This window comes from Paenibacillus sp. F024, assembly GCF_057814255.1.
In genome coordinates this window covers 115344-170828 of record NZ_JBVASZ010000010.1, presented here as the reverse complement: position 1 = coordinate 170828, position 55485 = coordinate 115344, and the positions used below count along the sequence as shown (strand labels likewise).

At 50.9% G+C, this 55485-nt stretch carries 60 protein-coding genes and 1 pseudogene (2 of these 61 running past the window's edge); 12 read left to right on the top strand and 49 right to left on the bottom strand.

What is annotated here, in order from left to right; all coding sequences use genetic code 11:
- Window positions 1–843: the 5' portion of an aldo/keto reductase gene (locus ACZYR9_RS12885; RefSeq protein WP_488978897.1), read on the bottom strand. Its footprint begins 84 nt before the window's first position; 843 of the gene's 927 nt are visible here — the first part of the coding sequence; its start codon is at window positions 841–843; its stop codon lies off the left edge, out of view.
- Window positions 844–857: 14 nt separating this feature from the next.
- The gene (locus ACZYR9_RS12880; RefSeq protein WP_488978896.1) at window positions 858–1859 is read right to left on the bottom strand and encodes a Gfo/Idh/MocA family protein; all 1002 of its coding nucleotides are present in this window, start codon (window positions 1857–1859) and stop codon (window positions 858–860) included.
- A gap of 269 nt (window positions 1860–2128) precedes the next feature.
- Here ACZYR9_RS12880 and ACZYR9_RS12875 point away from each other — a divergent pair.
- Window positions 2129–4280, top strand: a pseudogene (locus ACZYR9_RS12875) (DNA topoisomerase III).
- 147 nt (window positions 4281–4427) lie between these two features.
- Here the strand turns inward: ACZYR9_RS12875 and ACZYR9_RS12870 are convergent.
- Both ACZYR9_RS12870 and ACZYR9_RS12865 read right to left on the bottom strand, forming a co-directional pair.
- Window positions 4428–4727 carry a hypothetical protein gene (locus ACZYR9_RS12870; RefSeq protein WP_488978895.1) on the bottom strand — a complete coding sequence of 100 codons (300 nt, stop codon included), beginning with the start codon at window positions 4725–4727 and terminating at the stop codon, window positions 4428–4430.
- Between the two features lie 6 nt (window positions 4728–4733).
- The gene (locus ACZYR9_RS12865) at window positions 4734–5642 is read right to left on the bottom strand and encodes a TIGR01777 family oxidoreductase (protein ID WP_488978894.1); all 909 of its coding nucleotides are present in this window, start codon (window positions 5640–5642) and stop codon (window positions 4734–4736) included.
- Window positions 5643–5778: 136 nt separating this feature from the next.
- Between ACZYR9_RS12865 and ACZYR9_RS12860 the strand changes: the two genes are divergently transcribed.
- Window positions 5779–6219 (top strand): MarR family winged helix-turn-helix transcriptional regulator, encoded by a 441-nt coding sequence (locus ACZYR9_RS12860; RefSeq protein WP_488978893.1) that lies wholly within the window; start codon window positions 5779–5781, stop codon window positions 6217–6219.
- Between the two features lie 79 nt (window positions 6220–6298).
- Here the strand turns inward: ACZYR9_RS12860 and ACZYR9_RS12855 are convergent, their stop codons facing one another.
- From ACZYR9_RS12855 to ACZYR9_RS12845, 3 genes are read right to left on the bottom strand one after another with little or no spacing between them, the layout of a single operon-like run.
- Window positions 6299–7102, bottom strand: coding sequence for an alpha/beta hydrolase (locus ACZYR9_RS12855; RefSeq protein WP_488978892.1), 804 nt, complete (start codon window positions 7100–7102; stop codon window positions 6299–6301).
- Window positions 7103–7136: 34 nt separating this feature from the next.
- Complete coding sequence (ytxJ, locus tag ACZYR9_RS12850) at window positions 7137–7478, bottom strand: bacillithiol system redox-active protein YtxJ (RefSeq protein WP_488978891.1); 342 nt, start codon at window positions 7476–7478, stop codon at window positions 7137–7139.
- Between the two features lie 23 nt (window positions 7479–7501).
- On the bottom strand, window positions 7502–8005 hold the full coding sequence (locus ACZYR9_RS12845) for a metallophosphoesterase family protein (RefSeq protein WP_488978890.1): 504 nt from the start codon (window positions 8003–8005) through the stop codon (window positions 7502–7504).
- 237 nt (window positions 8006–8242) lie between these two features.
- Here ACZYR9_RS12845 and ACZYR9_RS12840 point away from each other — a divergent pair, with 237 nt between their 5' ends.
- The gene (locus tag ACZYR9_RS12840; protein WP_488978889.1) at window positions 8243–8476 is read left to right on the top strand and encodes a hypothetical protein; all 234 of its coding nucleotides are present in this window, start codon (window positions 8243–8245) and stop codon (window positions 8474–8476) included.
- A gap of 198 nt (window positions 8477–8674) precedes the next feature.
- Here the strand turns inward: ACZYR9_RS12840 and ACZYR9_RS12835 are convergent, their stop codons facing one another.
- Together ACZYR9_RS12835 and purT are read right to left on the bottom strand one after the other, a co-directional pair.
- Entirely contained in the window at window positions 8675–8944 is a 270-nt protein-coding gene (locus ACZYR9_RS12835; RefSeq protein ID WP_488978888.1) for a hypothetical protein, read from the bottom strand.
- A gap of 120 nt (window positions 8945–9064) precedes the next feature.
- Window positions 9065–10240 carry a formate-dependent phosphoribosylglycinamide formyltransferase gene (gene purT, locus ACZYR9_RS12830; protein ID WP_488978887.1) on the bottom strand — a complete coding sequence of 392 codons (1176 nt, stop codon included), beginning with the start codon at window positions 10238–10240 and terminating at the stop codon, window positions 9065–9067.
- Window positions 10241–10419: 179 nt separating this feature from the next.
- On the opposite strand from purT, the gene ACZYR9_RS12825 reads away from it, so the two are divergent.
- Complete coding sequence (locus ACZYR9_RS12825) at window positions 10420–10755, top strand: winged helix-turn-helix transcriptional regulator (RefSeq protein ID WP_488978886.1); 336 nt, start codon at window positions 10420–10422, stop codon at window positions 10753–10755.
- A gap of 32 nt (window positions 10756–10787) precedes the next feature.
- Here the strand turns inward: ACZYR9_RS12825 and ACZYR9_RS12820 are convergent, their stop codons facing one another.
- The gene (locus tag ACZYR9_RS12820) at window positions 10788–11012 is read right to left on the bottom strand and encodes a hypothetical protein (protein ID WP_488978885.1); all 225 of its coding nucleotides are present in this window, start codon (window positions 11010–11012) and stop codon (window positions 10788–10790) included.
- A gap of 351 nt (window positions 11013–11363) precedes the next feature.
- On the opposite strand from ACZYR9_RS12820, the gene ACZYR9_RS12815 reads away from it, so the two are divergent.
- Complete coding sequence (locus ACZYR9_RS12815) at window positions 11364–12059, top strand: response regulator transcription factor (protein ID WP_488978884.1); 696 nt, start codon at window positions 11364–11366, stop codon at window positions 12057–12059.
- 50 nt (window positions 12060–12109) lie between these two features.
- Here ACZYR9_RS12815 and ACZYR9_RS12810 read toward each other — a convergent pair whose 3' ends face one another.
- The 8 genes from ACZYR9_RS12810 to ACZYR9_RS12775 form a co-directional block, all read right to left on the bottom strand.
- Window positions 12110–12847 carry a YhcN/YlaJ family sporulation lipoprotein gene (locus ACZYR9_RS12810; RefSeq protein WP_488978883.1) on the bottom strand — a complete coding sequence of 246 codons (738 nt, stop codon included), beginning with the start codon at window positions 12845–12847 and terminating at the stop codon, window positions 12110–12112.
- Window positions 12848–12922: 75 nt separating this feature from the next.
- Complete coding sequence (locus tag ACZYR9_RS12805; RefSeq protein ID WP_488978882.1) at window positions 12923–13423, bottom strand: hypothetical protein; 501 nt, start codon at window positions 13421–13423, stop codon at window positions 12923–12925.
- A 23-nt stretch (window positions 13424–13446) separates the two neighbouring features.
- A complete protein-coding gene (locus tag ACZYR9_RS12800) occupies window positions 13447–14097 on the bottom strand; it encodes a trimeric intracellular cation channel family protein (protein ID WP_488978881.1) in 651 nt (216 codons plus the stop codon).
- Window positions 14098–14102: 5 nt separating this feature from the next.
- A complete protein-coding gene (locus ACZYR9_RS12795; protein WP_488978880.1) occupies window positions 14103–15182 on the bottom strand; it encodes a Gfo/Idh/MocA family protein in 1080 nt (359 codons plus the stop codon).
- 138 nt (window positions 15183–15320) lie between these two features.
- A complete protein-coding gene (locus tag ACZYR9_RS12790) occupies window positions 15321–15980 on the bottom strand; it encodes a response regulator (protein WP_488978879.1) in 660 nt (219 codons plus the stop codon).
- Window positions 15981–15998: 18 nt separating this feature from the next.
- Entirely contained in the window at window positions 15999–17369 is a 1371-nt protein-coding gene (locus tag ACZYR9_RS12785) for a sensor histidine kinase (protein ID WP_488978878.1), read from the bottom strand.
- Window positions 17370–17386: 17 nt separating this feature from the next.
- Window positions 17387–17770, bottom strand: a complete 384-nt coding sequence (kapB, locus tag ACZYR9_RS12780) for a kinase-associated lipoprotein KapB (RefSeq protein WP_488978877.1) — start codon at window positions 17768–17770, stop codon at window positions 17387–17389.
- Between the two features lie 43 nt (window positions 17771–17813).
- Window positions 17814–18158 carry a thioredoxin family protein gene (locus ACZYR9_RS12775; protein ID WP_488978876.1) on the bottom strand — a complete coding sequence of 115 codons (345 nt, stop codon included), beginning with the start codon at window positions 18156–18158 and terminating at the stop codon, window positions 17814–17816.
- A gap of 100 nt (window positions 18159–18258) precedes the next feature.
- Between ACZYR9_RS12775 and ACZYR9_RS12770 the strand changes: the two genes are divergently transcribed.
- Window positions 18259–18456, top strand: a complete 198-nt coding sequence (locus tag ACZYR9_RS12770; protein WP_488978875.1) for a hypothetical protein — start codon at window positions 18259–18261, stop codon at window positions 18454–18456.
- Between the two features lie 73 nt (window positions 18457–18529).
- Here ACZYR9_RS12770 and abc-f read toward each other — a convergent pair whose 3' ends face one another.
- From abc-f to ACZYR9_RS12755, 3 genes are all read right to left on the bottom strand, one after another.
- On the bottom strand, window positions 18530–20143 hold the full coding sequence (gene abc-f, locus ACZYR9_RS12765; RefSeq protein ID WP_488978874.1) for a ribosomal protection-like ABC-F family protein: 1614 nt from the start codon (window positions 20141–20143) through the stop codon (window positions 18530–18532).
- A gap of 127 nt (window positions 20144–20270) precedes the next feature.
- The gene (locus tag ACZYR9_RS12760) at window positions 20271–22193 is read right to left on the bottom strand and encodes an ABC-F family ATP-binding cassette domain-containing protein (RefSeq protein WP_488978873.1); all 1923 of its coding nucleotides are present in this window, start codon (window positions 22191–22193) and stop codon (window positions 20271–20273) included.
- The gene (locus ACZYR9_RS12755; protein ID WP_488978908.1) at window positions 22190–23224 is read right to left on the bottom strand and encodes a M42 family metallopeptidase; all 1035 of its coding nucleotides are present in this window, start codon (window positions 23222–23224) and stop codon (window positions 22190–22192) included. The genes ACZYR9_RS12760 and ACZYR9_RS12755 overlap by 4 nt, the downstream gene beginning before the upstream one ends.
- Before the next feature lie 127 nt (window positions 23225–23351).
- On the opposite strand from ACZYR9_RS12755, the gene ACZYR9_RS12750 reads away from it, so the two are divergent.
- Both ACZYR9_RS12750 and ACZYR9_RS12745 read left to right on the top strand, forming a co-directional pair.
- Window positions 23352–23681, top strand: coding sequence for an ASCH domain-containing protein (locus tag ACZYR9_RS12750; RefSeq protein ID WP_488978872.1), 330 nt, complete (start codon window positions 23352–23354; stop codon window positions 23679–23681).
- Between the two features lie 124 nt (window positions 23682–23805).
- Window positions 23806–24237, top strand: coding sequence for a hypothetical protein (locus ACZYR9_RS12745; protein ID WP_488978871.1), 432 nt, complete (start codon window positions 23806–23808; stop codon window positions 24235–24237).
- Window positions 24238–24255: 18 nt separating this feature from the next.
- Here the strand turns inward: ACZYR9_RS12745 and ACZYR9_RS12740 are convergent, their stop codons facing one another.
- The 20 genes from ACZYR9_RS12740 to ACZYR9_RS12645 all read right to left on the bottom strand — a co-directional run bounded on the left by ACZYR9_RS12740 (window position 24256) and on the right by ACZYR9_RS12645 (window position 44317).
- Window positions 24256–24546: a Dabb family protein gene (locus tag ACZYR9_RS12740; RefSeq protein ID WP_488978870.1), complete on the bottom strand. Its 291-nt coding sequence runs from the start codon at window positions 24544–24546 to the stop codon at window positions 24256–24258.
- A 109-nt stretch (window positions 24547–24655) separates the two neighbouring features.
- Window positions 24656–25576, bottom strand: coding sequence for a PP2C family protein-serine/threonine phosphatase (locus ACZYR9_RS12735; protein ID WP_488978869.1), 921 nt, complete (start codon window positions 25574–25576; stop codon window positions 24656–24658).
- Between the two features lie 3 nt (window positions 25577–25579).
- Complete coding sequence (locus ACZYR9_RS12730) at window positions 25580–27091, bottom strand: DUF6382 and FHA domain-containing protein (RefSeq protein ID WP_488978868.1); 1512 nt, start codon at window positions 27089–27091, stop codon at window positions 25580–25582.
- A gap of 15 nt (window positions 27092–27106) precedes the next feature.
- Complete coding sequence (locus ACZYR9_RS12725) at window positions 27107–27613, bottom strand: A24 family peptidase (protein WP_488978867.1); 507 nt, start codon at window positions 27611–27613, stop codon at window positions 27107–27109.
- On the bottom strand, window positions 27610–28266 hold the full coding sequence (locus ACZYR9_RS12720; protein WP_488978907.1) for a TadE/TadG family type IV pilus assembly protein: 657 nt from the start codon (window positions 28264–28266) through the stop codon (window positions 27610–27612). The genes ACZYR9_RS12725 and ACZYR9_RS12720 overlap by 4 nt, the downstream gene beginning before the upstream one ends.
- A 21-nt stretch (window positions 28267–28287) precedes the next feature.
- Window positions 28288–30606 (bottom strand): TadE/TadG family type IV pilus assembly protein, encoded by a 2319-nt coding sequence (locus tag ACZYR9_RS12715; protein ID WP_488978866.1) that lies wholly within the window; start codon window positions 30604–30606, stop codon window positions 28288–28290.
- Window positions 30599–31606, bottom strand: coding sequence for a TadE/TadG family type IV pilus assembly protein (locus ACZYR9_RS12710; protein ID WP_488978865.1), 1008 nt, complete (start codon window positions 31604–31606; stop codon window positions 30599–30601). Before ACZYR9_RS12710 ends, ACZYR9_RS12715 begins: the two co-directional genes overlap by 8 nt.
- A 9-nt stretch (window positions 31607–31615) precedes the next feature.
- Window positions 31616–31849, bottom strand: a complete 234-nt coding sequence (locus ACZYR9_RS12705; RefSeq protein ID WP_488978864.1) for a Flp1 family type IVb pilin — start codon at window positions 31847–31849, stop codon at window positions 31616–31618.
- A gap of 40 nt (window positions 31850–31889) precedes the next feature.
- Window positions 31890–32762 carry a type II secretion system F family protein gene (locus tag ACZYR9_RS12700; protein ID WP_488978863.1) on the bottom strand — a complete coding sequence of 291 codons (873 nt, stop codon included), beginning with the start codon at window positions 32760–32762 and terminating at the stop codon, window positions 31890–31892.
- 6 nt (window positions 32763–32768) lie between these two features.
- Window positions 32769–33593: a type II secretion system F family protein gene (locus ACZYR9_RS12695; protein ID WP_488978862.1), complete on the bottom strand. Its 825-nt coding sequence runs from the start codon at window positions 33591–33593 to the stop codon at window positions 32769–32771.
- A 39-nt stretch (window positions 33594–33632) separates the two neighbouring features.
- Window positions 33633–34853 (bottom strand): TadA family conjugal transfer-associated ATPase, encoded by a 1221-nt coding sequence (locus ACZYR9_RS12690; protein ID WP_488978861.1) that lies wholly within the window; start codon window positions 34851–34853, stop codon window positions 33633–33635.
- 5 nt (window positions 34854–34858) lie between these two features.
- Entirely contained in the window at window positions 34859–35962 is a 1104-nt protein-coding gene (locus ACZYR9_RS12685) for an AAA family ATPase (RefSeq protein ID WP_488978906.1), read from the bottom strand.
- Between the two features lie 202 nt (window positions 35963–36164).
- Window positions 36165–36635, bottom strand: a complete 471-nt coding sequence (locus ACZYR9_RS12680) for a DinB family protein (RefSeq protein ID WP_488978860.1) — start codon at window positions 36633–36635, stop codon at window positions 36165–36167.
- A gap of 86 nt (window positions 36636–36721) precedes the next feature.
- Complete coding sequence (locus ACZYR9_RS12675) at window positions 36722–37753, bottom strand: SAM-dependent methyltransferase (RefSeq protein ID WP_488978905.1); 1032 nt, start codon at window positions 37751–37753, stop codon at window positions 36722–36724.
- Window positions 37750–38523, bottom strand: coding sequence for an ABC transporter ATP-binding protein (locus ACZYR9_RS12670; RefSeq protein WP_488978859.1), 774 nt, complete (start codon window positions 38521–38523; stop codon window positions 37750–37752). The genes ACZYR9_RS12675 and ACZYR9_RS12670 overlap by 4 nt, the downstream gene beginning before the upstream one ends.
- Window positions 38524–38536: 13 nt before the next feature.
- The gene (locus ACZYR9_RS12665) at window positions 38537–38878 is read right to left on the bottom strand and encodes a cyclic-phosphate processing receiver domain-containing protein (RefSeq protein ID WP_488978858.1); all 342 of its coding nucleotides are present in this window, start codon (window positions 38876–38878) and stop codon (window positions 38537–38539) included.
- Window positions 38875–39720, bottom strand: coding sequence for a deoxyribonuclease IV (locus tag ACZYR9_RS12660; protein ID WP_488978857.1), 846 nt, complete (start codon window positions 39718–39720; stop codon window positions 38875–38877). The genes ACZYR9_RS12665 and ACZYR9_RS12660 overlap by 4 nt, the downstream gene beginning before the upstream one ends.
- A gap of 17 nt (window positions 39721–39737) precedes the next feature.
- Entirely contained in the window at window positions 39738–40547 is an 810-nt protein-coding gene (locus ACZYR9_RS12655; protein WP_488978856.1) for an Fpg/Nei family DNA glycosylase, read from the bottom strand.
- Window positions 40548–40610: 63 nt separating this feature from the next.
- Window positions 40611–42035, bottom strand: a complete 1425-nt coding sequence (locus ACZYR9_RS12650; protein ID WP_488978855.1) for a ribonuclease H-like domain-containing protein — start codon at window positions 42033–42035, stop codon at window positions 40611–40613.
- Window positions 42032–44317, bottom strand: a complete 2286-nt coding sequence (locus ACZYR9_RS12645; RefSeq protein ID WP_488978854.1) for a DEAD/DEAH box helicase — start codon at window positions 44315–44317, stop codon at window positions 42032–42034. Before ACZYR9_RS12645 ends, ACZYR9_RS12650 begins: the two co-directional genes overlap by 4 nt.
- A gap of 572 nt (window positions 44318–44889) precedes the next feature.
- On the opposite strand from ACZYR9_RS12645, the gene ACZYR9_RS12640 reads away from it, so the two are divergent.
- Window positions 44890–45756 carry a carotenoid biosynthesis protein gene (locus ACZYR9_RS12640; RefSeq protein ID WP_488978853.1) on the top strand — a complete coding sequence of 289 codons (867 nt, stop codon included), beginning with the start codon at window positions 44890–44892 and terminating at the stop codon, window positions 45754–45756.
- A gap of 224 nt (window positions 45757–45980) precedes the next feature.
- Here the strand turns inward: ACZYR9_RS12640 and ACZYR9_RS12635 are convergent, their stop codons facing one another.
- On the bottom strand, window positions 45981–46196 hold the full coding sequence (locus ACZYR9_RS12635; RefSeq protein WP_488978852.1) for a hypothetical protein: 216 nt from the start codon (window positions 46194–46196) through the stop codon (window positions 45981–45983).
- 159 nt (window positions 46197–46355) lie between these two features.
- On the opposite strand from ACZYR9_RS12635, the gene ACZYR9_RS12630 reads away from it, so the two are divergent.
- Complete coding sequence (locus ACZYR9_RS12630; RefSeq protein WP_488978851.1) at window positions 46356–46979, top strand: nitroreductase family protein; 624 nt, start codon at window positions 46356–46358, stop codon at window positions 46977–46979.
- A gap of 106 nt (window positions 46980–47085) precedes the next feature.
- Here the strand turns inward: ACZYR9_RS12630 and ACZYR9_RS12625 are convergent, their stop codons facing one another.
- Both ACZYR9_RS12625 and ACZYR9_RS12620 read right to left on the bottom strand, forming a co-directional pair.
- The gene (locus ACZYR9_RS12625; protein WP_488978850.1) at window positions 47086–47778 is read right to left on the bottom strand and encodes an LrgB family protein; all 693 of its coding nucleotides are present in this window, start codon (window positions 47776–47778) and stop codon (window positions 47086–47088) included.
- On the bottom strand, window positions 47759–48133 hold the full coding sequence (locus ACZYR9_RS12620; RefSeq protein WP_488978849.1) for a CidA/LrgA family protein: 375 nt from the start codon (window positions 48131–48133) through the stop codon (window positions 47759–47761). The genes ACZYR9_RS12625 and ACZYR9_RS12620 overlap by 20 nt, the downstream gene beginning before the upstream one ends.
- Before the next feature lie 139 nt (window positions 48134–48272).
- Here ACZYR9_RS12620 and tlp point away from each other — a divergent pair, with 139 nt between their 5' ends.
- Complete coding sequence (tlp, locus tag ACZYR9_RS12615) at window positions 48273–48500, top strand: small acid-soluble spore protein Tlp (RefSeq protein WP_488978848.1); 228 nt, start codon at window positions 48273–48275, stop codon at window positions 48498–48500.
- A 69-nt stretch (window positions 48501–48569) separates the two neighbouring features.
- On the opposite strand, the gene rnz is transcribed toward tlp, so the two are convergent.
- Both rnz and metH read right to left on the bottom strand, forming a co-directional pair.
- A complete protein-coding gene (gene rnz / locus ACZYR9_RS12610) occupies window positions 48570–49508 on the bottom strand; it encodes a ribonuclease Z (RefSeq protein WP_488978847.1) in 939 nt (312 codons plus the stop codon).
- Window positions 49509–49597: 89 nt separating this feature from the next.
- A complete protein-coding gene (gene metH, locus ACZYR9_RS12605; RefSeq protein ID WP_488978846.1) occupies window positions 49598–53032 on the bottom strand; it encodes a methionine synthase in 3435 nt (1144 codons plus the stop codon).
- A 290-nt stretch (window positions 53033–53322) separates the two neighbouring features.
- Between metH and ACZYR9_RS12600 the strand changes: the two genes are divergently transcribed.
- Entirely contained in the window at window positions 53323–53865 is a 543-nt protein-coding gene (locus ACZYR9_RS12600) for a 1,2-dihydroxy-3-keto-5-methylthiopentene dioxygenase (protein ID WP_488978845.1), read from the top strand.
- 131 nt (window positions 53866–53996) lie between these two features.
- Here the strand turns inward: ACZYR9_RS12600 and ACZYR9_RS12595 are convergent, their stop codons facing one another.
- The 3 genes in view from ACZYR9_RS12595 to ACZYR9_RS12585 are tightly spaced (at most 25 nt apart) and all read right to left on the bottom strand, a layout consistent with a single transcriptional unit that may run on beyond the window.
- Window positions 53997–54788 carry an HAD family hydrolase gene (locus ACZYR9_RS12595; protein WP_488978844.1) on the bottom strand — a complete coding sequence of 264 codons (792 nt, stop codon included), beginning with the start codon at window positions 54786–54788 and terminating at the stop codon, window positions 53997–53999.
- Between the two features lie 24 nt (window positions 54789–54812).
- Window positions 54813–55322 carry a hypothetical protein gene (locus tag ACZYR9_RS12590; RefSeq protein WP_488978843.1) on the bottom strand — a complete coding sequence of 170 codons (510 nt, stop codon included), beginning with the start codon at window positions 55320–55322 and terminating at the stop codon, window positions 54813–54815.
- Window positions 55323–55347: 25 nt separating this feature from the next.
- Window positions 55348–55485: the end of an aldo/keto reductase gene (locus ACZYR9_RS12585; protein WP_488978842.1), read on the bottom strand. The gene runs 852 nt beyond the window's last position; the window shows 138 of its 990 coding nt (coding positions 853–990); its start codon lies beyond the right edge, outside the window; the stop codon is at window positions 55348–55350.

Genomic DNA, 55485 nt, shown 5'->3' with positions numbered 1-55485 from the left:
TTGGGCGCCGATGATCGCGCAGGATGGGAAAGGCTGGTTCAGTACATATGCCAGCGCAATTTGAATGGCGCTGACTCCTTTCTCCTTCGCCATCTGCTCTGCACGACGCAGACGCTCCCAATTCGCATCATTGTAGAAGACACGTACGATATCCGCATTCTCCTTTATCTCCGGTGTGAACCTGCCCGTAAAAAATCCCCTGGCCTGGGAGGACCATGACAGCAGCGGAAGCTGATTATCCTCGTGCCATGCAAGATCGGCCGAAGCCGCGGATACGCAGCCGGCCCAATAGGGTTCATTGACCTTAGCCAAGCTCAAATTCGGACTGTTGAAGCTAAAACCGTTAAGCCCGTTGGATGCTGCATAATCGTTAGCCTCCTGGAGCCTTGTGACGGACCAATTGGAGCATCCGATCGCCTTAATCCGTCCAGAGGAGAGCTGCTCATTCAGCGCAAGCATGATTTCGCTTACAGGTACCGCAGGATTATCGCGGTGCAGTGCGTACAGATCTATATAATCGGTACCCAGACGCTCCAAGCTTTCCTCCAAATCACGCCGGATGGCATCCGGGTTTACCCGGGGACCGTTGTGATCGTGGTGAGCCCCTTTCGTCAAGATCATGACGTCCCTGCGATTGCCACATTCCTTCATCCATTTCCCGATCGTCTTCTCGCTTTCCCCGCCGCAATAAATGTGTGCCGTATCGATGGTATTTCCTCCGATCGCCACGAAACTATCCAGCACGCGGCAAACCTTGCCATACGTCTCTTCCTTGAAAAAATCCGAGCCTTGAATTAATCGGGATACCGGTTTATCCAGGTTCTGAATCATTATGGTTTCCACCGCCTGATTCCTCCCTATAATTCAACGCGCCTGCGTTCTGTGGCCGACATCAAGCAGGCATCGACAACCCGCATATTCGATATGGCATCGGCGGGCTCAAATGGCAGAGGTTCACCGTATAAAATATGCCGGCTAACCGCATCGGCTTGCAGCGCGTATTGGTTTACGTACGGAACCTCAACCTCGCGTCGTGCCCCATGAATCGTCACATAGAAGTGATCCCGTTCGTCCTTGTGCGCCACAAAGGCTGAAGGGACCTCAATCCGGCCTTCCGTGCCGATAATCTCCAATCTGTTGCGCCCGTCTGCCCACATCCCGCAATCAAACGTCAATGCAACACCGTTTGCGAATTCAAGCAATCCCGAAGCCATCATATCGACATGATCATGCTCCGGTGAGAAGAAGGCGTGTACTGCAGCCGCTTCCGGCTCTTGTTCAAGAATAAGGCGGGCGGCGCTGATTGGATAAACGCCTACATCGTAGACAGAGCCGCCTCCCATAACGCGTTTGTATCTTACATTGGCGGCATCCTTGGCGTTATTAAACGTAAAAGCGCCGTGAATTCCGCGGATCTCGCCGATTTCTCCGGATCGAATGATATCCTTGATCATCTTGTAACGCGGATGATAACGATACATGAAGGCCTCGGCAAAGGTTACCCCGGCCCTCCTGCAAGCCGCCGCCATTTCCTCCGCCTCCCGGGCGTCAAGCGCTGCCGGCTTCTCGCACAGCACATGCTTGCCCGCTTCGGCGGCACGGATCGTCCATTCCTTGTGCAAGTGATTCGGAAGCGGGATATAAACCGCATCGATTTCCGGATCAGCCAGCAGCTCTTCATAGCTTCCGTACGCTCTGGGTATATTCAGCCTCTCGGCCGTTTGCTTGGCTTTGTCCAATCCTCTGCTGGCGATGGCCGACGCTGCTCCCGTATCCGATTGCTGAATTCCCGGGATAACCGCGCGTACAGCAATATCGGCACAGCCGATAATTCCCCATTTCACGATGCTTTTACTCATATCCGGAATCTCTCCCCTTCCCTGATTTCCAAGCTTTATTTCCATTATATTGAAACCCTTTTGAAATTAAAATAACTGCTTAATGCAATAATCTATGCTTACCGTTTATTTGGAGTACCGACGGTCGAAAAACCGGATTGTGCGCTTCAGGTTATCCAAGCCAAAGACGCCCACGAACTACCGCAAGCTTTAACGGAATGATTAACTGTTGTATACTGGTGATTCGAGAAGGCTGCCCTGACGTAAACAGGCAACAGAAAGGAGCTATTATGAAATCATTAGTTCTTGCGGAAAAACCGAGCGTGGCCAAAGAAATCGCCCGTGTGCTCGGATGTACACAAAAGCACAAGCATTATATAGAAGGGCCGTCATATGTGGTAACTTGGGCATTGGGGCATTTGGTGACCCTCGCCGAGCCTGAGGATTACGACCCCAAATACAAACATTGGAGCCTGGAAGACCTCCCGCTGCTTCCGCAGCGCATGAAACTGAAGGCCATCCGGGAGACCACGCCTCAATTCAAAGCCATAGCCCAATTAGCCGGGCGCAGCGATTTGAAAGAACTGATCATTGCTACAGATGCCGGACGCGAAGGCGAATTGGTCGCCCGTTGGATTATGGAGATGATCCGCTGGAGAAAACCGTTCCAACGTCTTTGGATTTCGTCGCAGACCGATAAGGCTATCCGTGAAGGATTTGCAGCTCTTAAACCGGGACACTCCTACGATCCGCTCTATCGTTCCGCAGTATGCCGAGCGGAGGCCGATTGGCTGATCGGGTTGAATATTACACGCGCGTTAACCTGCAAGCATAACGCACAGCTGGCGGCCGGACGGGTGCAAACACCGACACTGGCGGCGCTGATGGATCGGGAACGGCAGATTAAAGCGTTCCAAGCCAAAGATTATTGGATGCTTCGCGCTCAACTCGGCTCCTTTCAAGCCGTTTGGCGCAGCAAATCGCAGCCCGACGGACGCCTATTCGACAATTCGGCTGCAGAGGCGCTGCTGGCTCGTCTGAACGCCGTTCGGTCCGCCATCGTATCGCAAGCTGAAGACAACCGAAAAAACCGAGCCTCATCCGCTCGCTTACGATTTGACGGAATTACAGCGTGATGCCAATAAAAGATATGGATTTACAGCCAAGCAAACATCCAATGTGCTTCAGCGTCTGTACGAGCAGCACAAACTGGTCACCTATCCGCGTACCGATTCCCGGTATCTATCATCGGATATGGTCTCCACGCTTCCGGATCGGCTTAAGGCTCTGCAGCTGCCGCCATATGCCGCCTGGGTCAAGCCTCTGCTGAACAAGCCCCTGCCGGTAACCAAGCGCATGGTAGACGATGGGAAAGTATCCGACCACCATGCGATCATCCCTACGGACGAACGGCCGCAGCTTCACAACCTGACAGCGGATGAGCGCAAGCTTTATGACATGATCGTACGCAGGTTTATCGCGTTGTTTTACCCTGCCTTCCGGTATGACGAGACATCCGTCACGGTCGATATCGGCGGTGAAAGCTTCCACGCCAAGGGCCGAATGACACGTGATGCGGGCTGGAAAACGCTGTATGATTCGGGATCCGTCTCTGCCGATGATGAGGATGAAGATACGGCGGAGGATGAGGCATCCTCACGCCAAACGCTTCCTCCGCTTCAAGCCGGAGCGGAGCTTAAGGACATTCGTCTGAGCCTGCAGAAGCAGACGACCAAACCGCCAAGCCGTTATACCGAAGCAGGGCTGCTGTCAGTGATGGAAAAGAATAATCTCGGGACACCGGCCACACGGGCGGATATTATTGAGAAGCTCCTGCAGACCGATACGATCGAACGACGCATGAACACGCTGCAGCCTACCGGTAAAGGCGTTCAGCTCATCGAGCTGGTGGTGCCCGAGCTTCGCTCGCATGAGCTCACTGCCGCATGGGAGCAGGAGCTCGAACGGATATCCAAAGGAAAAGGCGACGCCGACGCCTTCATGGAAAGCATTCGTAAGCAAACCCAAGCGATTGTCAGACAGGTGAAAGAAAGCGCCGCGGAATACAAACCGCACAATTTGACCAGCTCCCGCTGTCCCGATTGCGGCAAGCCGCTGCAGGAGATCAAGGGCAAACGCGGAAAGATGTTGGTTTGCAGCAGCCGGGAATGCTCATACAAGCGCGCTGCCGAAGCTCCGTTATCCAACAAACGCTGCCCTCAATGCCATAAGAAAATGGAGATTCATACGGGAAAAGCCGGAAAGTATGCGCAGTGCCGCCCATGCAACGTGATCGAAATGCTTGGTGAATCGGGTCCTAAAGGCGGACGCGCTGCGAAGCGCCAGCAGGGGCAGTTAGCCAAGCAGTACAGTGACAACATAGAGCTGAATTCTGGTCTTGGAGAAGCACTCAAAGCCGCACTGCAGAAAAAACAGGAGTAGCAAGGGAATTTCACCGGTGTGGGTTAATCCGTATTCCTTACCGGTACCTGTTCGTAGCGAACGATAAAAAAAGGGTTGTCACCTCAGCAGCCTATCGGCTGCTAGTAGGAACAACCCTTTTTTGCTATGATACATTCACCGGCCGGTTTAACCAAGCCGATGCTTAACCTCCCGCTCATAAAACGCCCTAAGCTGCTGCTTTTCCGATTCTGTGAAGCGGAATTCACAGTCGCGGCCTTCGTCTTGCGGGACGATATCGAAGATCTCGCCGCTGCGTGTACAAATGAGCAGTGCACCGAGCTCTTCAATCCCTTCCGGCGCCTTTGCTCCTTCGGCCAGCTGGAAGGAAACCTCAATATCGACCCATTGTCCGTCCCGCGGCTCGATGCGGGCCTCCATCCGTTCAAATCGCAGTTCTTTTATCTCCGTGCCTCCGTAAGCTATCATAACCCTTTACTTCACCGCCTTATTTCCTTGATTCAGCAAATCCTTCAACGCCATCTCAAGTACAGGATAGTGAAATTGAAAACCATGGTTAATCGCCACATTCGGCACAACCCTTTGCCCTTCCAGCAGCAGAACGGACATTTCTCCAAACATAAGCTTCATCACAAACGCCGGTACCGGAAACACATACGGCTTGTTCATCCACTTAGCCAGCGTTCTGCCGAGCTCGTCATTGGTAACGGGCTGCGGTGCCGTGGCATTTACCGGGCCTTCTATATTTTCTTGTTCAATACAGAATTCAATCAGCCGGACGAGATCACGAATATGAATCCAAGACAGCGGCTGTTTGCCGCTGCCAATTCGTCCGCCAAGACCATACCTGAACGGAGCACTCATTTTGGGCAGCGCCCCGCCGTCATTGGCGAGAACAACTCCGATCCGCAGCAGGACAACGCGTGTATCCGGAATCAATTCCGCCGCGGCTTCCCATTTATCCGCCACATTAGAAAGGAAATCTTCCACTTGAAGATCGCTTTCTTCGGTAAAAATCGTTGTCTCCGAGCTTCCATAGATCCCTACGGCCGATGCATTGACCAGCACCGGCTTAAATTCCATGCGTTCAATGATGCTTCGCACCCGTTCTACAGTATCCAGACGCGATTGCAGGATATGCTGCTTAGCCTTTGGAGTCCACCGCTGGTTAATGGTTTCACCCGCCAAGTTGACGATGGCATCCACCCCTTCGAGAGGCTTTACACTCGATTCCAGATCTTCCCAAGTGATATTGCGGATCAGCGGATGCTCAGACTTTTGCTTTTGTCTGGAAATCAGGATAACCGTTGTCCTTTTATCTAACAAATATTGGGTCAAATGCTTTCCAATAAAGCCTGTTCCCCCTGCGATTGCCACTTTCATGCTTTTCCCCCGCTCAATCGTAAAATTTGCTATGAATCACATTATATCTCAAAATGAAAGCTTGAACAAAGATATGACAAGATGAACTGTTCTTGCTGTGTGATTTCGTTTCGCCATATAATACATATGAGGTGAAATGATGGAATCCAAAGAAGCGCTCGAGCATTTTGTCATGTATTTACAAACCATTAACCGCCATTTACGCTCCCAACTATTTGATCAGCAGGAAACCTCGCTAACCCGGGTACAATGGCTGCTGATGCGAAATCTTTACCGCACCGGCGCCTCGACGATCGGACAGCTGGCCGAGCATCTTGATGTTCGATCCAGCACCATGTCGCAAATGGTGGACCGTCTCGAAAAAGCGGGGTTAGCCATTAGGGAAAGCAGCGATCCGGATGCCCGGGTAAGATGGGTGAAGCTCACGGAAGAGGGTAAACGGGTGATTCGCCAAACCGAAGCCTTGTGGGCGCAAACTTTATCCGAGCCGTTCGAGCAATTCAGCGAAGCTGAGAGACAACAGTTCCTGGAATATATGCACCGTTTATCTGAAGCTCTCCCTGCCAAAAAACTCTAAGTATTCATATTAAGACAAATAAGCCCACCTGCCTCGGTACCAACCGGTACACCAAGGAAGCGGGCTTTCTTTGCAGCCATCAGGCTATGTCCGATGTGAAGCTTCGGTTGATGAACCTTAGTGCTTCAGGCAAATGCCCTCCAAAATAATCCCAGTCATGGTCTCCTTCAAACTCCATGTACTCATGTTCATACCCCAGCTGATCCAAAAGCGCTTTGTATGCGGAGTTTAAAGGATACAAATAATCGGAGAAGCCGCAGTTAAAATGCAGCGCCGGGCGGATCTCCTCCCGTACGCGGCGCGAAGCGAGCACATGTAAATCAAGCTCTTTCACATAAGGTCCATGCACAGGACCGATCATTCGGACAACCTCAGAGCGAAGCATTTGCTCCGTCATTAAATTCACAGACATGAGCGCACCGGATATGCTTGCGGCTGCGCCGAAGACTTCCGGATTTCTCAGTGCGAGCACGAAAGCGCCGTAACCGCCCATGGACAAGCCGCATACAGCTCTATGCGAGCGGTCGGCAATGGTACGAAACTCGCGGTCGATCGCGGGGATCACGTCGTACAGAACGTAATCCTCAAACTGTCCGCTGCCGTCATACCAGTTCACATAGAACGTTCCGTGACCGTACCCGCCGTCGCTAATCATCACTACGATGCTTTCCCTGAGCGCTCCGGAAGACATCATTCCATCCAGCGTAGTTTCCGCATTCCCCTTGACGGTCCAGCTGGTTTCATCGCCATACAGTCCGTGAAGCAAATAAATAACGGGATACCGCGTTTCCTCAGACTGCCCATAGCTATCAGGAAGATACACATGGCATACTTTTCGTGAATACAAAGCGCCTGAAAAAAACGAAAACGGCTTCACACTCATTCGGTCGCCCTCCTTTGCCTGTATCGGTGCGTCATTAATTCAGAACGGCACTCATATGCTGCTTGGTGATCGACCAATGCGAGGTATTCCAGATCGTTTCCTTATTTTTGATATATAAAATCTGTGGAGACGCATGCTTGACACCCGTATCCTCGGCGATTTGATTGGATACCGGACGGGATTCGATCACTTTGACCATTATGTAATCGACATCGGTATTCGGCGTTTTGCCCAGATAGCCTTCAAATTCCTCCAAAGCGTTGGAACTGACCGGACAAGCCGTACTGTGCTTGAGCACCACAACCGGCTTTGAAGTGGTTCCTTCAAAAATCGTGTTCCATTCCTCGTTTGTCGTAATCTCTTTCCACTGTGCCATGAGTTCCGCTTCCTTTCAATTCTTTATTTATGATCGTAATAATGATGCTCGGCTTCCACTTCGTCTCCAAGGCGAAGAATGCCAAATGAATAACGGGGCTGTCGGCGTTTATCGGTCGGCGATCCGGGATTGAACAGCAGCATGCCGCCTCTTCTTTCCATATGGGGCGAATGCGAATGTCCGAATAGAATCACGTCCACAGTACCCTTGCCATCCGCATTGCAGAAGGCCTGGAAGGCCGTATCCGGTGTAGAACGGCTCCCATCGCCGTGAATCAGGCCAATGCGGTATGATGCAAGCTCCAGAACCTTGCGCCGGCCAAATCTGCGGACGATTTCAGGTCCGTCATTGTTACCGGCAACGCCGTCTACCGGGGCCAAGTCAGTGAAAAGATCAACCACTTCCTCATCAATCCAATCACCGGCATGGAGAATCATGTCCACTCCTTGAAGACCTTGCACCAAGGCTTGAGGCAGTGATTTGGCTCTTCCGAACATGTGTGTATCCGAAACGATACCGATGCGCATCGAACCCCTCCCTTCTTGAATGTTTATCCGTTTATTTTACCATAGTTGCTTTTAAAAGAAAAAAAGTACACTGAAGATAACGACAGATTAGCACAGCTTCCAATCCATGCAGCAGCCTTGCAGACTCATCCCCAACGCATTCATGGTACCTCGCCCAATTTACATGGGCAAGCATCAATAGTGTACAGCAGCGCATACGTTGTATCATGAATTCGAACTTTATGGAGGAGATAAAAAATGACTTATATTCCTTATGCGTATCCTGGCGGTCACTATCCATATCCGGGTCACCATCCGTCTTACTACCACCCTTGGGGCTATCCGCCGCATCCGGGCTGGCATGGGGGTTGGCACGGCCCACATGGAGGCTGGTACGGTCCGCACGGTGGCTGGCATGGCGGATGGTACGGAGGACCTGGACAAGGCAGTCACGGCAGCGGGCATCGCTCCAATTCCAGCACTTCCAAATAACGGATGAATCAATCACAGAGGGAAGAAGGGAACCACACCTTTTTCCCTCTGTTTGATTAACTTGCCATTTCATCTCTTTGAGGAGAACGGCATATTTCGAATACTAAAACCCATGAGCGACAAGGCCCATGGGTTATATCGTCCGGTTATGGTTTGTGCGGATACTGCCGCAAACGGGCTGCGGACGGCACGAAGAGCTTACGGCATACCTGTCATATTCAACGCTTGAGAGGATATATCTTCCTTAAAGCGTGTCATGCAGTTGCACAAATAATCTTTTCGGCAGATCGGGCAAGGCTCTTTAAGCAGACGGTTAATATGAGTAGCCTTCGCGCCTCCGGAAGCGTCTTGTTCATAAATAAGACGGCAAACCGTCCGGTCCTTAAGCTGAGCTACGATTTCGAATAACCCGTTCTTCGAATTGTGACTGACGATTTTGGCATCGACGACTTGAGGATTATATGCCATCTTCAGCACCTCTTTCCTTTATGTATTAAAGCGGCAATCCGTTTGCAATATGAATCATATCGTTTTTTGACGTTCTACGTCAAGCGACGGGACGTGTGATTCATACCAAAGAGGACTGCATTAGTACTCCATGCGCAGACACGATGCCGATTCCTTAGCCTGCTTCCGCGCTTGCTCAACATTATCGGCTGAGCTTAGCGCCACAGCCATTCGGCGGCCTTTCTTTGTTTCGGGCTTCCCGAATACGCGTACCTGCGAATTTGGAACCGCAAGCGCCTCTTCAAGTCCCCCGATACGGAATGTCTCCGTCTCCCGATCCGCTTTTAAGGTATAGGATGCCCCCGGCGTCAGAAGGCGAACCGCCGGGATAGGAAAGCCCAGAATCGCCCGTACATGCAGAGCAAATTCAGACAAATCCTGCGTCACCATCGTAACCATTCCCGTATCGTGCGGACGCGGACTCACTTCACTGAAATAGACGCGGTCCGGAGCCAGGAACAGCTCGACACCATAAATCCCTGCCCCGCCCAGAGCATCGGTAATCTCTTTTGAAATACGCTGCGCTTCCTCAATTTGAGCTTCGCTCATAGCATGCGGCTGCCAGGATTCGATGTAATCGCCATCCTTTTGAATATGGCCTATAGGCGCACAGTACGTCGTACCCGAAACGGAACGGACCGTAAGCAAAGTGATCTCAGAATCAAATTGGATAAATTCCTCTACGATCACACGGGTTTTTTTGGCCCGCCCGCCTTCCATCGCAGCATTCCAGGAAGCTTCTACATCATCCGGAGTGCGGCAAACGCTTTGCCCTTTTCCCGACGAACTCATAATCGGTTTAATGACGCACGGCGTCCCGATTTGCGCTACGGCCGCGCGAAGCTCCTCCAGGCTGTCGGCAAAGGCAAACTTCGCCGTCGGCAGGCCAAGCTGTTCAGCCGCAAGCCTGCGGATTCCTTCGCGGTCCATGGTGAGTCTGGCCGCAGCTGCCGTCGGCACAACCTTATATCCTTCCCGTTCCAAGTCCACAAGGGTCGGGGTGGCAATCGCCTCGATCTCAGGGACGATCAAGTCCGGCTTCTCCAGCTCAATGACCCGTCTAAGCTCTTCGCCGTCCAGCATGTTTATGACATGAGACCGGTGAGCCACCTGCATCGCCGGAGCATTGGCATAGCGATCCACAGCAATGGTTTCTACGCCGAGCCGCTGCGCTTCGATCACTACCTCTTTACCCAGCTCGCCCGAGCCGAGCAGCATTATTTTTTTCGCTTGTCCAGAAAGCGGTGCACCATACATGTAAAAGTTCCTCCCAAAATCTAATCATTTTTTTGCCTAACGCAGTTATACTGTACTTGAAGAGATTTTTCAAGAAAATTTTAGAAAACAAATCCAATAAAAGAGTAAAATTATATTTTAACCACCTTACATTTGTCAAGTTAATTATGTTAGAATAGAAAGAAGAAGAGGTGAGGACGATGACAGAAAAATCGCAACCTTCATTTGCCAAGCAGCAGCTTTGCCCTAAATTCGAAGCTGCTTTCGAAATACTCGGTAAACGCTGGAGCGGTCTGATTATCCGGGCTTTGCTCGAAGGACCCTGTCGTTTCAAGGATATCTCCGAGATGATCCCCGGCATGAGCGACCGGATGCTTGCCGAGCGGTTTAAGGAGCTGGAGGCAGCAGGCTTGATCAGCCGGCATGTATATCCGGAAACACCGGTTAGAATCGAATATCAGCTGACCGATAAGGGAAAAGCGCTGGAGCAGGTAATGAATGCCGTACAAAAGTGGGGAGAAACGTGGGTCAAATGACCTTCGTCTCCCTTCTGTAATTTATATTGAGGTTATTCATAATGCAAAGGCTCCGCCGTAAGCGATACCGGATAAAAAAACATGCGTTGGCCGCATTGCGGGCATTTCATTTTAACATCAAGCTCGTTCAAACCGTTCATCGCCATACAAAAAGAAAAAGACGATTCATGATTGATCGTCTGAACAATATCTCTATGATAAACATAATCGCAGCCCGAAGTACTGCAGCAGGAGCGAACCTTATAACGGTTGTTCATAAGAACCGCACATCCCTTCCAAGAATGGTTAACGTGTCACCAAAACAAGAAACGACACTCTTCTTGGTATCCCCTCTCACAGGGAATTTATGTAATAAAAGGCTGTTATTTCAATATCATATGCAATCGTTTTTTCTTGGAATATTTTCTCATTTTCTGTAGAATAAGCTTAACGAGTCTAATTAGGTCAATGTACATACATAATATGCTCAAGTTTTCATCTACGAATCAGGTTAGGCGCGGATCTTTCCTTTTATATTATAAAAGCAAAAGGTTAGAAAAGTTTTAAATTCCATACCCTGGATTTATTAGTTTTTCTAACATTTTCTTAATAAAGAAAGGTGGCATGTCATGTCTACAATATTGCTGGTTGAAGATGATCAAACGATCGCAGATATGATATCCATTTATATGGGGGAAGAAGATTATACGGTATTTCGTGCAGCGGACGGTCACCAAGCTAAACGAATGTTCTTGGAGCATCCTCCGGACGTCGTGATCCTCGATCTAATGCTGCCCGACACGAACGGCTTGGAGCTTTGCATGCATTTTCGTTCCTTATCCAGCGTGCCGATTATGATTGTATCTGCCAAGAATGAAGTATCCGAGCGTGTAAATGCGCTGATGATCGGCGCGGATGATTATCTGTGCAAGCCCTTCAGCATGCGTGAGCTGGCCGCTCGGACAACCGCCTTATTAAGACGCTCCTCCATCAACAAATCGGTTCAAACAGCCGTCGCCGATCCGCAAACCGCGCTCCCAAAAGAATTGACCCTCGATTTGGAAAAGCGCTGTATCTACATGAGGGGCATCCCGATTGAGACGACGTATTCCGAGTTTGAAATTATGAAAATTTTTTGGCTTCATCCCGGCAAGGTCTTCTCCCGCGAGGAGCTGCTCAATAATATTCGCGGGGTCGATTCCTTCGTTACCGAACGTTCCGTGGACGTGCATGTCACCAACCTGAGAAAAAAGCTGGAGGCCGATCCCAAGAAACCCAAACATATAAAAACCGTATGGGGCGTCGGATACAAATTTGAGCATTAATAAAACTCCTGTACGCGGTTAGGATGACCGTCACAGGAGTTTTAACTTTGTTATTTTCTTGTATTCGTATCGTCGGGGAATACATATTGAATCATCGTATTGAACTCGTTCATATAATCCGTAAACGTGCCGCGCTCTTGTTCCTCTTTAGCATAAAGGCGAACCCGCTGCACAAAGTTCGGATTGGCCGATACATATACATGATCGATATTGGTCGGCGCATGCTGCTGCACCAGCTTACGGATCTCATCCGATAAGCTGGTTGATAATCCGCCTGTTTCCGTCCAAGAGTATTGGTTCGGACCTCGTTCAGAAGCAAAAATCCCCATACCGCCCGTTGGAGTAACCCGGTAATTCATCATATCGGGCGAAGCTTCGGATTCCGGATTATGACCTTCCAGTACAACCGCTACATAACCGTTTACTTCGGCAAGCAGTACCTGGGCTTCTTTCACTCCAGGGAGGCTCTTCACCTTCTCGGCCAATTGCGGGTCAAAACCGGCCGTATTCGTCAAATGAGGGTTTGTCATATCGAGCTGCTTACGTCCGGTGTACTCCGTTCCCTTCCGATTTTGCTGCTCATCTACCCAGCGCTGCTTCACTCCCATGGAAGGGTCCTCGTTGTTTCGCGTACCCCGGTCGAACAGCGCCTGCTGACGGTAATCCTCCATCCCTCCTCCAGGACGGCTGGCCTCGGGCTTGTTGCCTGCGCACGCCCCAAGAAGCAGCAAGCAGACTGCCGCGGAGATAATAACTACTGGGCGCTTCCGGTTTGTTCTCATGATCATCCTTCGATCGTCCTCCTGTTGCTTGCCTTGATCGACTCACGCTTAGGATGAATCACCGTCCGGAAAATATGCGCATTATTCCTTATTTTCTCCCTTTTCCTTGTTCAGTTTGTCCAAAAGCTCCCGGACCTTATCTTCGGAAAGATCCCCTGCCGCCTTGAATGCTGCGAGCTGCTGCGCGATATCAAGTCCAATCGCCTTATGCTCCTCTTCTTCCGCCGCATATGAGGGATCGAACCAAACATAATCCCCCTCCGGACCATTCCTTAAAAAGGCCTTATCCCAACGATCGGGATAATCATACAGCTGCTCTCCAAAGAGCAGAGCGAGCACATCATCACTGCTTAGAGGCAGCAATTGATGAAATACTTCCTCCTGCCCCAGTTGCGGTCCAACAGCCTTGAAATTCCTGTGCAGATAGGAATAGTGCAAATAATGCTCTCCGGTTTGTTTGTCTTTAGCGATTTCATACATTTCATGCTCAAGCTCTTTTAATGTACGAACGGTTTCCAATCGTTGTGCCAGCACATCGGATGGTACACGTTTCCACTCGGTCCAAGATCCGCTCAAGGTCATATGGCATCGAAGCTCCTTTAGCTCTATAAATTTTTACCGTCTAAATGATCCCTCTGCAGTCGCAGCGAGCGCCGGGGCAAACGCCATTGGAAGGTCACCGAAAGCATACGCAAGGTGACAATGAGCACGAACAGGAATAACAAAGGCCAAGAGCCCTGAAACCAGCCCAAACCTATTAGGAGACCCGCAAGCATGGCCCATACGGCGTAAATCTCATCGCGCAGCACCAGAGGCTTCCGGCCGGCCAGCACGTCGCGGATCATACCCCCGCCGATTCCGGTCAGCATCGCAGCCACAATGACGGCACTGAGAGGCACATTCATCTGTGTCGCATACAAAGCCCCCTGGATGGAAAAGGCTGCCAAGCCGATGGCGTCAAACAGTGCCTCCCAGGTTTTCCAGCGGCGGATCCAGCTCACGGGTACGATAAAAACGAGAAAAGCGGCAAATAACGCAATTTTTAAAAAGATGCCTTGGTTCCACAACGTGGAAACCGGTATCCCGATCAATACATTGCGGACGACTCCGCCTCCAAAGGCTGTGACAAAAGCCAAAACAAACACGCCAAGAATGTCGTATTCTTCTTCCATGGCGACAACCGCACCGGAAATGGCAAAAGCAATCGTACCGATAATGCTGAATAATTGTAAGTTTAGCTCCAACAGATCATTCATAGGAATTAATTCAGATTCCAATCCAGAGTTACGACATTGCCCGTGCGCGACGATTCATAAATGGCTTCCAATATCAGACTGTTCGTTAATCCCGACATAGCTGAAGTAATCGGCTCCCGGTTATTTCGGATGGACTCGATAAAATGCCGGCTCAGTCTGACTCTTGAACCTTCATCATCCTGCTGCGCAACAAGCTCCACATCGGCCGTACGGTCGAAAAGCTCGGTGTGCAAGGAACCCTTACCGCCGCGCAGCGAGACTCCGCCTTCCGAACCCATGACATAAATGTAAGGTCCGTTATCCTGGAAGGTCGTGTGCGCGGCCCAGCTAACGTCCAGTGTCAATGTGCTGCCGTTATCCAGCTTGATTAAGGCCGTAGCCAGATCCTCCACATCATAGAAACCGTTCCAATCGGGCTTGCCCCAGGTGCCGATGCCTCTCTTCTTAGGCCCAAACTCCGCGTACGTCGTACCGAACACGGAAACCGGCTTCGGATTACCCATGAAGTGAAGCGACAGATCAAGCATGTGTACGCCCAGATCGATCAGCGGACCGCCGCCGGATTTATTCATCCGGGTAAACCAAGTGCCCCAGCCCGGAATTCCTTTGCGCCGCATCCAGCCCGCCTTGACATTATAGATATGTCCCAGTGCACCCTTGTCAATTTGTTCTTTTACCTGCAGATTGACCGATTCCCAACGCATTTGATGCGCCATCATCAGCACTTTACCGGACTTCAGATATACCTTCATGATTTCTTTAGCCGAAGCGGAATTTATTGCCATAGGCTTCTCAAGCAGTACATGCTTGCCGGCTAGCAAGGCATCGATCGCTATCGGAGCATGAGATTCGTTAGGTACGGCGACAATGACCGCATCAATGCTAGAATCCTGCAGCAGCTCCTGGTATGTAGGATACATTTTCGGAATATTGTATTGCTTGGCCCTTTCGATTGCCATAGGCTGGTACACGTCCGTAATTGCGACGATCTGCGCATCGGACACTTTGCCGAATTCTTGAAGATGGACGTTTCCGATTCCCCCTGCGCCGATAATGCCGATTTGAATTTTATCATTTGTACTCATCGCTTTCCTGTCCTCCGTTTGCCGTGTTCTTGCTTCCAAACTGTACCTACTATATCACATACCCGGCTGAAAAGTGTAATTGAAAAAACGGCCTCCTGCGGGCGCATTCACCCTCGTCAGCCGCTTCCTTAAAAAGGGCTACAAAATGCCCATATCCTTTGCTTTTTGCGCCGCTTCTTTACTGCTCTTGCCGCCAAGCTTCTTGAGAATATTCCCCACATGAACCTTAACGGTACGGATGGAGATCACAAATTTGTCGGCGATTTGCGTTTGGGTATGTCCCTTTTCGATCAAATCAAGCACCTGTATTTCCGTAGGTGTAAGCAAATTTTTGAGTTCGTTGACCCGCACCTCCTGCTCCAGCTGCTTAAGCCGCCGGAATTCCTCCCTCATGTGTGCGGCTGCGCTTGGATGGATGGCGCTGCGGTTGGCGTATGCGCTGCGGATGGCCTGCGGGATTTCGGTGAAATTCGATTTGACCATGTAGTCCACGGCTCCGGCTTTGAATGCGTCGAATATCATTGCCTTATCCTCCATGGAAGAAAGCATAATGACACGCGCGCCGCTGCACTTGACGATTTCCGCCGCAGCCCATAAGCCTTCCGGGCTATCGGACATCATGATGTCCATCAAAACGACGTCGACCTCCGTTTTTTCCAGAAGCTCCACTGCGGCTTCCCCCGAGGACGCATGACCGGCCAGCTCAATGTCCGGCTCCTTGTGCAGATAGCTTTGCAGTCCGCGCAGCCAGTCCGGATCATCCTCCACGATAACGACACGAATCCTGCTCTGCTCCATTCAACCCAACTCCCTTTCCTACGCAAGCGGTTTCCGTTTTGGAAACTGCATGAAAACACTGGTGCCCTGACCCGGTTTGCTGTGAATACTCATTGTGCCTCTGTGCTTCTGAACTATATTATAACAGTAAGACAGGCCCAATCCGAAGTTCATTTTTTTGCCTGATTTGGTCGAGTAGAACGGGTCAAACACCCGCTTTAACTGATGCTTTTCCATTCCCGGTCCGGTATCCTTCATCTCGACGACGATTTTGCGCTTCGTTTCCGTCAATTTGACCGTAAGCCGTCCGCCGTTAGGCATTGCTTCCAATGCATTGGTCAGGACATTCGTCCAAACCTCTGTGAGCAGCAGCCGATCAGCCGTCATGGTGCCGTCATACCTATATTCTTCAGCCACTTCAATTCCCGAGAGCTCGGGTGACAGCATGTGCAGGCACTGCCGCATAAGTTCTGCCGGACGGATTTCTTCAGGCGCAAGCTCCACCTCTTGGGTCTGTCCCTGAATGCGATAAATCATGTCGTAAATATGCTGAGACGCCTGCAGGATGACTTCCACATCCTGAATGACCTGCGAAGGATCCGCCTGTCCGGACACAGCATCCGATTTGATCTTATCGCCAAACAGCCTAATTTTGCCCACATCATTTTTAATAGCATGGTTCAAAATGGAGGTTCCCGATGTAATGGCGCGCAGCGTATAATAGAGCTTTTGGTTTTGGATCGAGATTTGAAGTCCCATGAATCCGTAACGGGAGCTGGATACGATAATTACAGCTAAAGTGAACGCAATGACCCAAGCATTGTAACGCCACCATTCATAGGTTTCAAAGAAGGGCGGCAGCAAATAAAGCGTAAACATCGCAAAAAATAAGGTAGGCGCCGCGGCCGCCGTTGTCATCATCCGGCTGCGACGAAGAAATGAATTGCGCTCCTTGAGCGTGGCTGCCACAAGCAGACTAATGCCCGTCAATATATATGGGACTGCCCATAGAGTGACATAACTATAAGGAATAGGTTCGTTCAGCTTCGGCTCAAAAGCAAATGACAACACCACCGGAACAAGCAGCAGCCAAGGGATATAGCGTCTTTTGGTCCAGAAGGAATAGCCGGGATAATAAACCAAGGCAAACATTAGGAAGGTATAAGGCAGTCCGTAGTAACAAATTCGGGAGCAGACCGTTTCCACAACGGGCAGCAGCTCCGCCAACAGGTCCGTCAGCCAGCCGCGGCTGTCCAAATAAGGTATAAGCTGATCTCCAATCACGGCCGCCATGGCCCCGGACCCACCGGTAAACGCGATGCTGCTGATCCACCGGGTCGTTTGCCGCCTCGGGTCGGTCACGATCAGAAGCATTCCGATCGTCCATAATCCGATGAGTACAAACAGCATAGCCTAACACTTCCGTCCTATTTATATTCTCCTTTCAATAGCTCCAGCTCATCGAGGCAGCGCTCGGCCCAACGAATCATCCGCTTCAGCTCTTCTGTCTCGCGCTGCAGGGCGTTGTTCAATGATTCTTTATAATCCGGTACCGGACCGCTGTAGGGCCGGACGGTATTTAAAGGCATCAATGCAATTTCTTGGTACGCAAGAGCGCGTCTCTGATGAAAGAACGCCACATCCGGATCCATATTCGTGTGTAAATCACCCTGGGTCGGGTGCTTGACTACAGCCAAAATTTTCACTGCAGCTTTTACGTTCGAGGTCTGCTCCACCACTTCACCGATATATTCTCCTGTTTTGTAGGAAGCTCTTACTTTTGCTCCCGGTTCATAAACGAAGGTTTCCATAAATAAAATCGTCTCCTTTTTTTTATATTACTGCAGCCGATGGTTACAACGGCCGCGCTTCATTCTTGTTCTCATCGAGCATCCACCCGCGCAGCTCCTGCACCGTCCCGAGGCGATACAGAAGTGCGGAGGGGCTCCCGCCTTCGAGCCGGACGAGACAAGGAACACTCCCAATTTGCCAACCGTTAGCCAGCCTAGGGGCGTAATTGATATTGCAGAGGCCGACAGGAATGTCCGGGTGCATGGCCGCTACCACCTCCAGCATGCGCATACCCACCTTACAAGTCCCGCAAAGCGGTGTATAAAAGTATATAAAGCAGGAACCCTTATTCTCCGCTTTAGCCGCTGACCGTTCCAGCAAATCTTTCTCTGACCATTCCGGCAGCATCGTCTGCCCCCCCTCCCCTCGGCTTTATTTTTTTACAGGTTGCTTCCATGTGTACAAATCTATTAGAATGTAGCTATACATGACAAGGCAGGTGTGAAAGATGTCGGACTCCACGAACACAAACGAACCGCGCAAGATCAGCCTGGCGGATGCCATCAAAAACAAGCTCGCGCAAAAAAAACAAGAACAGAACGGAGCCAAGGGAAACGCTCAGCAGCGTGCGGGCAACGATGCCGTCATGCGCAGCCAGAACAATAAAAAGCCAAATAACCAAAGACGCCGTACCGGCGGGAGCTAATCCTGCGCGCCGTATGGGAAAGAAGGATGAGCACCGCTTGCTTGGCGGCAGCTCATCCTTTTTCTTGTTTTCGTTATGCGTACAGCACTTCACGCTGCTTCTTGATCTCATCATTTTCCAAGTATTCATCATACGTAATGCTCTTGTCGATCAAGCCGTTAGGAGTAATTTCGATGATCCGGTTCGCAATGGTCTGCACGAATTGATGGTCATGAGAAACAAAAAGAATCGTTCCGTCGAAATCGATTAATCCATTATTGAGCGCCGTAATGGATTCCAGATCCAAGTGGTTTGTCGGCTCATCCAGAATAAGCACATTGCCGCCGCTCATCATCATTTTGGAAAGCATACAGCGCACCTTCTCGCCCCCGGACAGCACGCTCGCCTTCTTCAATGCTTCTTCACCGGAGAACAGCATGCGTCCAAGGAAGCCGCGGAGATATGATTCGTCCTGATCCTTGGAGTATTGACGCAGCCAATCGACCAAGTTCATGTCTGTATCAAAGTAAGCCGAGTTGTCTTTCGGGAAATAAGCCTGCGAAGTCGTTACTCCCCAGCTGAATTCGCCCGAATCCGCTTCAATCTCGCCCATCAAAATTTGGAACAAAGTGGATTTGGCAATACCGTTAGGTCCAACGAACGCAATCTTATCGCCTTTGTTCACAGTAAAGCTGATATTGTTCAACACCAGCTGTCCATCGACGGTTTTGTTGATCCGGTCGACCGTCAGCAGCTGCTTGCCCGCTTCACGCTCCGGCGTAAATTTGATGAACGGATACTTTCTTGTGGAAGGTTTAATGTCTTCAAGCTGCAGCTTCTCCAGCGTCTTCTTACGGGAGGTCGCCTGCTTCGATTTAGATGCGTTCGCGCTAAACCGCCGGATGAACTCTTCGAGTTCCTTGCGCTTCTCATCTACTTTCTTGTTCTGCTCTCTTACGAGCTTCAAGGCCAGCTGACTCGATTCGTACCAGAAGTCGTAGTTGCCGACATACAGCTGAATTTTGCTGAAGTCGATGTCCGCGATATGCGTACACACTTGGTTCAAGAAGTGACGGTCGTGGGATACTACAATGACAGTACCTTCGAATTTGGCAAGGAAATTCTCCAGCCAGTTGATCGATTCGATATTCAAATGGTTCGTAGGCTCGTCGAGGAGCAAAATGTTCGGATTTCCGAAAAGGGCTTGCGCCAGCAATACACGTACCTTCTGGTTCCCGTCGAGCTCTTTCATTTTCACATCGTGCAGATCTTTCGGAATACCAAGTCCGATCAAGAGCTCAGCCGCATCGGATTCCGCCTGCCAGCCGTCCAAATCCTGAAACTCGCCTTCCAGCTCCGCTGCGCGCATGCCGTCTTCCTCGGAAAAATCCGGCTTGGCGTACAGCGCATCCTTTTCCTCCATAATTTGAAACAACCGAGCATGGCCCATAATGACCGTTTTGAGCACTTCCACTTCTTCATATTCAAAATGGTTCTGCTTCAGCACGGCCATACGCTCGCCCGGCGTAATGCTGACTTCGCCTTTATTGGGTTCCAGCTCGCCGGACAAAATTTTCAAAAAGGTCGATTTGCCGGCGCCGTTAGCTCCGATCAAGCCATAGCAGTTACCAGGGGTAAATTTGATGTTGACATCCTCGAATAAAGCTCTTTTTCCGTATCTCAAGGTGACGTTTGTAACGGTAATCATCTAATCAAAAACCTACTTTCCGCAATAGACTGAAGCACCTCCTTAACGGATGGCGGCTTCCAAATTTATATTATAGCATAATTAGCATACGGTTCCCAATACGTGTAAACTTTTTTTGTTCTGCAGACTATTTGGTCTGTGCAATGGCTTCCACCAGCTCAGACAGCTCCGCCCACCGATCCATCGTCTGCTCCAGCTTGGCGCTGAGCTCCTGCTCCTCACGGTACAGGTCCTGGACCTTGCCGTAATCGCTCCCGGCCTTTTCAATTTCCTGTTTAATCATTGCCAATCGCTCCTCCAGCCCGGCGATAACCCCTTCGATTTCGTCCCACTCCTTTTGCTCCTTATAAGAAAGCTTGCGTGCACGGCTGCTTTCGCGTTTATCGCCGGCGGCAGCTTCAGATGCTTCAGCCGGTTTGGATTCCCGCTTGCTCTCAGCCTCAGCTTGTTTGTACTGCTTGACTGTCTCCATGTATTCGGTGTAATTACCATAAAAGCGGCTCACCCGACCTTCCCCTTCGAACACAAACAAGTGATCGGCCGTCCGGTCAAGAAAATACCGGTCATGGGATACGGTGATGACCACACCCGGAAAATCCTCCAGATACTCCTCAAGGATCGTAAGCGTCTGGATATCAAGGTCGTTGGTAGGTTCGTCCAGCAGCAGCACGTTCGGCTCTCCCATCAGTGTGCGGAGCAAATAAAGCCTGCGCTTTTCTCCGCCCGAGAGCTTTCCGATCGGCGTCCATTGCTGAGAAGGGGTGAACAGGAAGCGCTCAAGCATTTGCGCTGCGGTTACCGTATCCCCGCTGGCCGTACGAACGACCTCCGCCGCCTCCTTGATATAATCGATGGCGCGCTGCTTGTCATCCATTTCCACGCTTTCCTGCGTATAATACGCCAGCTTTACTGTCGATCCGAGTTCAATAGACCCTTGATCAGGCTCGATACGCCCGGCCAGCATGTTTAAAAACGTCGATTTGCCGGTGCCGTTCGGTCCGATAATCCCGACACGGTCTTCCGGGAGCACGATATAGCTGAAGTCTTCTACCAAAGTACGGTTTTCGAACGATTTGGAGACGTTCTCCAGCTCCATAATTTTTTTGCCCAGACGGCTAGCGCCAAGCGAAATATCCAGATTCGCAGCCGGCCCGTCCGTTTTGCGGTCGCGCAGCTCGATGACGCGATCCACACGCGCCTTCTGCTTCGTCGTTCTAGCCTTCGCTCCCCGGCGCAGCCACGCCAGCTCACGGCGCAGCAGATTTTGACGCTTATCTTCCTCCGCCGCTTCCCGCTCAAGCCGTTCCGCCTTCTTCTCAAGAAACGATCCATAATTTCCTTCATAGCTGAAAAGCTTGCCGCGGTCCAGCTCAAAGATTCGGTTGGTCACGCGGTCCAGAAAATATCTGTCATGCGTAACCAGCAGCAAGGCTCCCTTCCACTTGCTTAGGAAGTCCTCCAGCCACTCTACGGTTTCGTGGTCGATATGGTTAGTGGGCTCATCCAGAATCAGTAAATCTGCCGGTTGGATGAGCACCCGCGCCATCGCTACACGTTTGCGCTGTCCTCCGGAAAGCGTACCTACCTTTTGTCCGAAGTCGCGGATGCCGAGCTTGGTCAGTACGGTCTTGGCTGTGGTCGACGCATCCCACGCTCCAGTGATATCCATTTGCTGCTGCGCGGCAAACAGCTTGGACTGCCGTTTCTCATCCTCGGGCGCCAGCTGCAGCTCGGCGAGCGCCCATTCGTATTCCCGAAGTGCCAGCATAAGCGGAGTGTCACCGTAAAACACCTGTTCGATTACGGTAGAATCCGAATCGAAGGACGGATTTTGCGGCAGGTACTCGACTTGAAAATGATTGGAATGAAGCAGCTTGCCCTGCTCCAAAGGCTCCAGTCCGGCCATGACCTTGAGAAGTGTCGATTTGCCGGTGCCGTTCACGCCGACAAGTCCGATTCGCTCCTTTTCATTGATCTGGAAATTAATATCGTCAAAAAGCACCTTTTCACCATAGCTTTTGGACAAATGTTCAACAGTCAATATGTTCACGAGGTTCCTCGCTCCTTCGCAATAGAATACGGCTCGGCAGGCTCCGTCACGTAAGCGGCGAGCAGTGCCGTTGTCTGTTCGATCGCTTCGATGTGTGTCCGTTCCATCGCGTGGGAAGCGTGCACGCCCGGTCCGATCAGCGCGGCCCGGATGTTGCTGCCGGCCCGAAGCGCAGCGGATGCATCCGAGCCGTAGTGAGGATAAATGTCAACAGCGTGCTTCAGACCCTCCCGCTTGGCCAGCTCGATCAGCCTGGTGGTCATCGCATAATCATATGGACCGGAAGAATCCTTGGCACAAATCGAAACATCGAACTCGGTGCATGTCAGATCATCGCCTATGGCCCCCATATCGACGGCGATCATTTCTTCGATATCCTGCGGAATCCAGGCGGCCCCGTGACCGACTTCCTCATAAGTGCTGATCAGGATCTTCAGCGTACGTGCAGGCACGAGCGTCTCCCGCTTGATGAGCTCAAGCAGACCGAACAATGCGGCCACTCCCGCTTTATCGTCCAGATGTCTCGATTTGATATATCCATTCGCTTTAAACTGCGTTCTCGGATCAAAGGAAATAAAGTCCCCCGGACCGATGCCGAGCGCTTGTACCTCATCCGCATGGCTGACCGCTTCATCAAGACGCACTTCCATGACCGCTTCTTCCCGCTTCAGCTCGCGTGCATCCGAAAAAACATGAACCGACGGCTTGTTACTCAAAATGGTACCGTCATAGGTTCTTCCGTCACGGGTATGAACACGGCAGTATTCATTCTCCACGGACCCCATCATATACCCTCCGATCAGGGTAAAGCGCAGGGCACCGTTCCCTTTGATCGAACGGACCATGGCACCCAGTGTATCAACGTGACCGGACAGACCGATAACAGGCTTCTTCGTGTGACCCTGTACCTCAATAATGCCGCAGCCTTTGGGCGTAAAGTCCATCGAAAACCCGAGTCTGCCGGCTTCTTGTGCAAGCTTGTTCATGATCTCTGTGCAATAGCCGCTTGGACTCGGCGTTTCGAGCAGCATGCTCAACACCTGCAGCACGTAATCCTGATTGACTTTCCATTTCAAGGTCTTCGCCCTCTTTCTTGCTTCTGCTCTCATTTTCGTGTAAGCTACGGTTTGGATCCAAAATAAGGAGGTTTTATTTCATATGTCAGAGACGTTGCCACCCAAAACATGCAGCATCGACCGCCTGGTAACTAAGGAGGACGACGTAGAAAAGGTGCTTAACGGCGAAAAAACGGCGACTCGCCGCAACGGCCGCTACGCCGATATCGGCGAGATCATGGAGCTCAAAGGCCGCAAATTCGAAGTGACCAAGGTCTATCAGCAATCCTTGGGAGAGCTCACGGACGAAGCCGTCCAAACCGAAGGGTTCCCGAATGTGGAAGCTTACAAAAACTACATATTGTCCATGCACGCGGGAATGCCTTGGCTTCCTCAAATGAAGGTGTGGGTACACGAATTCCGCGCAGTATGATATGCAAAAACAGTGTAGCCGCTTTTTTGACGGTAACGAAGGCTGCGGTCCCCCGCACTCCGCCCGTCAACAGGCGCCTGCTACACTGTTTTTTTGTACTCTCAAACGTTGGAGGCTTTATTCCATGTATCCTTGGCTTGTATTCATCCATTCCATTAGCGCGATGGTGTCGATCGGACCTTACATCGTGCTCATTCCCATGCTCCGGAAGCTGAAAAGCTCAGAGGGAGCAGTGACGGATTCCTATCTGGATTCGTTCCAATTCACCGTCCGCTTATCCAAGCATGCCGGTCACGTTCTCGTCGGATCCGGATTGCTTCTGATGTGGCTGGGTGACTGGCCCTGGACAACACCATGGATTGCCGGCACATTTATCGTATTGTTCGTCTCATTGTTCTTCCTTGCCCGCGCCTTTTCTCCTACGATCCGCAAGCTGCGAGAGCCAGGCCATGACCGCGCCGCCTTGGTTCGAAAGCTGGGACGGGCGCTGTACATCTATCTATTCGTACTTCTCCTGATGCTGTGGCTGATGATGATGAAGCCTCAGCTTTGGTGAAAGCCGCTAAAGCCGGAATCAGCTCTCGAAATCAACGCAAATGCCGGTTCCGTCGAGCACCTGCTTCATGTGCGCTTTCACCTCAAGATGGAGCGGATGATTATCGTAGGTTTGCAGGTCTTCCAGCGAATCGAACTTCGTAATCAGCGCAATATCGTAAGAACGGTCCAAATGAAGCACGTCGGTACCTACTTCAATATGGCGAAGCACCGGAATTTTCCCCTCCATATTTTTGAGCACATGGTAAGTCGCCTGTACGGACTCCGGGCTCCGGTCTTTCAGCTTAAACATCACTACATGTGTAATCATTACACTCGCTCCCCTTTGGTTACATCAGCTGCGAAAATAAATTTTACGATCTGTCTAAAGAAGATCTCTTTATCAGCAATTCATTATACCATTGGAAGCATCCTGTAATCTACTGAAACCCCGACTTCAATTTATGGATAATGAGAGGATATACTCTGCGTATTCTTTTCAGCAATAGAATACAAAGCTGAAACCGGACATATACATGCTTACCGATCGACATAGGTGCCGAACTTAACGGCTCCAGAAGCATTAGACTGATATTGTCCTCCGATTTCTTCCGTAAAGCCCCGGCAAGCAGTTCATCGCACATCTCTTGCGCGTCCGTTTCGCTTTGCATCAGCTTGCGAAGCATGGAAGCTATGGATGGATCGGAAAAAAGTTTATGAAAGCCGTCACTGCTGACGAGAAACAAGGTATGGGCCGAATACAAGCCGGAGCGTATGTAAATATCAGGATTCTTACTCATGCCAAGAAACTGCAGCAGCACGTGACGTTTCGGATGCGTGCGGGCACGTTCTTCCGACATCCGTCCCCTGCGCACCTGATCAGCGGCCCATGAATGGTCTCGGGTCAGCCGGTCGCATTGGCCATTGGGCTTGACGCGATAGATCCGGCAGTCGCCAACATGGATAACGGTATACACAGGCTCATGAAGAATAAGCAGCGTCAGCGTCGTGCCAAGCACACAGTTTCTTTGGACCGCCGCATCGCTGATTTCCCGATGGATCGAAAGAAAGAGCTCTTCTGCCTCCCGCTCTAACTCCCCTGCCCCTGAACGGTCTGACGTAGGCAGCACAAGAGGCAAGCGATCCTTGAGCCATGCTTTTACCCTTTGCAAGGCAAGCTCGCTGGCCCAACCGCCATCCGCCGATCCTCCCATTCCATCGGCTAGGGCTGCTGCGGCGTAAGGCCTGCCGTCCCTTCCCCTGCCCATTCGGAGCATGGAACGATCGTCATTCAATGTGCGAAACCACCCTGAGTGCGTGGCCGCCCCGTACCTCCAGTGTACAGCAATCGTTTTTTTCACTCGCTAAGACCCCATTTTGAACGTAAATTCGGTCGTTACGATCCTTACTATATCACCTTCCTTCAATGGCTGCACCTGGTATGGCACCAGAGCTTCCCCATTCAGGGCCGTACCGTTGCGCGAGCCCAAGTCACGGATGCCATAGCCGTTTGGCTGTTTTGAGATTTCCGCATGAAGACGCGACACTCCTTCCTCTGTATGGAGCATGTCCGCTTCTTCAACAGCGCGTCCTATGATGAAGCCGGGCTTTAAAATGTACGCCTTCTCCCTCATGCCGTCCTTGGCGAACTCCAAATAAGGCTCATCCCGCTTGACCTTCTGTACCAGCCTTCCCAGAAAGACCGTTGCATCGGGCGGGCTAAGCAACGTCGTTCGCATGGCCAACTGGGGAGTGGGGGTTAGGGAAGGAAGCGGATCCTCCGGTAGCTTCTCTTCCCTGTACGCTTCCTTCTGAGACACGTGCTCCGCAAGTCCGATTCGCGAGAAAAAGCTGTCGTCCCCATTGGCATCCCCGTAATCAGGAATCCAATTTTCGACGGACATCTCTGCCTCAGCCTCGGCTTCGGCTTCCTCGGCTTTACGAATGCTGCGCAGATAGACAAATGCCACCGCACCGAACAGCACCGTCAGTCCGGCAGAGAGATACAGCATCCGATCTAGCGGATAGTCGGCATATAGCTTCCATATCATACCCCACGCCAGCGCAGTGATCAGCAGGGTCCCCAACCGCTTCTTCTTCCTCTGATTTTCAGCCTCATTTTGGACTTCGGATGCTTCACCTGTTGACAGGTTCGATAAAAGGTCCTGTTCGTGCTGACTAACGCTAGCTTCTTGCCGCACTTCCGGTTTTTCAGCGAACCTCCGTTCAATAATGGACGGTTTGTCTATCCGTTCAAAAGACGGAGTAACTCCCACGGAAACGGCTGCAGGATTTTCCTGAAGAAGATTTAACTGATTAAGCAGCAGCTGTTTGAACTCAGGCAGGTTGAAGGATTCTTCCTGAAAATAGCGCATCAGTACTTGAAATCCGCTGCCATGAAGCTCGGTAACTCTGGGGATCCATTGGGATGCCAAGGCCTGCAAATCCGAGGCTGCCGAATGCTTTTCTTCTAAATTTTCTTTTGGAATATAGGTTAAATACAGATCCTGTATTCCGCTGCCGCAATAGATGTATTCCTCCTTTAGCACATACTGTCCCGGCTGCAGCATATACATTTTGCTGTCATCCAATATTTCGACGATACGCAGCAGAAGCTGATAATATTCTTGAAGCGTCAGCCTTTCCATACGGAGCCAATAGGCAAGCATTCTCTTGCCCGTGATCTTGTAGAGAAGCCGCATTTGGCCGTCCTTTGCCTCGACCTGCAGCTCAAGCAGTCTTGGAATCCGGTTTGCCGAGAGCATATTGATTTGAAAGGAAGATATATCCTCCTCTCCATGAGGAAAAGTGAGAATCATATAATGCCCATGCTCGCTTACGTAGTTTACTTGAAGACCATAAAGCTCTTGATTCAATCCGTCCTCCTCCTTTTAGCCTAAAATAAAGGTGTAAGCCGCCCCTGGAGCAACAGCCCACATGAACGGAAAACGCAGACGGCTGACCGGATCCGCTGTCCAGACGATCGGGGTCAAATCACGCAAAATAACGATACGCAGCAAAAACCAAGCCGCATCTCTGAGCCTTTGGACACCGTCGGTGCGCCACAACAAAATGAGTACCGCGATACATCCCGCAATCAAAAGGGAAGCAGCCATCGCATACAAGACCGGGATGGCGCCAACCAGTGCCCCTAAAGCGGCGAACAGCTTTACGTCACCGGCAGCAACCGCACGTATCGCATATAATGCCAGCATCGGCAAGAAGCCGCCTAGAAATCCAAGACCGGTAAGCCATAAACCGTTCCATCCGTCCGCGGCGATATGGTAAAGCATCCCCGTCACCGTTCCCGCAGCCGTAAGCCAATTCGGAATTTTATGCTTCGTAATGTCCGATATAAACGCAATCGACAGCATCAAGCCGGCCAGCCACAGCGTCATCCTGCTCCCCCTCCCACCCATGCGCGCTCCGTCGCTCTTTTTCGAAGGATGACCGTTTTTCTGAAAAAAGGAACCGCAAATGTATATTCATACTGTGCCTCAATACTCACAAAGGCCTCCTCATGATTATTGAAATCGGGAAACGAAAGCCTGGTTACCAGCAGCTTCTCTTTATCCAACCGATCCGTCGCGGCCAATGAAGCAAGGATAGGCGTTGCCGCTTTCGCCAGCTGACGCTCGAGTTCCTGCTTTGCTCCATCGACAGCGGAGGCCCCCAATGCCTCAAGCTGTTCTCTTCGTTCTTGCTCCCATTGGGCTAATCGTACAAGGGGTTCCGGAATCCATCGTTCGTATTGTTCGATGAATTCTTCGGTATCCAGCACCTTTTGTCTTGCCGAATCCGCCTTTGCAGCTGCATGACCAATCCAGACGCTCGCCCGGCTGTCGGACCACTGAGCTTGCCCTTCTCTGTACAATTGCTCTACAGGATACATATTCGCCGCAACGATCTTTGCCGATTCCGTAACAGCCGACTGCAAGGACATCTCCGCAAGTGATAGCCGTACGAACGCTGTGAGCAGTGTTACGAAGGCGATAAAGAAAGGAAGCGTCAACGCCGCTTCCAATACGATACTGCCCTGCTGCTCTTTCATAAAACGCAAGTGCTTCGCCCCCTAATATGTATAATCCGCCGTCTTGGTGATCCGGCATCGGTTCCCTTCGATCACACAGCCGGAAAATTCCGCTTTCCCAATGGTGTTCATCACCCGCGGAAGAAACCACAGCTGAAAGGAAGTTGAGGCCATGCCCGACACATAGGTCGATGCTTCCCGCAAATCGACTCCGGTATTGACCTGCAGAAGTCCTTGCATACGGGATAAAAGCTTCTCTTCTTGGCCGTGTAATAGTAAGAACACCCGCAAGTAGTCTTTGTATCCCAAAGTGAATGCATTGCCCAATTTGCCCGAAACGGGGAGCTGCTCTCCCTGAATAAGCCTAGCCATGTCCTGCTGCGCTTGAAACGCCCCTTCTGTGATCGCCGTAAGCAAAACAAGCAGTGGGGACCCTGCATTCAGCACCTTGCTTTGCGGCTCGAGAAGCGATTCCAGTATCCCAACCGCCAGCCGAAACGCGAACATTTCCGCATAGGCCAATGAGTAATTCCCTGCGCATGACCCTGAACCGTAAAGCAAGTACTCTACCTCTTGGTTCATGAGCGGATGCTGCTCAGGCGCAGAAAGCTCTTTGGACGATTTGACCCGGCCGAAGGCGTCTTTTTCCAGACCTAACGTACGATAGCTAAATTTACTTACAGCAAATTCTTTGATATAAGAATCATCTCTGATCTCCGTCAAAGCATGCTCAAGCGCAGAAACCAGCCTCAAAGCCGACAAACCGGCCTCATCCGGATTTTGCAAATTCACGTCAGGAACTGATGCTGATGCATTCCCGGCTTGATTCCATTCCAAATAGGCTTGAACATAGCCTGTACTTCCGCGTTCGGCCGGATTTCCTTGCAGCTCTTTGTAATATTTCTCATAAGAATCCGACCCGCTGATCAAACTGCAGCTGCCAAGTCCTCTCTTAACCTGATCCAGCACCGCTTGCGTTTTGGACCGCTGCTCCCGCTTAGCCATCCGGTTCGCGCTGCTTCCGCGTCGACGCTCTTCTTCTCCAGGGTTATACCTGGAGAATACGTCTTCCGCCTTTTGTCGGAAACCATCCAGAGAAGACATAGTGGCGGCATACTTCTGCTGTGTGAACATTAATCCGTCTTGGATTTGAGCATGTACTCCGTAAAACTGCGAAATCGAGGAGCTGATGCCGACCTCCTGCTCTTCCAGAGCTTGTCGGTCTACAAGCTGCACACGGGCGAACACTTTTTCCGCTTCCAAAGCACCTCCGCCCCCAGATTGTGCAGATCCTATTCGGGATATTTCGGCATTGAGCTCATCGTTTGCCTTCTTGGCCAGATTCATTGACCGGCTGTATGCTTCATGAAGCTTGCTTAAAGCTTCCCTATCTATCGCCGATTTAACTTTAAGCATAGCGAGCACTTCTGCATAGCGGATGAGATCCTGCAAAAGCTGCTCGTACTCCATAACCTTTTGCACGGCTTCATCCAGTTGACGCTGAAGATCCATACGGGCTTGATGCAGCTGGGCCATCGATTCGGCCGTCACTGCTCCGGCTGAAACCATCGCAAAGATCGTTCCATCCAAGCTTTTGATCTGATGTTGAATGATTTCCGCCTGGGCTTTAACATTTTGAAGCGTAGCTCTGACATTCTCGATGGTTTGAATTCCGATGCGCCCGCTAAGCTCGTTTAAATCACGCAGGTGCGCTTGATAGAACGGATGCATATCCGCCGCCTTTTGACGGATAGACAGAAATGCTTCCCAAGTCTCATCCAAACGAAGGTCTCTTTCCTCCAACAGCTTCTCTACCCGAGCTGCATTTTCCCCGAACCGGGAGGCTTGACCCAGTCCGGCAGCCACCCCGGTTTTCTTGAGCTTGTCGGCCAGCTCCAGCCCATAAATCAACGGTGCACGGTATTTCATCTCCTCCAGGATTTGCTGTTTAAAGATGCCATGGTTAGAAAGTGCATACATAGGCGTGATCCTTGCCGAACCGTCTTCATACCGCTGGTCGATAAAGCGAAAGCGATCCGGTTCTGCCGCTTCAGACACATTGCCGGCAACAGTTCGTTCAAAAATCTGGTTTGCTCTATCACCTTCGGAATGAAGCGAATAAAGTCCATACGTCTGCAGCGATTTGGAATATGCGGAGAGCGTAGAGCGGACCCCGGCCTTTACTGCATTTTCCGCTTCTTTTTCCGCGGTTTTCCATCTCACGACATCAATCAGCAGCCCGCATAATAAAAAAATGGGAACGAGGACCACAATCAAATAGATCGAGACGGCACCGCTCTGTTCCTTCCAAAGCCGGCTCCAGCTTCTCAGCTCCTCCACCTCCCGATTCGTTTTATTCATGAATCACCACGATGATCCCGCTTCGCTCCAGGTCACGCAGAAACCCGGACGATAATTTTACCTTGGCTTGATCGGACCGCTTGAAAAAATGCCAAACAATGCCCTTCACCTTTCCGTTTTTAAGCAGCTCGGCATCTTTGGGCATCTGCACCTCCCGTAATTGTTTTTCTGTAAAGTGATAGTAAGCCGCATGAGCTACCCCGCTAGCATCCATTGCATCAACGATTCGTTTCGTCCCGGGATGAACCTCTATTTCGCTTTCCTTGCCACTTACCAAGACCTGCAAGTATTTCGCCGCCTGATGATGACTTCCAATTTTCTGACGCTCTTTAACGGAGGTTTTGGGCTCAACCATTGCGGCAAGCGCATCATTAGGCTTGATGCGACCTTGAATCTCTCCGATAAAAGTCCGCGTAAGATCGGTTAAGCGGATCGTCTCCGCCGGGTCAACCACATAAGATCGGGAGGCTTCGCTGACGTTCGTTTTTCCCCACAGACTTTCGGCGAAGTCAGGAAGGTGCATCGGCTTTTCAAGCGCCGCTCGAACGAAACGCAGCAGGCCAAAATTTTCGTAGTTCAACTCTCCTTGAAGCTCATCGGGTGAAAGGGTATTCGCCGCTCTTGCCAGCTTGCCTTGAGGACCGCTATCCGCGTAATTGATGTTTTGCGTCAGCGGAAATTTGACGGATGCGGACGGCATCGGCAGCAAAAAGCTGAACATATGGGAAGCATTGTCGTTTGTAAGCCGCCAATACAATCCGTCATTCTCTCCCGCCTTCACGGCGCCCGTTAACGGATCCTTTTTACTGTTGTCCCATATGTAGGCCGCCCGTTCTGACGTCATGGCCGTCGTATACTGCAGTGAAGCATGATGATAACTAAAAAGCGCGAGAAATAAGAGCAGCACCGTCGCCAGAAAAATGACCGGCAGCGTAAGCGACGCCTCCAATGTGATTTGACCGGCACGGTCCCTGAGAAAGCGTTGGATTCGCTTATTCATTAGCAGCACCTAATTTTGCGGTGCAGGAGGATTTAATCTTGCTTTATCTGTTTCATAATCTTTTTGGTTATTGATAATTTCTTCATTTGCGGTTTCAAACAATCCATTGAGCCATTGAACTATCCACTTCCGGAACGCAATCGCAATGATAATCAGTACGGCAATGATCAACAAAATTTCCAGTGTACCGAGGCCGTCCTCCTCTTCCCAAAATGATTTCCAACCTGTCGGCCAATCGTTCATTCTTTCATCCTCCCATCATATCTCTAGACCGTTTCAACCTTCAGCTCATCATCAGCATGGCTGGAGCCGCCACGATAACCATGACGACGAAGAAAATCAACACCATGGGAAAAACCAGTTTAGACGAACCTTCCTCACCCAGCGTTCGGGCAAGCGCTTTTCGTTTATCCCATAATGTAACGGACAGCTCTTGAAGCGACATGACCAGCTCATCTCCGCCCCTTTTGTAATTTAATAGCAGCGTAGTCGTAAACAGTGAGGTTTCCTGCATGGCGCATCGTTTGCTGAAATCCTCCATGGCTTTGGAGAAAGAACCGTTCATTCTCAATTCATGGACGGCCGACGAAAGCTCCGTCAGCAGTGGATTTCCCTGATGCTCCTTGCCTTCCACCGAACGAATCAGAGCTTGGGGAACCGTCTCCCCGGCGCTGACCAGCAGAAGGATACGATTAAGCACCTCGGGCAGCTCGATCAGCATTTGCCGCTTTCTCTTTTGACACTGATTCGAAATTTTCTTGTACATCCCCAATGGAATGACCGCGGCCAGCAGAAAGCCATACACAAGCATCTCGGCTTGACTGCCGGAAATCCATCCGAGCAGCGTGGTAAGGCAGATTGCACCATAGCCATACACAATGGCCTGCGCCGCAAACCGTTTGGTTTCGATCAATGCCGATTTGGCTCCGTGCAATTGAATCATGATCAAATGCACTTGACCAAGCGCCTCGGTTAACCGGTCGGCAAGCCTTGTCCGGTCCATGACCCAAAGACCCGCAGGCAAGATCAGGTTTAGCGCATCCTCCCGCTTGGTGCCCGGATGCTTCCGCACCCATGAACTGTACTGCGGACGGGCCATATATACCACAGCCAAAGCAGCGATCAGCTCCAGCACGAACAGGATCGCTATCCACACCTCAACTCACACCTTTATGTCCATGATTTTTTGCGCCAACACATAACAGCCAAAGAGAACCGCAAGCGCACAGCTCATGATCAGCAGTCCTCCGCCCCGGTATAACGGCTCCATGTAATCCGGTGTAGTCCAAGCCAGCGTGGCAATCATAGCCACCGGAGCAACGGAAAGCACTTTGGATTCGAATTTCTTTTGTGCGAGCATGACCTGAATATCCTGTTCGATATCCAGCTTTTCTTGAATCAGCACAGATGTACGCCGGACAACCCGAACCAGGCTTCCTCCGGTCCTTTTGCAGGTGACGAACACTTCCGCAAATCTATCGATTTCCTCAATATGCGCCCGTCGGCTAAAGCCGGTTAAGCAGCTCTCCACGGTTTCCCCATTTTCCATCCGTCTTTGCATGATCTCGAGCTCCTTTATGATCATGGCTTTGGAATCCGGATACAGCAGTCTTAAGTCGCTTAACGCTTCCACAAAGGCCGATTCAACCGAGCGGCCTGCGCTTAAAGCCGATGCGAGCGCAGCAAGCATTTGTTTGAATTGCAGCTTTAATTGCGCTTTTCTTTTTCGGATCAGCTGCTTCCTTCGGATGGACGGGTAGCCTAAACCAACAGCTCCAAATAATACGGCTGCCACAGGATGCTTATAAAAGACATAAGCGATAGCCGCCATCACCGCCGCTCCCCATAAGGCAGCAATCGCCATCTGACCTGGACTCATGACGTAGTCGTCATAATCTTGAAGCTTGGATTGCACCGGGGGCCGCTGCCCCCGGACAAATGGAATCGGCACATGAAGCTTCATACGCCCTAATGTTGTCTTGAGCATGGCGATCGATTCTCCTTTTCTAATAGCTAATCTTTTTCGTTAGACCAAGCCTGCCATCCGAAGCTTCCATGTTCGCATCAGCGGATTTCCCGTCGGCTTGAGTTCGCCCAGCACCATCCCCTCCGGCGTTTCTCCTGTTTCCTCAAACAGGTACAGTGGATTCAGCATCACCTCCCCTTCATCCATTCCCGCTACCTCGCTGATTTCCGTGACCCGCCGGGAACGGTCCCTAAGCCGCTGTACATGCACCATGACATCGATCGCTGAGGAGATTTGCTTTCGTACCACAGCCACCGGTAAGCCGGCTCCGCTAAGCACCATCGTCTCCAGCCTGCTGAGCATGTCCTTCACCGAGTTTGCATGGGCAGTAGACAAGCTGCCGTCATGGCCAGTATTCATCGCTTGGAGCATATCGAGCGTTTCCGCACCCCGCACCTCTCCGACAATGATGCGGTTGGGTCTCATCCGCAGCGAAGCTCGGATCAAATCGCGGATCGTGATCTGTCCCTTTCCCTCTGTGTTGGCGTTGCGCGTTTCAAGACTAACCAGGTTCGGCACACCCTGAATTTGGAGCTCCGCGGAATCCTCGATCGTAACGACACGTTCGTCCGCCGGTATGAACTGTGCCAGCGCATTTAAAAACGTGGTCTTGCCTGCCCCCGTCCCGCCTCCGATAAACAAGTTGTATTTTGCTTTCACAAGCTGGATCAAGTGCTCGGCGGCTTCCTGGGAGATGGCTTGCCGTGCGGTTAAATCCCGGATCGTCATCGGCCGCTCGGGAAATTTGCGGATGGTCATCGCCGGTCCCTGAAGTGCGATCGGAGGGAGCACAATATTGACGCGGGATCCATCCTGCAGCCTGGCGTCCACGATCGGGCTCGATTCGTTCACCAGCCGGTTTACCCTTCCGACGATCGCTTGAATGGTATCCTCCAGCTTCTCACGGCTGTCGAAGCGAAGATCCGTTGCCAGCACTTGCCCTTCTTTTTCAATAAAGATTTGATCATGAGCATTGACCATAATTTCCGATATGCTTTTGTCATCTACCAGCGGCTGAAGCACGTCCAAGCCTCGAAAAGAGTGAAACAGCTCCTGAACGAGCTGCTGTTTCTGTCCTGCGGTTAGAAACGATTCCTTCGAATGTGCAAAGACATGCTGTTCGATCGTTTCAATCAGCTGCTCATCGGACAGCGTACTGCTGTAATCCATGCTCTCTTGAATTTTATGGAGTAATTCCCGTTTCTTTTGGGCAAGGTTCATCCGGCTCAGCTTCTCCTTTCCTGCGCAATCAACGCTTGCGTGACAGAAGCTGCGAAGCCGGTTGAAACCATCTGCTCTACCTGTGCCACCGATTTCCATTCCGGAATATAAGGAAGCTCGCCGCGCAGCGTTATCCCATACTTGGAAAAAAGATTGAGAGTCTGCCCTGTACTTCTATTGAGCCAGAAATCGACCTTATCCATCGGAAGCATCTTCCCGCCATTGTCCGCCTCCTTTTTCCATCCGGCAATAAGCTCTTGGGTCTTGTGCAAATGAACGCAATCGTCCAGAACCAGCCAAAGAATACGGTCCGCCGCGTATAAAGCCTTGAGTGTAACCGAGCCGGGGAAAGAATCCAAATCCAGAATTACCCAATCATATATACCTGATGCCGCCGCTCCTTGCAGAATACCCTGCAAATCCGAGCCTTCCATCTCGGCGATTTCTTGAATATGCGACGGAGGAGAGACATAATCGAACTTCAATTCCCGGTGTGTGCACTTGAGCTGCTCAATCTTGGCTGCGAGGATAGCCGAATTCGTTTTGGCATAATAAAGCATGCGCGAGAACGTTTCCGTCTCCCCGTCATGCTCTTCCGTAAACCAGGCTTTGGACGGAAGACGTTCCAGCGTCAAGCATAATACCCTTTCTCCTTTCAGAGTGAGGTGCCGGGCCAAGTGGACGGCCGTAACCGTCTTTCCGCTGCCGCCGATGGCAGAGTATACAGCCAAGGTTTTTGTCCCCCTTCTGCCGAGCAGCGGTTCGTTTTCGCAGTATTCGTTATAATGAACGGCAATTTCCGACAGCAGACGGTTGAGCGGCTGGAATTTGAACAGCACCGGATATTCGAGCAGCCCGCCAGCTCTCATTGAATCACTGATTAGGACGGTGCATCCGGTTTTCACACGATAAGCCGAATCCGGCAAAGGCAGCCAAGATTCATGAACCATCATAATAAAAGGTTCCCTAGTCTCTTCCACAAAGCGAAAGCCTTCCTCCGCAGCAGTAAACACCCGAAGGCTGAAGCGTTCCGCATACTCCGACGAACGAATATAGGCGGACATCATATTTGCGAAATACTCATCATCGTCAAGCAGCACCAGCAGCATTTTTGCCAAATCGAATCTCTCCCTTTCCTGTTTGACCGCCTAAAAAGGCAACAAAAAAAGCACGCACTGCCAAGGCTCCCACGAACCTTGAAACAGCGGTGCTTCCGCTTAACTATTGAAATTATCCGTATTATAAACCTAAATTTTGGAAATGGCAAGAGGTAATTGAGATCTGTTCAATATAAACCCTATCTCTTTATTCCTATTCTACCCGGGCTGCAAAAGCCTGCTTATTGCGTTCCAATTGCTGAATATGACGGTCCACGTGGCCTACGAACATACTCACGACATCTTGAAGCGTCTGCTTCCCCGCAACGTTGTGAACGCCGGTTCGCTGCCAATCTTCAGCAGACAAGCCCGACAGGATAACAGACATAGAAGAACGAAGGACACCAAACAGGGTCAAGTAAGCTTGCATGTCCAACGCCTGATAATCAAGCCGGGAAGCCCAAGCATCAGGATCGAACTTGAACAGCAGAGGGTTGTTTTCCGAGATGATCCGTTTCATACGATCGATCGCTACCATTTCGGCATCGCACACATGAATGACGACCTCTTTCATGCTCCACTTGTTTTCCGCGGGTTTAAAAAGCAGCTGCTCTTCGCTAATCCCGTCTACGGCAGCCTTCAATAGATCGTATCCTCTTGCATATTGTTGTACCAGCTCTTCCATGTCACAACCTCCTATGGACCGGGTTTCAGGAACCTAAGACCAACGATTCGGCCAGATTTTACCAACGGATCTGCCGCGGCTTGCTCTCAATGGCTTTTCACTAAAAACAAAGTGAGCTCTTCCCGGTTATGAAAAAGCTGCTTCGCTTTTTGCAGCTCCAGCTCAGGCGACACATCTTGAATGACCTCCCGGATCGTTTGGAAGGCCTTCTTGTTCATCAGCTTTACGGTAATAATGGCCGTGCCGCCCGTCTTCAAAGCGTAAAGGAGTCCGCGAACCAGCTTCGCCATCTGACGGTGACTCCAGCTCATATCGCATACCAGCAGATCGAAGGCGTCTTGAGCAAACACGACTTCATCCGCTTTTTTGGGATGATACGTAAGGTTCGCATGACGCAAGAGCCCTTCATCCAGCTTGGCCGGATCTACCGCCGTCACCCTCAGCCCGCGCTCCAGCAGCAAAGATGTCCAGCCTCCGGGAGCCGCTCCGATGTCGAGTGCGGAGTGATACTGTGCAAAATCGAGGCCAAATGCCTGTTCAGCTTCCAGCAGCTTGAATTTGGCGCGGGACACCTGTCCATCTTCCTTTCGGAAGCGAACGGCTCCGCCGGACCAGTCCGATAAATTGTCCTGCGGACGGGACATCCCGTAATAAACCGAAGTTTTGGTGTAAAACAGCGACAAAATGAGTTCCGCGCCTCTGACCACCGGCTCTGCGGAAAAATCCGACAAAAGCCTGTCATCCACGGCAGATTTGACATCTGATGGAGAGATTTCCGGCGAGGCATCTTCCGTTTTGCGCACCTGAACGGCAATTTTACTGCCGGCGTGTAGAGGAGCTTCAGACAGACGCTCCAAAATAAACTCCATGAACGCATCCATGGAGCCAACCCATTCCGCTTGTGCGTCAACAGGCTGCATGTGCCTTAAAAAAACCGGTTCATCCCCCGTAATCGTCCGAATCGCTTCATCCCTCTCCTGTTCGGTTGAGAACAGAAACACTTCACCGGGAATGATCCATTCGGACTTAACCGATCCCAGCAGCCTGCGCAGCTCTTCTTGCGCCTGTTGAGCAAATCCCCTGTTGGAGGTTCCGATAAAAACGCCCGCACTCATCATAGCACCTTGATCCAAGGCCGGTCGCCGAACCATTCGATGCGGATCGGAACCTGGAACGCCTTAAACAAATTTTCTTCCGTAAGCACCTCACGCTTTAAGCCGGAGGCAATCAGCTCCCCTTGCTCAATCAGCGCCACATGCGTGAACATCGGAACAATTTCCTCGATATGGTGTGTCACGTAGATGACCGTCATTTGCTGCTCTCCAAGCTCGTTAACGTTTTCCAGCAGCCGTTCTCGCTCAAAGAGATCAAGCCCGGAACAAGGCTCATCCATAATGAGGATCGACGGACGTGTCATCAGCGATCTGGCGAGCATAATTTTTTTGCGTTCGCCCTGCGAAAGCGTGCCCAGCGGTTGATCCGCAAGATGCAGCAGCTTCACGTCTCTCAGCTTTTGGAGCGCTTTTTCTTTGGCTTCTAAAGGAATCTCTTCATAGAAGCGCAGAAAGCCGTATTCACCGGTGGCAACAACCTCCCATACGGTATCGCCCGGGTTCAGCTTTTCGTACAGCGATTGGCTGATGTAACCGATTTGCTTACGTACCTCCCGCACGTCGCATTGTCCGTATGTATTTCCGAGTACCTGTACCTTGCCTCGGCTTGGGAATTCATAGCCGTTCATCATCTCCAGCAGGGTTGTTTTGCCCGAACCGTTCCTGCCGAGAATCACCCAATGCTCACCGGCTTGGATCTCCAGCTGCACTCCCGATAAAATATGCCTGTTTTCACGAATAAAATGAATTTGCTGTAACGATAAGACCTGTGACACCTATGACCACAACCTATTCTTTGACGTTTTGGGCAATATCCATGAGCAGCTCATGCGGCATGGGACCATTCACCACAAGAACATGCCCGGGCTTGCTCGCATATAAAGCTTGAAACATATGCTGTTTTCCCGAATCACTGGAAGTGTGCAAGTAAATGCGTTTCGGGTAACGGTTTGATGCAATGATGCCCCTGACGACATCCATCCCGTTAGGCTGGCCCCAACCGAGGTCGTAATCGAGCGAAAGCACACCCACCTCGCATTCCTGCAGCAAGAGAAGGCATTCCTCCGCATTGCGTGCAAGCACGAAGCCCTCGGGACAAGTCCGGTAATCATCCAAATAAACGTGAATCACCCTTCGCTCAGCTCCTTGACATAACGGATTTCCGACGCATGCGTGTTCCCGCGGGTCAGAGGCGTTTCCAGTACGACTGGAAGATTTGCGCTCAGAAGCCGTTTAGAACGGAGCAGCGGAAGGAAAAGCGCCTCGCCCATTGCACCTTTGGCGATCATAGCGTGCCGGTCCTTGCCTGCGCCGCGCGGATATACGGAATCGTTCAGATGAATGGCGCGAAGATACGGTAAATATCCGACCGCCTCGGCTTGACGTTCCCAGTCCGGCCAACCGGCCGGAAGTGCCGGGAACAAATTGGAAGCAAAGGCATGACAAGTATCGAAGCAAAAACCGATCAGCTCTGGCCTTTGGCATAATCCCCGAATTTGGACAAGCTCTTCCAGCGTCGTTCCCATCAATGAGCCTTCACCCGCTTGATTTTCGATCAGAAGCAGGGCGCGGCCCGTATAGCCTTCAAGCACCTCATTGATACATTGTATAATATTTTTATAGCCTTGTAACGGGTCTTTGCCTTTATATTTGCCGAAATGAACCACAGCGCCTACGGAGCCGCAAGCATCCGCAATCTGGAGATCGTTTCGAAGCGAAGCGACCGTCGCCTGCCGCAGCCCGCCCCCATCAGCCGCAAGGTTGGTTGGATAAGGCGTATGAGCGATGCTATAAATGCCATGCTCGCGGCAGTACCGTTCACAGCTCTCTGCGTCACTGCGATTGAAGGCCTTCACTGTCAAGCTTCGCGGATTTTTGGGGAAATATTGGAAAGCCTGCGCACCCAGTAAGACCGCCGTCTTGGCCGCTTCCAAGTAACCCTTCCGAATACTGATATGGCATCCGAACCTCATGCAGCCCGTCACCTCCATTACCGCTGGCAGCCCAGGCAGCAAAAGGATTTCTTGGAGGAAACATCCTGCCTTACGACAGGTCGTCCGCAGCGTACGCACGGCTCCCCTTCCCGGTCATAGACGCGGCATCGGCTGTCAAAGCCTCCGGTTAATGTATCTCCGGTATAAAACGGCATCTCCATATATCCGCCATAATGCGTCGCCTCGGTCAATACCTCTCTCACGGATCGGTACAGTTGTGCAAATTCCATAGAGGTTAAATAAGCCGGACGTCTGGAAGGCAGCAGTCCGGCATGAAAGCAAATTTCATCACTGTAGCAGCTTCCGATCCCCGCCAGCAAGCTTTGGTCGACCAGATTGCTTTTGAGCGTGCCTCTCTTGACACGCAGCCTTTCTTCAAATCTCTCCGCTGTAAATCCTGGATCGAACGGTTCAGGACCGAGCTTCTCCATGAGCGCAGCGGCTTCCTCCGCCTCGTAAAGATGCAAATATCCCAGACGAAGCCCTATGCAAAATAAATGCCAATCGCCAAAATCGATACGCACTTGAACGGTTCGCTCAGGCGCTTCTTCCTTCTTGCCGTAAAAAATCATGCCTCCAAGCATTAAATGAAGCACAAGCACCTTGCCCGAGCTCAAATGAAAGAGCAAATGCTTGGCTCTGCGATCCACCATACGGACCGCCCGGCCTGTCAGCTCCTGTTCAAACCGTTCCGGAGTGACGTTAATCGACCTCTCGCGTCCAACCTCCGTGCCGGTAATCGTTTGGCCCGCAATTCGTCCGTTCAGCAGCATGCGGTAATTTTCCATCTCGGGCAGCTCAGGCACGACTTCACCTTCCTCCTCTCATCTATCTTTCACTAGATTTCCATGAGAAAGGGAATTTATACCTTATAAGGGTAGGGACAGCTGGTCTGAGCCACGCTCAGCCCGCCGTTGTCTCGCTGCTTGGGATACCGTCGACGAAGAAGCGGATCTGCCGGATAAAGCCGACTTTCTCTTCAGCCGCGCAATCCTTTTCTCCAATTCCGCCGCGTCGTTCCCTGTCTCCTTCTGCCGATCTTCTCTTCTGCCGGATCCCGTTCGATTTCCGTTACGCTTTAACGCCCCTTGGCGCCAGACAAGATCGAGTGCCAGCTCGGCATATTCCAAGGCCGGCTTCCATTCCTTAGCCTTGTGTTCATAATACATCGAGAGCTCAACGTAAGGCTCCAGGGCTGCGGTTCGGCTGCCGTCCTTTGAGGCGATATAATGCTTCCAAAGAAGGCAAGCTTCAGACAGCATCCGCCGCCGCTTGAAAAATTGAGCCAGCGGAAGCAGACAGGCCTCCACCTCGCCTGCAGCCTTCTGGTCAGCGTCTGACAGAAGCTCCGTCGCCAGCGCGCTCAACGCCTCGTCGGCCTGCTCTTGCATCCCGATTTTATCCAGCCACAGCCCTAAGCGAAACCACTCCTCTCTGCCGAATTCTCGGGCATGCATCCAATCCAGCGCTCCGCTCAGCAACGCGGCAAAATGCACCGCCAACCCGGCCAACGTCAGGACATCCAGCTCGTTGTGGACAAATACGCCCTTCAAAACCTCAGGATCCCGCTCTGCCAAATATTGAAAGTAAAGCGTCGGAGCCATCGAACCGGGGATATCGTTCTCGCGATACACCCCCAACCGTTCCTCCTCGATATGGCCTAACCGGCAGGACGCAAGCGTATGCTTCCATAAGCTTCTGGAAGGATACAAAAAATCGATGTGTCCTGCAGGCTCCGCCTGCAGCGGCATCCGGTTCATAATGTACCGATTCTTAACGATGGGCCAGTCAAATGACTTCCCGTTGTAGGAAATGAGCACCGGACGGCTTTTCAGCTTGTCCTGAAGGTAGTCCAGCATGGCCGCTTCTTCCCCGGGATGCCGGATCAGCATTTGCTCGACCGTAAAACGCTCCCCTTCATAGAATCCGATTCCGATCATGAAAGGGACATTGCCGGCGCCATGGCCGAGTCCCGTCGTTTCCGTATCCATGAATAGAAGCCTTTCGTGCGGCGACGCTTCGGCAGTGCCCGTCCCCGCTACTCCCGATGCCAACAAGCGCCAAAGCTCATCCCCGTTCTCCGCCAAGTCAGCCAACCGGCTGCCTCCGTGCTTGAATCCGGCCTCAAAAGTGCTGCGGCGCATGACAAATTCGCCCCATTCACTTTGTTCCATAACCGCTCCTACTACATCCCATTCGTCTGCAGGCTCCGCAGCAGGTTCGCTTTTAACGGCAGGCACGGCTATATCCTCAGGCCGCTTGTGGCGTAACAGCCTTTCCCTAAGAGAGCTCATCTTACTCCCTCCAGACGACGCAGCAAGCCAAGCGACAATTGCTTGCCGGTGATACCTACTTCTTCGATCGGACCGACACAAGCCGGACAACCGCTAAGGCAGCCGCAGGCTGAGATGAGCCGCTGCGCTTCGGCAAGAAGCTTGCCATGCACTTCGTACAGCCGTTCACTAAGACCTACGCCACCTGGATATCGATCATAAAAAAAGATCGTCGGCTGCTTGTTATGCACGGCTTTTACTTGCGGAACGACGCGGATATCCTGCGGATCGCACATCAAATATAACGGAGCGATATGCACGAGGACGTTGGATAAACCGAGCAGCGCAAACTGCATGTCATTCACCGTCATCCCGGCAGCCGCTTCTTCGTCGAATGTGAACCAATAAGAGCTGGTGTGAAGTTCTTCTTCCGGCAGATGAATCGGACCGGAACCGATGTTCTCATGCGTTCTGAGCTTGATTTTTTTAAAAATCGTCGCTTTCGCATTCACCGTCACTTCGCCATACTGCCTCAATAGTCCATTCTCTGCGGCTTCGCGATGAACGTGCAGCACCTTCAGCTGAACCGCCAGGTTGGCGTCCGTAAAATAATCGACATTCACTTCCCGGACATACGCTTTCTTCTCTTCATAATCCAGCTTCTCTACCTGAAACTGAACTCCCTCATGGATATAGATCGCTTCTTCATGAATCAGCGTCGGTGCGCTGAACCGGTCGACCTCGCCTAGGACACGCGCTCCATTGGTCATATCGATGATAATAAAGTTTTCCTGTGCGGCGGAGCGCAGGCTGATATCGTGCGCCGGAAACGACTGCTCCATCCAATGCCAGCGGTTCTTTACCCGGTGCAATATCCGCTCCTCCGTCAAAAATTCCAAAATGTCCTTCAGCGATTCGTCCCCGAACTTCTCATTCTCCTCAAAGGGCAGCTCATAAGCGGCGCATTTCACATGATCCACCAGAATGATCAGGTTGTCCGGTCCGATCAGCGCACGTTCCGGCGGACGTTCAAAGAAATACTGCGGATTCTGTATCATATATTGATCCAACGGATTGCTGCTGGCCACTAGAAACGTTATGGAGCTCTCCTGTCTGCGGCCGGCACGGCCGGACTGCTGCCATGTGCTGGCGATCGTACCCGGATAGCCGTTCAATACGCACGCCTGAAGCTGCCCGATGTCGATGCCGAGCTCGAGCGCATTCGTACTCACAACCCCGCGGATTTCCCCGCTGCGCAAGCCCCTTTCGATTTCGCGTCTCAGCTTGGGCAAATAGCCGCCGCGGTAGCCGCGAATCGACTTGGCGCCCAGCTCATGGGCGATAAGCTCCTGCAGATACGTCAGAAGAATCTCCACCCGGACGCGGCTTCGGGCAAACACAATCGTCTGAATGCCCTGCTTCAGCAGCAGGCCGGCCAGCTTGCGCGTCTCCAGCACGCTGCTCTTGCGGATGCCAAGCTGCTTGTTTACGACAGGAGGGTTATAAAAAACAAAATGCTTTTCTCCTGCAGGTGCCCCGTTGTCGTCCACCAGCGCCACCGGTTCGCCAATCAGACGTTCCGCGTGCTCCTTCGGATTATCGACCGTTGCGGATGCGCAGATAAACTGCGGATTGGAGCCGTAAAAACGGCAGATCCGCTTCAATCTCCGGATGACATTGGCGACATGGCTGCCGAATACGCCGCGGTAGGAGTGAACTTCGTCGATCACGATGTATTTTATATTTTCAAACAGCTTCACCCATTTGGTATGGTGTGGCAAAATGGCCGAATGGAGCATATCCGGATTCGTCACAACGATATGTCCGGCGTTACGGATCGCCTGGCGTACGGTAGGCGGCGTATCTCCGTCATACGTGTGCGTCTTAATATCCGCTCCCATAACGTTCGCGAGCTCCTGCAGCTCGGCGACCTGGTCCTGGGCCAGGGCTTTAGTCGGAAACAAATAGAGCGCACGGGCGCTCTCATCGTTCAATATTTCCTGCAGAACAGGCAGGTTATAGCAAAGCGTCTTCCCCGATGCCGTAGGCGTCACCGTAACGACGTTGCGTCCGTCGCTCACCTCACGGAAGGAATAAGCCTGGTGCGTATACAGCTTCTCGATTCCCCGCGACTCAAGCGCTTTACGCAGAAGCGGATTCAGTCCTTCGGGGAACGGCTCATAGCGTCCTTCCCGGGGCGGAATCGTATGCCAATGCGTCACCTGGGACATCAGCTCAGGCGTCGCTTTGATCAAATCTATCCATTCATTTATAGAAGCAACCTTTCCGGTCAATGGGTTCATCTCTTCGGCTCCTTTTGACGGCAGCGTTACTCTTCATTATATAGAATGCATGTTCGTATTACAAATTCTTTTTTGTTTATGGTTCACTGAAAGCTTGGCTGCTTGTATCCGGAACGGCACGCTTACGCCAGGCTGAACCGCAGCTGCGCCGCCTCATGAGCTTCGAGTGAGGGTCACGCCGGCAATCCGCCTCCTGATTTTCCGTATCATTTGTCCAAGTTTTTTATATACATAGAAAGAAGAGACTTAAAAAAGAGGTCGGCATCACAACACAATGGGTACCGGCTTCGAAGCGTCATCCACATAACGCTCTGCTTCTGTGAACCATACCTCCGGAATTTTGAGGGCTTATTTTCAACCATCGGCCCCCTTTTTATTTATTATCCCAAATTCGAGGTGACCGTTATGAAGAAGCTTATCCTCCCTTTTAAAGCAAACGGACATGATGTCATAAAGCATGCCTCCGACTTTTACAAGGTTATTTTAAAAAACTTGAACAGCCTGCCGGTATTTCCCGCCCTGACCCTTTCGCGGCGCAAACATAGAGCTTCCTTCAGTGAAGGACATTTCGCATGATAAATGTGTGGCTTCGGCGAATTACTTGTCTGTACGCTATCTGGTTTGTATGCGGATTTATTCTCGTCACCGGGAATATTGTGCCTTCATGGCTCGAATGGGCAAATAGCGGTTACCTCATCTTGGGCGGAGTTACCGCATGGATTTGGTATGTAAGGAGGTACGGAAGGCGTCAGGCTCTGATTCTGTTCGTGGTTTGCGGCAGCATTTCTTATGCTGCCGAATGGATCGGCGTTCATTCCGGAAGATGGTTTGGAGTCTATGAATACGGTTCCTTCTTCGCGCCAGTGGTTCTGGGCGTGCCGGTCGCAATTCCGTTTACATGGTTTATACTGGTCGTCATTTCCAAAGCATTCGCCCCGATCCGTAGTTCAAATCACGCTTGGCGGGGGTTGCGGCTGTCCGAGAAGCTTTCACCGGAGAGCCATCAGCTTAAACTGGAGCGCAGACGCACCAAACGGCGCAGCTTCTTGCTTCCAACCATTTGGGCGGCCGCGATGATAACTGCAATCGATTTACTTCTTGCCCCTGTAGCTGTACAAAAACGCTATTGGTCTTGGAAAACGGCCGAGCATGCAGCGTGGAATCCCGCTCCCTATAATGTACCGTTAAGCAATTATATAAGCTGGTTTGTTACCGCTCTACTTATAATTAATATTATAAACTATTTACATGATGAATATTTCGAAAAGGATTACAAACCGTACAGCCGTATGACATCCATCCCATTGATGCTCCTTCTGACATTAGAGTCTTTATTTCTTACCTTTGCGATCAAAAGCGGATTGTGGTGGGCCGCGGCAGCCAATATTTTGGCGCTTTGCGTATTGTTTATTTGGAAACGCAAGGAGGAAGCAAGATAATTCCCTCTCAAAATATTAGTCCATCGTTGAATCACGCTATCTTACCGATGAGCGAAGGCTTACCACATTATCGAAACAAAATTAAAACCTGAGCCGATGGGTTTCGGTTCAGGTCTTTTTTAAACAAAAACGATCGAATGATGTTGAACATTTCCCTTCCCTAAAGCAATCCGCGCAGGATCGTGTCACTTCCTGCGCTTTCCCGGGCAATTTCGGTGTAAACCTTAGAGCAAATCGGAAGTATCATCGTAATCGTAACGAATCCCGTCTTGAGAAGCCGTCGTCTGTAAAGGGGACGATACCATGGCAGCTGCCGCATTCGTTTTGAGCTTGGCCAGCACTTCATGAAACTTACGGGCCTGCGCTCCCTCGCTCTGCGAACGAATAGCGATATGCAGAGCCTGCTCTATTACGGCGATATCCTGACTTGTGAAATCCATACCGCAATCCCTCCTTACATTTTTACTGCATCTATTCTAACCCAATCTTGTGTTTTTCATACTTTTGAGAATCAAAACATCATTTTCTCCCTTTGGTTCCCTTTTTCTATGAAAGGGTAATGAAAGGGGAACCTAAAATGATAGAAGGGATGATGAATTATGGGTAATAGCACCATTTACGAGGAGCAGAACGAAGGTATTCTCAAAAAAGTTCAGAACAGCCGGATAGCCGAATATGATATCAGTCCGCTTTTTTTAAACCGTTGGTCTCCCCGCTCCTATGCTGATCGCGAGGTCAAACCGAAAGAGCTCTTTGCTGTACTGGAAGCGGCCAAATGGGCGCCTTCGGCATTCAACCAGCAGTCTTGGCGTTTTTATTTGGCGCGCAAGCCTGAGGAAAGGCAAATCTTTTTGAGCTTTGTCAGCGAGAGCAACCAAGTCTGGTGTGAGAAAGCTCCCGTACTTGTTCTGCTTCTGTCCCGTAAAGTGAACGACAAAGGCGACCCTCATCCTTTGCATGCATTCGAAGCAGGCACGGCATGGGGCTACCTGGCCCTGGAGGCTACCCGCCGCGGTTTAATTGCGCATGCGATGTCCGGTTTTGATCCCAATAAAGCTCGCAGCATTCTTCACATCCCCGACGAATATGACATCCACTGTGTCATTGCCATCGGCTATCAAGGTGACAAAAAAGCACTCCCGGAGAAACTCCAAGAGCGCGAGAAACCATCAGACCGCCGTCCGTTGAGCTTAAGTGTGTTCGAAGGTGCGAAGAGGCCGTGACGGCCTCTTTTCAATCCATGTCATTGTCAGAATAGTTATCGATATAGATGATTTCCTTGAAAATCGCCAACTATTCCGTTCTTTACATCAAAATGAAGCAAAATGCTTACTTCATCCAAAGATATAGCGGGATGAAAAGCAGACTCGTGATGATCGCCGTTGCCCCCATGGCAAACCCGCTGATGCTTCCGGCCACCTCCGAATCCCGAATTAACCGCGCCGTTCCAATACCGTGGGCGGCTGTTCCGATCGCTGTGCCGAGCGAAATATCCTCTCTTACTCCGGCAAGACGAAGAAGAGCCGGTCCAAACAGGCTTCCTATGAGACCCGTGAGCACCGTCAGCACCGCTGTAAGTTCGGGAATCCCCCCTGCCTGTCGAGCAATTTCCAAAGCTACGGGCGAGGTCACCGATTTAGGCATCATCGTAATCATCAGCTCGCGGCTGCCTCCAAGACTCCAAACGAGTCCAGCCGATATCATCAACGCGCTCAGCGACCCGACGGTGATCCCTGTGATAATCGGGGCAAAGTTCCGGCCAATTCGATGAGCATTCTTATATAAAGGCACGCCGAGCGCAACCGTAGCCGGACCGAGCAGAAAAGTGATATAATCGCCACCCTTTTTATACGCTTCATAAGGGACTTGCATCAACAACAGCACAGCAATGATCATGATAGAAGAAATAAGCAGCGGATGCAGCCCACTCCACCTTTGCTGGCATTTTAACGCCACAGCGTAAGCGATCACCGTCAACGTAATGCCAAATAACGGCTCAATACTAAGCTCCTGAACGGTCATAACGACGTACTCCCTCTTTCACTTTCCTGCCGCTCATAAGCTTCACAGTCCAACCGGTGACCAGCAGCACCCCAATCGTGCTTATAAACAAACTAATCACAATGATCAGCGCTTGCTGCCCGATCAGGGAGAAGAACACGACCATTCCAGCTACAATCGGCGCAAATAATAAGAGCATATGCCGAATCAAGAACGCGCTCGCCTCTTCCACCCATGTCACCTTAACGATTTTCAGAAATAAGCTGAGTGTAAATAATATCAAGCCAATGACGTTTGCGGGCAACGGTACGCCAAGCCCTTCATGCAGTACCGTCCCGAGCATATAAAAAGCCAGTAAAATGGCAAATCCCATCATTATTATCGTACTCCTTCCCAAGATGACTGTATACCGGACTCGCCCGTCTATGCATAAATACCCCATTTAGGTGGCATCGTATAATTGGCGCATTCCCCATTGCGTATTAAGATGACTATAAAACAGGAGTTGAATGATCATGGCTAAGCCGGACAATCGTGCGGACAACGTAGAACATCTGCAAAATAACATTAATAATACCATCGAAAACATAGGAGAGGCAGAAGAGTACTTAGCAGCGCATACCGATGAAATCAGCTCGGAAGAAAAGCAGCAGATCGAAAGCAAAAATAACCGGCGCCGCGAAAGCTTGTCTGCATTCCGTTCCGAAATTAAAGATGAATCAGCCCATCAGAACGAGACGTAAAGCCGCATGAATACCTCCTCCCCTCATTCAAAAGGGTGGAGGCTTTTTATTTTACGGCTATTTATCCGGTCATCTCCGGGAAGCCGGGATTTCAAAACGAAAATGATCATGGGCCAAATACGTCTCCTGATGAACGGAACGAGCTTCCTCTGTTAATTGTTCAGCCAGCTCACCTTGATAACGCGAACTGATGTGCGTTAAAATTAACGTTCCCACTCCAGCCTCGCCGGCAGTACGCGCGGCGTCAAGCGCCGTCGAGTGATCGTATTTGACGGCCATCTCTTTTCTCTGCTCCGCAAATGTAGCTTCATGGACAAGCACATCCGCGGCCTCTGCAAGCATTACCGCATTCCCGCATGGCTGGGTATCGCCCAATATCGTCACCGTACGTCCAGGGATGGAAGGCCCGATAAACTCCTGTGCATGCAGCTCTTGGCCGTCAGGCAGGATGACATTTTCTCCGTTCTTGATTTTGCCGAACAGCGGGCCCGAAGCAAGACCAAGCTCCTTCAAACGAGCTGCATTCAGTTTTCCTTTTTGCGGTTTTTCCGTGATGCGGTAGCCGTAGCTGTCAATGCGGTGCACCAGAGGAGCGGCCGTGACGATCAACTGATCGTCTTCAAATACAACGAAGGGTTCCGAAGCTTCAAATTCAACGATTTCAAGCGGATATCCCAGGTGGGAATCGCTCACACGAAGCGCCGTTTCAATAAATTCCTTTATTCCCTTAGGGCCGTAAATCGTAAAGGAACTCTCTCCCCCTTGATAGGATCGGCTCGACATCAGCCCCGGAATGCCATAAATATGATCTCCGTGAAGATGTGTAATGAACAGCTTCTCCAGCTTGCTTATTTTGACCGGGGCTCTAAGCACTTGATGCTGGGTCCCTTCTCCGCAATCAAACATCCAATAGGCATTTCTCTCCGCCAGCAAATTCAGCATCACGGAGGTGACATTGCGTTCCTTGGAAGGCATTCCGGCGCCCGTCCCCAGAAAATAAAGTTCCACAATCCATCGACTCCCGTTTCGTTAAGTCCAATTAGTTAAAAGAGTGGAGCATGAACGCTCCACCCTGTATAGCATACCCCAAATCGGCTTTAGGCGTTAAAATATCTGGCGGCAGGATGTGCAAACACGATCGCGGAAACGGAAGCCTCCGGCTCCATCATGCTTCCTTCCGTCAGATGAACACCGATATCCTCAGGCTTCAGCAAAGCGAAAAGCTGCTGCTGATCATCCAGGTTCGGACATGCGGGGTAACCAAACGAAAACCGCTGACCACGGTATTTGGCTCCGAATCTTTCCTGCATGGTCATTTCCGTCGGATCCGGGAAGCCCCAAACGTCGCGCATCATTTGATGAACACGCTCGGCGAAGGCTTCCGCCGTCTCCAGAGCGGCCGCTTGAAGTGCGTGCGAGCGCAAATAATCGCCTTTTTCACGCCAGGCTGCCGCCAATTCGCCGATTCCATGGCCGGCTGTGACGACAAGGAATCCGACATAATCCATCTCGCCGCTTTCGACCGGCTTTAAATAATCAGCAAGACAGAGATAAGGCTCTTTTTCCTGCCGCGGGAAGCTAAACTTCTGAAGCACCTTGGTATGATCCTCCGGATCGTAAACCAGCACGTCGTTACCATCGGCCTGAGCCGGGAAAAATCTATACATTCCATGGGCTTTAATAATTCCTTCATGCTGTGCCTCGGATAAAATCTGGTCGACCGTTTCCTTTAACTGTATGGCCTTCGGATCCTTCTCCGCCAGCAATTGTTCTACTTTACCTTTCAGCCCCAGATGATGTCCAAGCAGCATCTGCATGTTGATATATGGCATTAAATGACTGATCGGATAATCCCGAAGTACATGGCGGTCCAAATCCGGCGGCAGCTGCACAGGCACAGTCCGGTCTACCGTCGATACCTTGACGCGTGTCAGTTCAGGCATCTGATCTTCCTTGCGCCCGGCTTCCTTCACATCTGACTCCATGCTTTCCCGGAGCTCGCGAATCATCTGCTGCCTTTGCTCCGGATCGCTAAGCTTATTCGCGAGATCCAAGCCGTCCATCGCATCTTTGGCATAAAGCACAAGACCGTCATACTCGGGAGCAATCCGTGTTCTTGTAAACTTCCGTGTTAATGCGGCTCCTCCCACAAGGATAGGGACGTCAATTCCTGCATTTTTCAAATCTTGCGCGGTAATGATCATTTGCTGTGCCGATTTGACCAGCAAGCCTGACAGACCGATTGCATCCGCCTTTTCCTTGCGGTACGCTTCAATCAGCTGTTCCGGCGGAACTTTAATCCCCAGATTAACGATTTTGTAGCCGTTATTGGACAAAATGATTTCGACCAGGTTTTTACCGATGTCATGCACATCACCCTTAACCGTTGCCAGTATGATTTTACCCTTAACGGCGCTATCCGCCTTTTCCATGAACTGTTCCAAATGCGAAACCGATGCCTTCATGACTTCGGCACTTTGCAGCACCTCGGCTACAATAAGCTCGTTGTTGTTGAAAAGACGGCCGACCTCCTCCATCCCTTTCATCAAAGGGCCGTTAATGATGTCAAGCGGAGGATATTTTTGCAGCGCCTCGTCCAAGTCGGGAATCAGGCCTTCCTTGGTGCCTTCAACAACATAAGAAGCCAGACGCTCCTCCAGGGTCAAGTTGGAGATTTTCTCTTTCTTCTCAACCTTCTTGGTGCGGAAATGCGCAACAAATTCGGCTAACGTTTCATCGTTCGTATCGTAGATGAGGCTTTCGGCCAATTTGCGCTCTTCTTCAGGAATAGAAGCATAGCGTTCCAGCTTCTCGGTATTGACGATCGCATAATCAAGCCCTGCTTTCGTACAATGGTACAAGAAGACGGCATTAAGCACTTCGCGTCCGGCTTCCGGGAGACCAAACGAGACGTTGCTGAGACCTAGGATCGTTTCCGTATCCGGCATCGCTTCCTTAATCAGTCTAATGCCTTCAATCGTTTCTTTTGCCGATCCGATATACTGCTGATCCCCCGTACCTACCGGGAAGACGAGCGGGTCAAAAATGATATCGTTCGGTTTCATTCCGTATTTGTTTACAAGCAAATCATAAGATCGCTGTGCGACCTCCAGCTTGTCTTTGGCTGTAATGGCTTGTCCGCGTTCGTCAATGGTACCTACGACTGCAGCTGCGCCGTATTTATGAATGAGCGGAACGACGTGCTCGAACTTCTCTTCGCCGTCCTCGAGGTTGATCGAGTTGATAATGGCCTTTCCTTGGGAATATTTAAGGCCCAGCTCAATGACGCGATAATCCGTAGAGTCAAGCATCAAGGGAACTTTTACTTTCTTAACGACAAGCTCCAGAAACTTCTGCATATCGGCCATTTCATCGCGATCCGGATCCTGCAAGCAGACGTCAACCACATGGGCTCCGCCCTTTACTTGAGCGCGGGCAATTTCCGATGCCTCCTCATACTTGCCTTCAGCAATCAGACGCTTAAATTTACGCGAGCCCAGAACGTTCGTTCTCTCTCCAACCATGTAAGGACGATTCGCATCTTCAATGAATACTGTTTCAATGCCGGATACAGCGGGCGGGTGAACACCTCTATGCTCCCGAGGCTTGTAGGCGTTGAGCGTTTCCGCCATGGCGCGGATATGATCAGGCGTTGTGCCGCAGCAGCCCCCGGCAATGTTAAGCCAGCCCTGCTCGGCAAAGCCTGCCATCTTCTTCGCCAATGTCTCAGGAGACTCGTGGTAATTTCCGTTCTCGTCCGGAAGTCCGGCATTCGGATAACAGCTGACTGCCGTACCCGATATTTCCGCCAACGTCCGGATATGATCCCGCATGAATTCCGGTCCCGTCGCGCAGTTCAAACCGACCGAAATCGGCTCCAAATGCTCGAGAGAAATATAAAACGATTCGATGTTTTGACCGGCAAGCGTCGTACCCATCGGCTCGATCGTACCGGAGATCATCAGAGGGAGTTTTTTGCCCAGCTGATCAAACGCCTTGCGAATACCTATGCTTCCGGCCTTCACATTCAGCGTATCTTGAGACGTCTCAAGAAGCAGCGCGTCTACGCCGGCTTCCATTAATGCCAGCGCTTGTTCATAATAGCTGTCGATCAATTCATCGAAGGTAACTCCGCCTGTGACGGAAAGCGTTTTGGTTGTCGGCCCCATGGCCCCCACCACATAACGCGGCCATTCCGGTGTGCTGTATTTATTCGCCGCTTCGATCGCCAGCTTGGCTGCGGCAAGATTGATTTCCCGAGCCCGATCCTGCAGATCATATTCCGCGAGCACGACGCTCGTGGCTCCGAAGGTATTGGTCTCAACCATATCCGCGCCTGCGGCAAAATAAGCTTCATGAATTTTACGGATGACATCCGGTCTGGTAAGAACCAGCATTTCGTTACAACCGTCCAGCTCTTCCCCGCCGAAGTCATCCGCGGTAAGATTTTCTTGCTGGATCATGGTACCCATGGCACCGTCTAATATCATAATTTTCTTTTGTAGTTGCTCTTGCAAGGATGACTTATTCATCGATGATCCCCTTTCAACCTGCCGCCATTCCTATCGTCTCGTTTCGGTAGGCGGACCTTACGCAGCATCTCTTTCGTCGCTGTCGAACAAACACGAAAGTTAGCAAATTGTTTATCCCTAAAGTGTACCAGAAACAGGCCGTGATGAAAAGAAACTTCAATCATTTTCACCAGCAGTTTGTTCTAGCCCATTGGAATCCCTCTCCAATAACACGTCGACATATGAGACGTCTTCCACTATAATGTAATTACAGATAGGAATCATTCTTTAAATGGAAAGAGGGAAAGACCATGGCAGAAATCAGAATTCGCAACACCAACGAACGAATCGCAGGCGAGCAAAACGTCAAAGCGTTTTTGGATAAACAAGAAGTGCTTTACGAACACTGGAACGCGGCGAAACTCCCGGCTGAGCTGCAAGAAAAATTTATACTTACGGACGACGAGAAGGCACAAATTTTATCCACCTTCGATTCCGAAATCCGCGACCTCGCAGGCCGCCGCGGATATCAAACATGGGACGTCATCGCCCTCTCCGATGCGACGCCAAACTTGGACGAGCTGCTTAAAAAATTCGAGCAGGTGCATACACATACGGAGGACGAAGTGCGCGCCATTACAGCCGGCAAAGGCATCTTCATTATTAAAGGAACTGACGATGTGGGCTATTTCGACGTTGAGCTCGAAGCAGGCGACGTGATTTCCGTGCCTGAGCATAAGCCTCACTTCTTCACCTTGATGGACAACCGCCAAATCGTTGCCGTTCGCCTCTTCATTGAAACGGAAGGCTGGATTGCTCATCCGTTCGAAGATCCAACGTTTCAAAAAGCTTAAAGCATAAATATAAAGAACCCCGCCTTTGAACTGCACCCCCCTTTGTTAGACACCATCTAACCAAAGGGCGTGCAGTTCATATGAGCGGGGTTCTGCTTTACCGATACTATTACGAAAATATAAAGACCAAACTATAATGAGTCAATGATCGATTGAATCTCACGCAAGCTTTTAATTTCATGTGAAGGTACAATCTCATCGGTACGCTGCAGATCGTGTCGGTTAATCCACATATTGCGCATGCCTACCGTATTGGATCCGAGAATGTCCGTAGTCAGCTTGTCACCGATCATCACACCCTCACCCGCTTGAATCCCCAACAAACCCATAGCGTGTTCAAAGATCGCGCCCGCCGGCTTCCCTTGACCGAAATCTCCGGAAATGACGATATGATTAAAATACGGCGCAAGCTCAGGAACTCCTGCCAGCTTTTCCTGCTGCAAATCAGGAGAACCGTTCGTCAAAAGGAGCAGCTGATACCGGTCCTTCAACTGATCCAGCACCTCGAACGTTTCCTCATAAACTATGGGACGGTTTCTCCGTTCTGAAGGAAACATCTCCCCAAGTTTATATCCGAGCTCCTTGTCTTCAATGCCCAGCGCTTTTAGTCCGCGTGTCCAGGACTCGGTACGGTATTGAGGTGCCAGCGCCTGAAGCTTGCGGAATTCTTCCTGCTTCCCTTGGGTAAAATGCGCCCAGAGTCCTTCAAAAGGGTTTATTCCGATCATTTTGGTAAACGGGAACGTCTCGTACGATTCATATAAAGCACGGGCTTCACGCCGCACGGCTTCTTCCAGCTGATCCGGATCCAGTGGATAATGTTTGGCCGCCTCGGCACAGGTTGCTTGAAATGCTTCTTTCACACTGCGGTCGTCCCACAGCAGCGTGTCATCCAAATCAAAAAGTACTGCCTTGATCCCCATAAATAACGTTCCTCTTTCCAAATATTAATCTTGTATTAATGTCACGTTGTATTTTTCAGCATACTCCTGAAGCTTTACTCTTGCGGAATCGATCGGAAACATATGATAGATCTTGGTGAATACCCATCGTTTTCCTTTCGCCTTAAAGTTGATGACAATCGCATCTTTATTCATCGTTATATCCTTGATTTGATCCGCTTCAAAAAAACGGTCGCCGCCAAACCTTCGGGAGGACAAAGTTTTCTTATCGATTTTCAAAAAGGGGCGTCGAATCCAATAAATCAGTAACGCCAGAAAAATATAGCTTGCTCCGGTAATCCAATACAGCTGCTCTTGCCCGGGTTGATTCCGAAACACGATAAAACAAAAAACACCGGTAGCCACAAGCAGCATCGGCAAAAACCAGCTCCGGCCTTTGAATGTGACCGAACCGTCGGCACTTACTCCCGATATTTCGCCTTTTCCGCTCTTCTTCCGCTGCACATTAGAAATTTTCGTATTTTTACGAACCATACGTTCCCACTTACGTGACATGATGAGTGCCCCTTATCTAAGTCATTTACACCTTGCGCCAAAACTTATCAATAAATCGGGTCGGATATTCGTACTCCAGAGCGCTTACATCTTCCAGGCGCTGCCATAAGAAATCGTCCAGCTTCCAATCCACAGCTCCCATGTTATCCTCGAATTGCTCCAA

What these genes read in the sequence shown, in the direction of transcription:
- ACZYR9_RS12880 (WP_488978896.1), bottom strand. Translation starts at nt 1,859, where the DNA reads ATGAGTAAAAGCATCGTGAAATGGGGAATTATCGGCTGTGCCGATATT.
- ACZYR9_RS12870 (WP_488978895.1), bottom strand. Translation starts at nt 4,727, where the DNA reads ATGATAGCTTACGGAGGCACGGAGATAAAAGAACTGCGATTTGAACGG.
- ACZYR9_RS12865 (WP_488978894.1), bottom strand. Translation starts at nt 5,642, where the DNA reads ATGAAAGTGGCAATCGCAGGGGGAACAGGCTTTATTGGAAAGCATTTG.
- ACZYR9_RS12860 (WP_488978893.1), top strand. Translation starts at nt 5,779, where the DNA reads ATGATGGAATCCAAAGAAGCGCTCGAGCATTTTGTCATGTATTTACAA.
- ACZYR9_RS12855 (WP_488978892.1), bottom strand. Translation starts at nt 7,102, where the DNA reads ATGAGTGTGAAGCCGTTTTCGTTTTTTTCAGGCGCTTTGTATTCACGA.
- ytxJ (WP_488978891.1), bottom strand. Translation starts at nt 7,478, where the DNA reads ATGGCACAGTGGAAAGAGATTACGACAAACGAGGAATGGAACACGATT.
- ACZYR9_RS12845 (WP_488978890.1), bottom strand. Translation starts at nt 8,005, where the DNA reads ATGCGCATCGGTATCGTTTCGGATACACACATGTTCGGAAGAGCCAAA.
- ACZYR9_RS12840 (WP_488978889.1), top strand. Translation starts at nt 8,243, where the DNA reads ATGACTTATATTCCTTATGCGTATCCTGGCGGTCACTATCCATATCCG.
- ACZYR9_RS12835 (WP_488978888.1), bottom strand. Translation starts at nt 8,944, where the DNA reads ATGGCATATAATCCTCAAGTCGTCGATGCCAAAATCGTCAGTCACAAT.
- purT (WP_488978887.1), bottom strand. Translation starts at nt 10,240, where the DNA reads ATGTATGGTGCACCGCTTTCTGGACAAGCGAAAAAAATAATGCTGCTC.
- ACZYR9_RS12825 (WP_488978886.1), top strand. Translation starts at nt 10,420, where the DNA reads ATGACAGAAAAATCGCAACCTTCATTTGCCAAGCAGCAGCTTTGCCCT.
- ACZYR9_RS12820 (WP_488978885.1), bottom strand. Translation starts at nt 11,012, where the DNA reads ATGAACAACCGTTATAAGGTTCGCTCCTGCTGCAGTACTTCGGGCTGC.
- ACZYR9_RS12815 (WP_488978884.1), top strand. Translation starts at nt 11,364, where the DNA reads ATGTCTACAATATTGCTGGTTGAAGATGATCAAACGATCGCAGATATG.
- ACZYR9_RS12810 (WP_488978883.1), bottom strand. Translation starts at nt 12,847, where the DNA reads ATGATCATGAGAACAAACCGGAAGCGCCCAGTAGTTATTATCTCCGCG.
- ACZYR9_RS12805 (WP_488978882.1), bottom strand. Translation starts at nt 13,423, where the DNA reads ATGACCTTGAGCGGATCTTGGACCGAGTGGAAACGTGTACCATCCGAT.
- ACZYR9_RS12800 (WP_488978881.1), bottom strand. Translation starts at nt 14,097, where the DNA reads ATGAATGATCTGTTGGAGCTAAACTTACAATTATTCAGCATTATCGGT.
- ACZYR9_RS12795 (WP_488978880.1), bottom strand. Translation starts at nt 15,182, where the DNA reads ATGAGTACAAATGATAAAATTCAAATCGGCATTATCGGCGCAGGGGGA.
- ACZYR9_RS12790 (WP_488978879.1), bottom strand. Translation starts at nt 15,980, where the DNA reads ATGGAGCAGAGCAGGATTCGTGTCGTTATCGTGGAGGATGATCCGGAC.
- ACZYR9_RS12785 (WP_488978878.1), bottom strand. Translation starts at nt 17,369, where the DNA reads ATGCTGTTTGTACTCATCGGATTATGGACGATCGGAATGCTTCTGATC.
- kapB (WP_488978877.1), bottom strand. Translation starts at nt 17,770, where the DNA reads ATGGAAACCTTCGTTTATGAACCGGGAGCAAAAGTAAGAGCTTCCTAC.
- ACZYR9_RS12775 (WP_488978876.1), bottom strand. Translation starts at nt 18,158, where the DNA reads ATGCTGCCGGAATGGTCAGAGAAAGATTTGCTGGAACGGTCAGCGGCT.
- ACZYR9_RS12770 (WP_488978875.1), top strand. Translation starts at nt 18,259, where the DNA reads ATGTCGGACTCCACGAACACAAACGAACCGCGCAAGATCAGCCTGGCG.
- abc-f (WP_488978874.1), bottom strand. Translation starts at nt 20,143, where the DNA reads ATGATTACCGTTACAAACGTCACCTTGAGATACGGAAAAAGAGCTTTA.
- ACZYR9_RS12755 (WP_488978908.1), bottom strand. Translation starts at nt 23,224, where the DNA reads ATGCTGCTCGAAACGCCGAGTCCAAGCGGCTATTGCACAGAGATCATG.
- ACZYR9_RS12750 (WP_488978872.1), top strand. Translation starts at nt 23,352, where the DNA reads ATGTCAGAGACGTTGCCACCCAAAACATGCAGCATCGACCGCCTGGTA.
- ACZYR9_RS12745 (WP_488978871.1), top strand. Translation starts at nt 23,806, where the DNA reads ATGTATCCTTGGCTTGTATTCATCCATTCCATTAGCGCGATGGTGTCG.
- ACZYR9_RS12740 (WP_488978870.1), bottom strand. Translation starts at nt 24,546, where the DNA reads ATGATTACACATGTAGTGATGTTTAAGCTGAAAGACCGGAGCCCGGAG.
- ACZYR9_RS12725 (WP_488978867.1), bottom strand. Translation starts at nt 27,613, where the DNA reads ATGACGCTGTGGCTGGCCGGCTTGATGCTGTCGATTGCGTTTATATCG.
- ACZYR9_RS12720 (WP_488978907.1), bottom strand. Translation starts at nt 28,266, where the DNA reads ATGAAAGAGCAGCAGGGCAGTATCGTATTGGAAGCGGCGTTGACGCTT.
- ACZYR9_RS12715 (WP_488978866.1), bottom strand. Translation starts at nt 30,606, where the DNA reads ATGAATAAAACGAATCGGGAGGTGGAGGAGCTGAGAAGCTGGAGCCGG.
- ACZYR9_RS12710 (WP_488978865.1), bottom strand. Translation starts at nt 31,606, where the DNA reads ATGAATAAGCGAATCCAACGCTTTCTCAGGGACCGTGCCGGTCAAATC.
- ACZYR9_RS12705 (WP_488978864.1), bottom strand. Translation starts at nt 31,849, where the DNA reads ATGAACGATTGGCCGACAGGTTGGAAATCATTTTGGGAAGAGGAGGAC.
- ACZYR9_RS12695 (WP_488978862.1), bottom strand. Translation starts at nt 33,593, where the DNA reads ATGCTCAAGACAACATTAGGGCGTATGAAGCTTCATGTGCCGATTCCA.
- ACZYR9_RS12690 (WP_488978861.1), bottom strand. Translation starts at nt 34,853, where the DNA reads ATGAACCTTGCCCAAAAGAAACGGGAATTACTCCATAAAATTCAAGAG.
- ACZYR9_RS12685 (WP_488978906.1), bottom strand. Translation starts at nt 35,962, where the DNA reads ATGCTGCTGGTGCTGCTTGACGATGATGAGTATTTCGCAAATATGATG.
- ACZYR9_RS12680 (WP_488978860.1), bottom strand. Translation starts at nt 36,635, where the DNA reads ATGGAAGAGCTGGTACAACAATATGCAAGAGGATACGATCTATTGAAG.
- ACZYR9_RS12675 (WP_488978905.1), bottom strand. Translation starts at nt 37,753, where the DNA reads ATGATGAGTGCGGGCGTTTTTATCGGAACCTCCAACAGGGGATTTGCT.
- ACZYR9_RS12660 (WP_488978857.1), bottom strand. Translation starts at nt 39,720, where the DNA reads ATGAGGTTCGGATGCCATATCAGTATTCGGAAGGGTTACTTGGAAGCG.
- ACZYR9_RS12650 (WP_488978855.1), bottom strand. Translation starts at nt 42,035, where the DNA reads ATGAGCTCTCTTAGGGAAAGGCTGTTACGCCACAAGCGGCCTGAGGAT.
- ACZYR9_RS12645 (WP_488978854.1), bottom strand. Translation starts at nt 44,317, where the DNA reads ATGAACCCATTGACCGGAAAGGTTGCTTCTATAAATGAATGGATAGAT.
- ACZYR9_RS12640 (WP_488978853.1), top strand. Translation starts at nt 44,890, where the DNA reads ATGATAAATGTGTGGCTTCGGCGAATTACTTGTCTGTACGCTATCTGG.
- ACZYR9_RS12635 (WP_488978852.1), bottom strand. Translation starts at nt 46,196, where the DNA reads ATGGATTTCACAAGTCAGGATATCGCCGTAATAGAGCAGGCTCTGCAT.
- ACZYR9_RS12630 (WP_488978851.1), top strand. Translation starts at nt 46,356, where the DNA reads ATGGGTAATAGCACCATTTACGAGGAGCAGAACGAAGGTATTCTCAAA.
- ACZYR9_RS12625 (WP_488978850.1), bottom strand. Translation starts at nt 47,778, where the DNA reads ATGACCGTTCAGGAGCTTAGTATTGAGCCGTTATTTGGCATTACGTTG.
- ACZYR9_RS12620 (WP_488978849.1), bottom strand. Translation starts at nt 48,133, where the DNA reads ATGATGGGATTTGCCATTTTACTGGCTTTTTATATGCTCGGGACGGTA.
- tlp (WP_488978848.1), top strand. Translation starts at nt 48,273, where the DNA reads ATGGCTAAGCCGGACAATCGTGCGGACAACGTAGAACATCTGCAAAAT.
- metH (WP_488978846.1), bottom strand. Translation starts at nt 53,032, where the DNA reads ATGAATAAGTCATCCTTGCAAGAGCAACTACAAAAGAAAATTATGATA.
- ACZYR9_RS12600 (WP_488978845.1), top strand. Translation starts at nt 53,323, where the DNA reads ATGGCAGAAATCAGAATTCGCAACACCAACGAACGAATCGCAGGCGAG.
- ACZYR9_RS12595 (WP_488978844.1), bottom strand. Translation starts at nt 54,788, where the DNA reads ATGGGGATCAAGGCAGTACTTTTTGATTTGGATGACACGCTGCTGTGG.
- ACZYR9_RS12590 (WP_488978843.1), bottom strand. Translation starts at nt 55,322, where the DNA reads ATGTCACGTAAGTGGGAACGTATGGTTCGTAAAAATACGAAAATTTCT.